Source organism: Nostoc sp. CmiVER01 (assembly GCF_034531135.2).
In the GTDB taxonomy this organism is placed as follows: Bacteria; Cyanobacteriota; Cyanobacteriia; order Cyanobacteriales; family Nostocaceae; genus Nostoc.
This window is the reverse complement of sequence record NZ_JAVRBU020000012.1, coordinates 230,687-288,357: the sequence shown is the minus strand read 5'-3', so window position 1 is coordinate 288,357 and position 57,671 is coordinate 230,687. Positions and strand designations below refer to the sequence as shown.

Annotated in this window: 46 protein-coding genes and 2 pseudogenes (2 of these 48 running past the window's edge); 25 read left to right on the top strand and 23 right to left on the bottom strand. The window is 40.9% G+C overall.

What is annotated here, in order from left to right:
• Both RMZ43_RS22360 and RMZ43_RS22355 read right to left on the bottom strand, forming a co-directional pair.
• On the bottom strand, positions 1–245 hold the 5' portion of the coding sequence (locus RMZ43_RS22360; protein WP_322655767.1) for a peroxidase family protein. Its footprint begins 1,387 nt before the window's first position; the window shows 245 of its 1,632 coding nt (coding positions 1–245); its start codon is at positions 243–245; the stop codon falls past the left edge of the window.
• An 83-nt stretch (positions 246–328) separates the two neighbouring features.
• A complete protein-coding gene (locus RMZ43_RS22355) occupies positions 329–1,336 on the bottom strand; it encodes a DUF2235 domain-containing protein (protein ID WP_322646967.1) in 1,008 nt (335 codons plus the stop codon).
• 324 nt (positions 1,337–1,660) lie between these two features.
• Here RMZ43_RS22355 and mtnA point away from each other — a divergent pair, with 324 nt between their 5' ends.
• Positions 1,661–2,764 (top strand): S-methyl-5-thioribose-1-phosphate isomerase, encoded by a 1,104-nt coding sequence (gene mtnA / locus RMZ43_RS22350; protein WP_322646968.1) that lies wholly within the window; start codon positions 1,661–1,663, stop codon positions 2,762–2,764.
• Between the two features lie 94 nt (positions 2,765–2,858).
• On the opposite strand, the gene RMZ43_RS22345 is transcribed toward mtnA, so the two are convergent.
• Positions 2,859–4,280 (bottom strand): NADP-dependent isocitrate dehydrogenase, encoded by a 1,422-nt coding sequence (locus RMZ43_RS22345; protein WP_322646969.1) that lies wholly within the window; start codon positions 4,278–4,280, stop codon positions 2,859–2,861.
• 274 nt (positions 4,281–4,554) lie between these two features.
• Here RMZ43_RS22345 and RMZ43_RS22340 point away from each other — a divergent pair, with 274 nt between their 5' ends.
• From RMZ43_RS22340 to RMZ43_RS22300, 9 genes are all read left to right on the top strand, one after another.
• Positions 4,555–5,283, top strand: coding sequence for a GUN4 domain-containing protein (locus RMZ43_RS22340; RefSeq protein WP_322646970.1), 729 nt, complete (start codon positions 4,555–4,557; stop codon positions 5,281–5,283).
• A 25-nt stretch (positions 5,284–5,308) separates the two neighbouring features.
• Positions 5,309–5,479 carry a type II toxin-antitoxin system HicB family antitoxin gene (locus RMZ43_RS22335; protein WP_322646971.1) on the top strand — a complete coding sequence of 57 codons (171 nt, stop codon included), beginning with the start codon at positions 5,309–5,311 and terminating at the stop codon, positions 5,477–5,479.
• Entirely contained in the window at positions 5,472–5,738 is a 267-nt protein-coding gene (locus tag RMZ43_RS22330) for a hypothetical protein (protein WP_322655766.1), read from the top strand. Before RMZ43_RS22335 ends, RMZ43_RS22330 begins: the two co-directional genes overlap by 8 nt.
• A gap of 56 nt (positions 5,739–5,794) precedes the next feature.
• Positions 5,795–6,925, top strand: coding sequence for an ABC transporter ATP-binding protein (locus tag RMZ43_RS22325; RefSeq protein ID WP_322655765.1), 1,131 nt, complete (start codon positions 5,795–5,797; stop codon positions 6,923–6,925).
• Positions 6,926–7,036: 111 nt separating this feature from the next.
• Complete coding sequence (locus RMZ43_RS22320; RefSeq protein ID WP_322646974.1) at positions 7,037–7,816, top strand: superoxide dismutase; 780 nt, start codon at positions 7,037–7,039, stop codon at positions 7,814–7,816.
• Between the two features lie 143 nt (positions 7,817–7,959).
• Positions 7,960–8,103 carry a hypothetical protein gene (locus RMZ43_RS22315; RefSeq protein ID WP_322646975.1) on the top strand — a complete coding sequence of 48 codons (144 nt, stop codon included), beginning with the start codon at positions 7,960–7,962 and terminating at the stop codon, positions 8,101–8,103.
• A gap of 15 nt (positions 8,104–8,118) precedes the next feature.
• On the top strand, positions 8,119–8,379 hold the full coding sequence (locus RMZ43_RS22310) for a helix-turn-helix domain-containing protein (RefSeq protein WP_322655773.1): 261 nt from the start codon (positions 8,119–8,121) through the stop codon (positions 8,377–8,379).
• A 340-nt stretch (positions 8,380–8,719) separates the two neighbouring features.
• Positions 8,720–11,521, top strand: coding sequence for a hybrid sensor histidine kinase/response regulator (locus RMZ43_RS22305; protein ID WP_322655764.1), 2,802 nt, complete (start codon positions 8,720–8,722; stop codon positions 11,519–11,521).
• An 18-nt stretch (positions 11,522–11,539) separates the two neighbouring features.
• A complete protein-coding gene (locus tag RMZ43_RS22300; RefSeq protein ID WP_322655763.1) occupies positions 11,540–12,859 on the top strand; it encodes a hybrid sensor histidine kinase/response regulator in 1,320 nt (439 codons plus the stop codon).
• A 69-nt stretch (positions 12,860–12,928) separates the two neighbouring features.
• Here the strand turns inward: RMZ43_RS22300 and rsmG are convergent, their stop codons facing one another.
• Positions 12,929–13,663 carry a 16S rRNA (guanine(527)-N(7))-methyltransferase RsmG gene (gene rsmG, locus RMZ43_RS22295; protein WP_322646978.1) on the bottom strand — a complete coding sequence of 245 codons (735 nt, stop codon included), beginning with the start codon at positions 13,661–13,663 and terminating at the stop codon, positions 12,929–12,931.
• 88 nt (positions 13,664–13,751) lie between these two features.
• Complete coding sequence (locus tag RMZ43_RS22290; protein WP_322646979.1) at positions 13,752–14,426, bottom strand: ABC transporter ATP-binding protein; 675 nt, start codon at positions 14,424–14,426, stop codon at positions 13,752–13,754.
• A 300-nt stretch (positions 14,427–14,726) separates the two neighbouring features.
• Between RMZ43_RS22290 and RMZ43_RS22285 the strand changes: the two genes are divergently transcribed.
• From RMZ43_RS22285 to RMZ43_RS22275, 3 genes are all read left to right on the top strand, one after another.
• Positions 14,727–15,656, top strand: a complete 930-nt coding sequence (locus tag RMZ43_RS22285; protein ID WP_322655762.1) for a Sll0314/Alr1548 family TPR repeat-containing protein — start codon at positions 14,727–14,729, stop codon at positions 15,654–15,656.
• An 81-nt stretch (positions 15,657–15,737) separates the two neighbouring features.
• Positions 15,738–16,190, top strand: a complete 453-nt coding sequence (locus RMZ43_RS22280) for a DUF3531 family protein (protein WP_322646981.1) — start codon at positions 15,738–15,740, stop codon at positions 16,188–16,190.
• Positions 16,191–16,198: 8 nt separating this feature from the next.
• Positions 16,199–16,630 carry an NUDIX hydrolase gene (locus tag RMZ43_RS22275; protein ID WP_322655761.1) on the top strand — a complete coding sequence of 144 codons (432 nt, stop codon included), beginning with the start codon at positions 16,199–16,201 and terminating at the stop codon, positions 16,628–16,630.
• A 37-nt stretch (positions 16,631–16,667) separates the two neighbouring features.
• Here the strand turns inward: RMZ43_RS22275 and RMZ43_RS22270 are convergent, their stop codons facing one another.
• The 4 genes and pseudogenes from RMZ43_RS22270 to RMZ43_RS22255 form a co-directional block, all read right to left on the bottom strand.
• Entirely contained in the window at positions 16,668–17,048 is a 381-nt protein-coding gene (locus tag RMZ43_RS22270; protein ID WP_322655760.1) for a type II toxin-antitoxin system HicB family antitoxin, read from the bottom strand.
• Positions 17,048–17,308: pseudogene (locus tag RMZ43_RS22265) on the bottom strand (hypothetical protein). The gene RMZ43_RS22270 and the pseudogene RMZ43_RS22265 overlap by 1 nt, the downstream one beginning before the upstream one ends.
• A 145-nt stretch (positions 17,309–17,453) precedes the next feature.
• Positions 17,454–17,792, bottom strand: coding sequence for a type II toxin-antitoxin system RelE/ParE family toxin (locus tag RMZ43_RS22260; RefSeq protein ID WP_322655759.1), 339 nt, complete (start codon positions 17,790–17,792; stop codon positions 17,454–17,456).
• Positions 17,776–18,039 (bottom strand): hypothetical protein, encoded by a 264-nt coding sequence (locus RMZ43_RS22255; RefSeq protein WP_322646983.1) that lies wholly within the window; start codon positions 18,037–18,039, stop codon positions 17,776–17,778. The genes RMZ43_RS22260 and RMZ43_RS22255 overlap by 17 nt, the downstream gene beginning before the upstream one ends.
• 698 nt (positions 18,040–18,737) lie before the next feature.
• Here RMZ43_RS22255 and ggt point away from each other — a divergent pair.
• Together ggt and RMZ43_RS22245 are read left to right on the top strand one after the other, a co-directional pair.
• On the top strand, positions 18,738–20,501 hold the full coding sequence (ggt, locus tag RMZ43_RS22250) for a gamma-glutamyltransferase (RefSeq protein ID WP_322646985.1): 1,764 nt from the start codon (positions 18,738–18,740) through the stop codon (positions 20,499–20,501).
• A gap of 251 nt (positions 20,502–20,752) precedes the next feature.
• Positions 20,753–21,277 (top strand): hypothetical protein, encoded by a 525-nt coding sequence (locus tag RMZ43_RS22245; protein ID WP_322646986.1) that lies wholly within the window; start codon positions 20,753–20,755, stop codon positions 21,275–21,277.
• A 59-nt stretch (positions 21,278–21,336) separates the two neighbouring features.
• On the opposite strand, the pseudogene RMZ43_RS22240 reads toward RMZ43_RS22245, so the two are convergent.
• A pseudogene (locus RMZ43_RS22240) lies at positions 21,337–21,453 on the bottom strand (TRCF domain-containing protein); the annotation flags it as partial.
• A 73-nt stretch (positions 21,454–21,526) separates the two neighbouring features.
• Here RMZ43_RS22240 and RMZ43_RS22235 point away from each other — a divergent pair.
• The gene (locus RMZ43_RS22235) at positions 21,527–22,024 is read left to right on the top strand and encodes a DUF29 domain-containing protein (RefSeq protein ID WP_322655758.1); all 498 of its coding nucleotides are present in this window, start codon (positions 21,527–21,529) and stop codon (positions 22,022–22,024) included.
• A gap of 14 nt (positions 22,025–22,038) precedes the next feature.
• Here RMZ43_RS22235 and RMZ43_RS22230 read toward each other — a convergent pair whose 3' ends face one another.
• The 3 genes from RMZ43_RS22230 to mfd form a co-directional block, all read right to left on the bottom strand.
• Positions 22,039–22,248 (bottom strand): type II toxin-antitoxin system HicA family toxin, encoded by a 210-nt coding sequence (locus RMZ43_RS22230; RefSeq protein WP_190936311.1) that lies wholly within the window; start codon positions 22,246–22,248, stop codon positions 22,039–22,041.
• Entirely contained in the window at positions 22,245–22,448 is a 204-nt protein-coding gene (locus tag RMZ43_RS22225) for a type II toxin-antitoxin system HicB family antitoxin (protein WP_104908349.1), read from the bottom strand. The genes RMZ43_RS22230 and RMZ43_RS22225 overlap by 4 nt, the downstream gene beginning before the upstream one ends.
• An 88-nt stretch (positions 22,449–22,536) precedes the next feature.
• Positions 22,537–26,112 (bottom strand): transcription-repair coupling factor, encoded by a 3,576-nt coding sequence (gene mfd / locus RMZ43_RS22220; protein ID WP_322655757.1) that lies wholly within the window; start codon positions 26,110–26,112, stop codon positions 22,537–22,539.
• A gap of 240 nt (positions 26,113–26,352) precedes the next feature.
• Here mfd and RMZ43_RS22215 point away from each other — a divergent pair, with 240 nt between their 5' ends.
• On the top strand, positions 26,353–27,681 hold the full coding sequence (locus RMZ43_RS22215) for a hemolysin family protein (RefSeq protein ID WP_322646989.1): 1,329 nt from the start codon (positions 26,353–26,355) through the stop codon (positions 27,679–27,681).
• Between the two features lie 67 nt (positions 27,682–27,748).
• Here RMZ43_RS22215 and RMZ43_RS22210 read toward each other — a convergent pair whose 3' ends face one another.
• Together RMZ43_RS22210 and RMZ43_RS22205 are read right to left on the bottom strand one after the other, a co-directional pair.
• A complete protein-coding gene (locus RMZ43_RS22210; RefSeq protein ID WP_322655756.1) occupies positions 27,749–28,930 on the bottom strand; it encodes an aldo/keto reductase in 1,182 nt (393 codons plus the stop codon).
• Between the two features lie 628 nt (positions 28,931–29,558).
• On the bottom strand, positions 29,559–35,501 hold the full coding sequence (locus RMZ43_RS22205; RefSeq protein ID WP_322655755.1) for a non-ribosomal peptide synthetase: 5,943 nt from the start codon (positions 35,499–35,501) through the stop codon (positions 29,559–29,561).
• Between the two features lie 1,296 nt (positions 35,502–36,797).
• On the opposite strand from RMZ43_RS22205, the gene RMZ43_RS22200 reads away from it, so the two are divergent.
• The 4 genes from RMZ43_RS22200 to RMZ43_RS22185 all read left to right on the top strand — a co-directional run bounded on the left by RMZ43_RS22200 (position 36,798) and on the right by RMZ43_RS22185 (position 43,931).
• A complete protein-coding gene (locus RMZ43_RS22200; RefSeq protein WP_322646992.1) occupies positions 36,798–38,240 on the top strand; it encodes a sugar transferase in 1,443 nt (480 codons plus the stop codon).
• 464 nt (positions 38,241–38,704) lie between these two features.
• Complete coding sequence (locus RMZ43_RS22195; protein WP_322646993.1) at positions 38,705–39,802, top strand: glycosyltransferase family 4 protein; 1,098 nt, start codon at positions 38,705–38,707, stop codon at positions 39,800–39,802.
• 160 nt (positions 39,803–39,962) lie between these two features.
• Entirely contained in the window at positions 39,963–41,186 is a 1,224-nt protein-coding gene (locus RMZ43_RS22190) for an O-antigen ligase family protein (RefSeq protein WP_322655754.1), read from the top strand.
• 528 nt (positions 41,187–41,714) lie between these two features.
• Positions 41,715–43,931: a GumC family protein gene (locus RMZ43_RS22185; protein WP_322655753.1), complete on the top strand. Its 2,217-nt coding sequence runs from the start codon at positions 41,715–41,717 to the stop codon at positions 43,929–43,931.
• 635 nt (positions 43,932–44,566) lie between these two features.
• On the opposite strand, the gene RMZ43_RS22180 is transcribed toward RMZ43_RS22185, so the two are convergent.
• The 5 genes from RMZ43_RS22180 to fabI form a co-directional block, all read right to left on the bottom strand.
• Complete coding sequence (locus tag RMZ43_RS22180) at positions 44,567–45,970, bottom strand: right-handed parallel beta-helix repeat-containing protein (RefSeq protein ID WP_322655752.1); 1,404 nt, start codon at positions 45,968–45,970, stop codon at positions 44,567–44,569.
• Between the two features lie 995 nt (positions 45,971–46,965).
• Positions 46,966–48,438 carry an SLBB domain-containing protein gene (locus RMZ43_RS22175; protein ID WP_322646998.1) on the bottom strand — a complete coding sequence of 491 codons (1,473 nt, stop codon included), beginning with the start codon at positions 48,436–48,438 and terminating at the stop codon, positions 46,966–46,968.
• 396 nt (positions 48,439–48,834) lie between these two features.
• Positions 48,835–49,818 (bottom strand): ABC transporter ATP-binding protein, encoded by a 984-nt coding sequence (locus tag RMZ43_RS22170; protein WP_322655751.1) that lies wholly within the window; start codon positions 49,816–49,818, stop codon positions 48,835–48,837.
• Between the two features lie 153 nt (positions 49,819–49,971).
• Entirely contained in the window at positions 49,972–50,613 is a 642-nt protein-coding gene (gene hisB / locus RMZ43_RS22165; RefSeq protein WP_322655750.1) for an imidazoleglycerol-phosphate dehydratase HisB, read from the bottom strand.
• A 129-nt stretch (positions 50,614–50,742) separates the two neighbouring features.
• Positions 50,743–51,519 carry an enoyl-ACP reductase FabI gene (fabI, locus tag RMZ43_RS22160; RefSeq protein WP_322655749.1) on the bottom strand — a complete coding sequence of 259 codons (777 nt, stop codon included), beginning with the start codon at positions 51,517–51,519 and terminating at the stop codon, positions 50,743–50,745.
• Between the two features lie 381 nt (positions 51,520–51,900).
• On the opposite strand from fabI, the gene ntcA reads away from it, so the two are divergent.
• The 3 genes from ntcA to RMZ43_RS22145 all read left to right on the top strand — a co-directional run bounded on the left by ntcA (position 51,901) and on the right by RMZ43_RS22145 (position 54,799).
• Positions 51,901–52,572, top strand: coding sequence for a global nitrogen regulator NtcA (gene ntcA / locus RMZ43_RS22155; protein WP_017652326.1), 672 nt, complete (start codon positions 51,901–51,903; stop codon positions 52,570–52,572).
• Positions 52,573–52,740: 168 nt separating this feature from the next.
• Positions 52,741–54,231, top strand: a complete 1,491-nt coding sequence (locus tag RMZ43_RS22150) for a DUF3084 domain-containing protein (RefSeq protein WP_322655748.1) — start codon at positions 52,741–52,743, stop codon at positions 54,229–54,231.
• Positions 54,232–54,346: 115 nt separating this feature from the next.
• Entirely contained in the window at positions 54,347–54,799 is a 453-nt protein-coding gene (locus RMZ43_RS22145) for a pre-16S rRNA-processing nuclease YqgF (protein ID WP_322647002.1), read from the top strand.
• Positions 54,800–54,899: 100 nt separating this feature from the next.
• On the opposite strand, the gene RMZ43_RS22140 is transcribed toward RMZ43_RS22145, so the two are convergent.
• The 3 genes from RMZ43_RS22140 to RMZ43_RS22130 all read right to left on the bottom strand — a co-directional run bounded on the left by RMZ43_RS22140 (position 54,900) and on the right by RMZ43_RS22130 (position 57,227).
• Entirely contained in the window at positions 54,900–55,163 is a 264-nt protein-coding gene (locus tag RMZ43_RS22140) for a DUF3146 family protein (protein ID WP_118171445.1), read from the bottom strand.
• A gap of 477 nt (positions 55,164–55,640) precedes the next feature.
• Positions 55,641–56,087 carry a hypothetical protein gene (locus RMZ43_RS22135; protein WP_322655747.1) on the bottom strand — a complete coding sequence of 149 codons (447 nt, stop codon included), beginning with the start codon at positions 56,085–56,087 and terminating at the stop codon, positions 55,641–55,643.
• Positions 56,088–56,465: 378 nt separating this feature from the next.
• Positions 56,466–57,227: a hypothetical protein gene (locus tag RMZ43_RS22130; protein WP_322655746.1), complete on the bottom strand. Its 762-nt coding sequence runs from the start codon at positions 57,225–57,227 to the stop codon at positions 56,466–56,468.
• Between the two features lie 161 nt (positions 57,228–57,388).
• Here RMZ43_RS22130 and RMZ43_RS22125 point away from each other — a divergent pair, with 161 nt between their 5' ends.
• On the top strand, positions 57,389–57,671 hold the start of the coding sequence (locus tag RMZ43_RS22125) for an aldo/keto reductase (protein ID WP_322647005.1). It continues 584 nt past the right edge of the window; only the first 283 of its 867 coding nucleotides appear in the window; its start codon is at positions 57,389–57,391; its stop codon lies beyond the right edge, outside the window.

Genomic DNA, 57,671 nt, shown 5'->3' with positions numbered 1-57,671 from the left:
GTATAAGTATCAGGTTTTTTAGGAATTTCAGTATCAGGAATATGCTCATCTAGACTCATCATACTGTAGGGATTAGGACGAGTTGGAATTTTATAGATGAGGCTGTTAATTAAAGTTTTATTAACTTTACGTTTTATAGTTTTGTTACTTTGTAAAAGTTGCCAAATCGGTTTAAAGTTTGTTAAAACGTATGTTTGAATTTTGTTACCTAAGCCATCTTTAGATGTATCTCTTTTTCCACCCATAATTTTTTACCTTATTTTATTATGCAACTCTGTATTCAATGCATCCTAAATTTATCTGGTGCAATTACCCAAATTAATTCAACTTATTTCAGTTTGGAAATAATCTTTTGTAAGTTTTTTGGTCGATAGTCCTTGCGACTTTTCAAACGGTAGATCGCACTTTCATGAAGGTCTTCAATGACATCGCTGACCTCACGAAACTTGACTCCTGCCAATTTAAAGAATCCAACATCGTTCTTAAAGTCACATTCATAATTAGGGTTGATGCCTGTCGGAATCACATTTGGATCTAAGTCAAGCCCTAATCCTAGTTCACCGGTGGAATCAATCATCCACTGTAAGGCAGCATCTGATAACCCACTATATTCTTCCGTTCCACCACCAACGCAACCGTGTACGCCTGGGAACCACTTTTGAATCACCTTCTGATTTTCAGCCTCAGGATGCTTTTTCATGGGAGTGACATCAAAGATTTCACGGATTTCATCAATCGCCATCGCGTGCAATGCATTCTGAACACATTTGTTTAAAGTAGTGTCATGGAATCTGTAGCGCATATTAAGCTGTTTGCTTAACCCACTAAAGGCTGGTATCCCAGGAATACCAAGGGCCCCAACTGTGTCAAAGCAACCGAGTAAGGTGATAGGGACGCGATCGCCATAAGCTTGACGGTATTCTACTGCTGCTTTATCCTTGGGTTTAATATCCCGGTTACGGTAAAGCTCGTAGGCTTCATGTGCTTTAGTAACATGGGGGCGATCTAGAAGACCAGAGCAATAGATCATGCCAGCTAAACTTCTAACTGTGTAAGCACCACGACTGAAGCCAAACAAATAGATTTCGTCACCAAAAACATAATTGAGACTAAGAAATCGGTAGCAATATTCTATATTTCTATCGATTCCTAGTCCGGTAGCTCCGCCTAAAATCTTTTGACCCTCGGTTCCAATGCCCTGGTCATAAAAAACGATTTGTGTAACCCCGTCCCTGGCAATCGATTTCACAGATTGAGCTAGCTTTACCACATTGCTTGGATAACGACTGGTTAACTGTTGCCAAGTTCCATCACAGCAAATAATAAGACGTTTCATAATTCTATTTCAAAACCCTTAAGTAATTTCTTAAACTTTTATCAAAATGTAAATTCGCCATTTAGTTAGGACAAAAGACGCTTTATATATTAACTCATAAATATTTATATTTTATAAATTATTTAGCGAAATGTCTTCCCACTTTTCTAATGAGAATGCAAGAACAGTTAAGCAAAAAATTAAGTAAATAATTATTAAGTAACCATCCGTACAGCAAAATCATCAATAGCTAAAAAATAATTAATTGAATTTTGTTTTTTAAAATGAAATCATCTAATTGCATTAAAGTAAAAAATATTGACCCTTTACTAAAGACCTTTTTCTATGACACCTTCTGCAAACCAGGTTTATCCCGTTATTTGGCACAATGACTCAGTGTCACTAATTGACCAAACTCGCTTACCAAACGAATATACATTTGTAGAAATTCACCGTAGTGAAGATATGGCGCGGGCGATTAAAACCATGATTGTGCGAGGTGCGCCTGCAATTGGCGTGGCTGCTGGGTATGGAATGTATCTTGGTGCTAGGGAAATTAAAACAAGCGATCGCCACGAATTTTTGCAACACTTAGATAAAGTAGCCGAGTTGTTGCGCTCTACTCGTCCAACGGCGGTAAATTTATTTTGGGCAATTAGCCGGATGCTGAAAGCCGCCTACGAAACACTGGGAACAGTAGAAGAAATTAAGCAAACTCTTTTCCAAACAGCCCAAGCAATCAACGCTGAAGATTTACAAACCTGTCAAGCGATCGGCGACAATGGTTTGGCAGTGTTACCCGCTACCCCAGGAAAGCTAAGGCTGCTTACTCACTGCAACGCTGGGGCATTAGCTACTGCTGGGTATGGCACAGCATTGGGTGTTGTACGTTCTGCATGGAGGGAAGGACGTTTAGAACGTTTATTTGCCGATGAAACCCGTCCTCGTTTGCAAGGCGCAAAACTCACCACTTGGGAATGTGTGCAAGAAGGTATTCCAGTAACATTAATTACTGATAATATGGCAGCCCATTGTATGAAACAGGGTTTGATTCATGCTGTAGTTGTGGGTGCCGATCGCATTGCTGCTAATGGTGACACTGCCAATAAAATTGGTACATATAGTGTGGCGATCGCAGCTAAAGCACATAATATCCCTTTCTTTGTCGCTGCACCCCTTTCTACTGTTGATTTTGAATTAGCCGATGGCAGCCAAATTCCTATTGAAGAACGCGAACCAACAGAAATTTATCAAGTTGGTGATACGATTCTCACACCTGCGGGTGTAGATTTTTATAACCCAGCTTTTGATGTGACTCCGGCTGAGTTGATTACAGCCATCATTACAGAGAATGGAGCGATCGCACCTGATAAATTAGCAAAATCACCCGTCTCTACTAGGGCGTGTTATCAAAAAACAAAAATTACCCCCCTTAATCCCCCCTTGTAAAGGGGGGAAACAAGAAATCCAGTTCCCTCCCCAATACATACGGGGAGGGTTAGGGTGGGGTAATTCGACTAGTGACTAATTAACCCTAATAGAATTAACCAAAATGTTGAATAATTGCCTCGGCAAATTCAGAACATTTTAAGGGTTCAACTGGCGGTTCCAGCAACCGGGCTAAATCGTAAGTCACTTGACTATTTGCGATCGCATCGCTTAAACCTTTCTTAATTAGGTCTGCCGCTTCTTGCCAACCCAGAAATTCCAGCATCATCACACCAGACAAAATCACTGAACCAGGATTAATCCGATCTAATCCGGCGTGTTTGGGTGCAGTGCCGTGAGTAGCCTCAAATATGGCACTAGAATCACCAATATTTGCCCCTGGCCCCATTCCTAATCCCCCAACAATGGCGGCGGCGGCATCAGACAAATAATCGCCGTTCAAGTTCATTGTCGCCAAAATCGAATACTCATCCGGTCTGGTTTGGATTTGTTGAAAAATACTGTCAGCAATCCGATCATTCACCAAAACTTTCTCTTTCCATTTGCCATCGCCGTGGGTTGCCCAAATTGTGTTAAGAACAGTTTCAACTTCCTTGACAATTTGCGCTTTCTTTTCTTCAGTGAGACTATCAAACCCAGGATCAATCTCGCGGGCGTTTTCTTCCAAGGAAATATTCGGATTTTTTTCCTTGTTGCTCAAAATCCAAGATTCTCGTTCGGTGACAGTTTCTTGGCGAAATTCGCTGGTTGCTAGTTCATAACCCCAATCGCGGAAAGCGCCTTCGGTATACTTCATGATGTTGCCCTTATGCACCAAAGTCACTTGTTGTTTGTTTTTGGGCAATAGCAAGGCGTGTTTGATGGCACGTCTAACTAGACGCTGGGAACCAGTTTTGCTGATGGGTTTGATGCCAATACCAGAATCAAGAGGAATGCGTTTTTTTCCGTGTTCTGGGGTGGCGGGGATCAGTTCTTCATTGAGAATTTTAATTAAGCGATCGCCAATTTCGCTACCTTGTCGCCACTCAATACCTAAATAAATATCTTCCGTATTCTCCCGATAAACAATTACATCAAGCTTTTCGGGATTTTTATGAGGTGAGGGCGTACCTGCATAGTAACGGCAAGGACGCACGCAAGCATACAAGTCAAAAATCTGTCGCAGCGCTACATTTAAAGAACGAATTCCCCCCCCAACGGGAGTAGTCAAAGGCCCTTTAATAGCTACACCATATTCTTCAATTGCCGTGAGAGTGTCTTGAGGTAAATATTGGTATGTTCCGTATAAATCGCAGGCTTCATCCCCAGCGTAAACTTTGAACCAACTAATTTGACGCTGACCCTTATATGCTTTAGCTACCGCAGCATCTAGCACCTTTTGGGTAGCAGGCCAGATGTCTATACCTGTACCATCGCCACGAATAAAGGGGATAATTGGATTGTCCGGTACGATTGGTTCACCATTTTTGAAGGTGATTTTTGCTCCGGTTGCGGGGGGGGTAATCTTTTCGTACATCGTTCACACACTCCTAATCGATACACTGCTATTCAAAAAAACCTTATGTGGCAGGCTTGTATATTTTGCTATGTATTTTGTTCACCAAGCCATAAGGCGCAGATTTTCCCCCTGTTCCCCTTGTACATTATTTGGGGATTAAGTGTGGGATTCAGTGAAGCGATCGCAATTTTGTACGATCAAAAATAGTAAACTACTTTTCGCTATCAGTGCTTCACCTTAGAGGAGCCAGATAGCTTAACGCTCTTTCACTGACCGCTAAAACAAGAATGGCATGACAGACCCAATGATTTTATCAGGCCCTGCAAATGACATCGACTCTCTCCGAAGACCATTAATCGCTGGGTCTGAAAAAGTCCAACAGCAGATAATCCCACAATTAGCTGAGTTGGGTAATGAGGGATTAGACGTGTTGATGGAATTTTTACTGAAACGGCGTGAGAACCCAGCGACTTGGGTCGATGGCAAAGCTTACCAAGTTCTCTATAACTCCGATGCACCTCAAGCCAAAGAATTTCTGCGCTCTTGTTTTCCTGAAGGAATTGTACCTCTAAAATCAGAGTGCGGGATTAACTACAATTCTTTGCAACAGCTACTAGCTGTTCAAGACTTCCAAGCAGCCGATCGCGTCACCATCGAAAAAATGTGTGAACTATCAGGGCCAACGGCTGTACAACGAAAATGGTTGTACTTTACTGAGGTAGAAAATACCTCCGCTATTGACTTGCAAACCATTAACAACCTCTGGTTAGTCCACTCCGAAGGTAAATTTGGTTTTTCAGTGCAGCGAGAAATCTGGTTAAGTTTGGGTAAAAACTGGGAGAACTTCTGGCCGAAAATTGGCTGGAAAGCAGGTAATAACTGGACGCGATACCCTAACGGGTTTACCTGGGATTTAAGTGCGCCTAGAGGTCACTTACCCCTCTCTAATCAACTTCGGGGAGTAAGAGTCTTTGCTTCTTTACTTTCTCACCCAGCGTGGTCGAAGAATCCAGAAAAATGATTTTAAGCCTACGGACAAACAGATTATGATCAATTCCACCAACCGAGAATTCTACGTCATCATTGAACGGGATGAAGATGGCTACTATGTTGGAGAAGTTCCTCAGCTAAAAGCCTGTTACAGTCAGGGAGAAACAATTGATGAGTTGATGGCTAATATGAAACAAGTCATTGAACTTTGTTTAGAGAATGTCTGAGAAGTCAAAAATCTCATGCTGTAGTCTGCGATCAGAGTATGACTTAAAAAGTCTAGGGGTTAGAAAGTTCGGCCCTGAACAAAAGAGCTTTGGTAAGACAACAATTCGTTTAGAACCTGATGTTGCACAGGTTTTTCCCAATGCCGATGTCGTGAATGAGGCTCTAAGATTTCTGATTAGAGTTGTGCAGGACAACCAAGTTTCTGCATTTACAAAGCAGCCTCACAGTTCCTCAGAGGGGGCAGATAAAACCCCCTAGTACTGAGTTGGAGGTTACTTAGCGCAGATCCCAAACTGAAAATATCAAATTAGATAATGGCAAACGTTCGTCTAGAAGATATTAAGCGTAGATTCAATAATGTCACCGCTATTGAGGATATTACCTTTGAAATTCCTGATGGCGAGTTTTGGGTTTTAGTCGGGCCATCGGGTTGTGGTAAATCTACAATTTTGCGAACGATCGCAGGTTTAGAAACCGCTACATCTGGCAAACTTTATATTGGCGATCGCTTGGTGAATAATATCCCAGCCAGACAAAGAGATGTAGCGATGGTGTTCCAAAACTACGCTCTCTATCCTCACATGAGTGTGGCAGAAAACATCGGCTTTGGCTTGCAAATGCGGAAGGTTGACCGAAAAATCATTCAAGAACGGGTGATGAATGTAGCGCGATCGCTTTCTTTGGATCACTTGCTGGATCGTAAGCCGAAACAACTTTCCGGGGGACAACAACAACGGGTAGCATTAGGGAGAGCGATCGCTCGTGAACCACAAGTATTTTTACTTGATGAACCTTTATCTAATTTAGATGCCCAATTGCGCGATGATACAAGGGCAGAATTGAAACAGCTACATCAAGAGTTAGGCATTACAACAATTTACGTCACCCACGATCAAGTCGAAGCGATGACTCTGGCTGATAAAATTGTCGTGCTAAATCGTGGACGGATTCAACAAATCGGCGATCCCCAAACTATTTATGCAAGTCCGGCTAATCAGATGGTGGCAACTTTTTTAGGCAGTCCCCCAATGAATATTTTGCCTGCAATCTATGAAAGTAGTGGTTTTGATGTAAGTGGACAGTTATTAACAATTCCAGCAGTTGTGAAAGAAAAATTGCAGTTGCGTCAGGGACACAGTTATGATTTGGGGATTCGTCCAGAGCATATTTTTATTAACGTAGACGCTTCGGCTTGCCGCAGGCTACCGCCAAGTCGCCAAGGACGCCAAGAAGTAAATGAGGGTCAGCTGATTGTGGAAGTTAAGGTGGTGGAGCCTTTGGGAAGGGAAACTTTGATTCGTGCTGGTTTACTTGGTTCGGCGGTGGTGTTGAATTTTCAGGTGGGCGGGGATGTGCGTCCGCGTCCAGGCGATCGGCTTTCTCTACAACTTGATTTAAATCAATTGTTTGTGTTTGATCCCAAAACTGGAGACAGAATCTTATAAATAGTTTTTTAAACTGCCATAAATAATCACCAATTTCCAATTTTTTGTAGCCAGAATCTAAGAAAATAATAACTGCAATAAATACTTAATGGATTCGCTGCAAAAACTTATATGACTATTAATCGACGCCATTTCTTGTTTTTACTTACATCAGGAGCGGGTGCTTTTGCATTAGATGCTTGTGCATTGGCAGAGAAATCTCCTCAGGGAAACACTGCAACTTCTGACACAACACCAAATACAAAACTAAATACAACAGCAAATACAACAGGGGCTATCCAACTACCGCCTTTACCTTACGCCTACGAAGCACTTGAACCACACATCGATGCCAAAACGATGCAATTTCACCACGATAAACACCATGCAACTTATGTGAAAAACCTGAATGCAGCGTTAGCCAAACATCCAGAACTCAAAGGTAAAAGTGTTGAAGAACTGTTGCAAAAACTTGATACCGTACCACAAGATATTCGCAAAACAGTACGCAATAATGGCGGTGGTCATGTCAACCACTCAATGTTCTGGCAAATTATGAAGCCGAAAGGTGGGGGAGAACCAACGGGAAATATAGCCTCCGCGATTAATCAAAATTTTGGTTCTTTTGCAGCTTTCAAAAAACAGTTTAATGAAGCTGGTGCTGGTCGTTTTGGTAGTGGTTGGGTTTGGTTAGTGCGTAACAAAGGTGGCAAGTTGGAAGTGACCACTACAGCCAATCAAGATACTCCCTTAAGTGCAGGTAAATATCCTATCTTGGGTAATGACGTATGGGAACATGCATATTATCTCAATTACCAGAATCGCCGCGCCGATTATTTAGATGCTTGGTGGAACGTGGTTAATTGGGATGAGATTAACAAGCGATTTGCAGCAGCAAGTAAACTTGCCTGAGGCAAGACAATAATTTAGAGTTATAGGCACTTATAAAATGGCAACAGAAACAGTATTCTGTTGCCATTTTTGTGATGTAATACCAATTTGAAAAAAGAATGCGACAAATGGTAAATGTATAGAAGCAGCATTTGGGGGGTGTGATGGCAGGGATAACCCGGATAGAGATTAAAGAAAGTGCTGAGGAACTAGAGGCACTGCTACGTCAACAGCGTAATGCACGACTAAAAGAGCGCGTACAAGCGCTTTATATGATAAAAGATCAAGGAACGAGCGTGTGTGCGTAGCTTGCCGCCGAAGGCATCGCTAAAATACTAGGAAAGCATCGAAGCACAGTACAAAGGTGGTTGGCAGAGTATCGTGAAACTGGAATCGAGACTATGCTTGAATTTGGTGTAAGTCCAGGTCGAACAAGAGTAATACCAAATTGGGCAGTTGAAAGTCTCAAGAAACAATTAGAACAGCCAGAAATTGGTTTTGCAGGGTATAAACAAATTCAGCATTGGCTTGGTACTATCTTAGGAGTAGAAGCTGAATATGCCACGGTACATCATTTAGTTTGAAGTGGGAGTTATTCGATAATCTAGAACATTTGCGAACTAAGGTTGCTGAACTTCTTGCTCAACTGACTTCTCAAGTGGCTGCTTCTCTGACTGGTTATGATTTCATTTTGAATGCCCTATCTGTCGCAAACATTTTTTGAATTGGTATAAGTCTTGTTATTCAAAAGCAGATATAACGAATCAAAATATAAATTTATCCTGATTTTCCGAACTTATAACTCCTCAATAAGCAGGCGTATTGAACCTAACTGAGGATCGCTTTAATTATCAAGGTTAATTTGGGAATCCTATACATAGCCAATGACAATCGTCAGGATGTAAGGAGAGCCAATCTGAGGTGATGCTATCAAATAAGAAAAGTTTTCATGCCAAGGGGAATCTACCGCTACGCTTAGTGCTTGTGTTTCCTTTCGTTTTGCAAATTTTCGCCGCAGTAGGGCTAACAGGCTATTTATCTCTCCGCAACGGACAACAAGCAGTGAATGATTTAGCCAATCGATTGCAACATGAAGTTAGCGATCGCATTGACCAGCATTTAGATAGTTATCTTAATACAGGTCGTCATTTAGCTGAAATTAACGGCGGCGCGATGGATATGGGATTACTTCACCCGGACAATCCACAGCAACTTGGGCAGTTTTTCTGGAAGCAACTTCAACTCTATAATATTGGCTATATTGGTTTTTGCTTACAGACAGGAGATTTTGCAGGTGCTGGACGCTTCTTTGATGATGGTCGCGTTACAGTTGATGAAGTTTCCCGCAAGCGCAATGGCAATCAACATTGGTATATCTACAACACAGATAAACTAGGGAATCGGGCTAAACTGGCGATCGATAATGGCCCTTACATTGCGATGCAAGAAGCTTGGTGTGCAGAACCAGCAAAAACAGGCAAATCGATGTGGACGCTTTATCAATGGCAATCGCCGCCTTACACGCTATCTGTGTCTGCCAATCGTCCGGTTTATGACAAAAACAAGAATTTAATTGGTGTTATTGGAGTTGACCAGCGACTCACGCAGATTAGTGATTTTCTCCAGCAGCTAAAAGTTAGTCCAGCTGGGAAAACTTTTATTTTGGAACGCAATGGATTGTTAATTGCAAGTTCCAACAAAGAACAACCTTTTACGCTTGTTAATGGCAAAGCTAAACGGCTTTATGGCTCTGACAGTAAAGATCCACTGATTCAAGCTACTACAAAACATTTAACTGAGCGTTTTAAGAGTTTATCAACCATCAAAGACAATCAGTCGCTGGAATTTCAACTTAACGGTCAGCGCCATTTTGTTCAAGTAGCACCTTGGCGGGATGAATGGGGTTTAGATTGGCTGGTGGTTGTGGCGGTTCCAGAATCGGACTTTATGGGACAAATTAATGCCAACACGCGCACAACACTTTTGTTATGTCTGGGTGCATTAACATTAGCAACAATTTTAGGCTTCTATACCTCTCGTTGGATTGCCCATCCTATTTTGCGCTTGAGTCAAGCATCAGAATCGATTGCAGCAGGTGAATTAAACCAACAGGTAGAAGTACCGCCAGTGGATGAATTGGGTAGATTGGCGCAGTCTTTCAACCGCATGGCGCAGCAGTTACGAGACTCTTTCACCACTATTGAGCAAACCAATCAACAATTAGCTAAAACTAACGAAGAATTAGAAAGTCGCGTAGAAGAACGCACCCACGAGTTAAAGGAAGCGAAACTTACTGCTGATGCTGCCAATCATGCCAAAAGCGATTTTCTCGCAAACATGAGCCATGAACTGCGGACACCGCTCAACGGGATTTTAGGCTATGCCCAAATTCTTGCCCGGACTGCATCTGACGAAAAACAACAGCGTGGCATCGATATTATCTATCAATGTGGTTCGCATTTACTGACTTTAATTAACGATATTCTCGACTTATCTAAAATCGAAGCTCGCAAACTAGAACTACATCTAGTTCCATTTTATCTACCTGCATTTCTACAAAGTGTTGTGGAAATCTGCCGCATTAAAGCCGAACAAAAGGGTATTGAGTTTATTTATCAGCCGCCGAAGAATTCAGCAATTGGTATTGTTGCTGATGAGAAGCGTCTGCGACAAGTTTTGATTAACTTGCTGGGAAATGCCATTAAGTTTACCGACAAAGGCAGTGTCACATTTAAAGTGGAAGTTCTGTTAGGGGATATAACTAATCTTCGCTTCTATATTCAGGATACGGGCATCGGCATGAGTCCCCAGCAATTAGAGAAAATCTTCCTCCCCTTTGAGCAAGTCGGGGATAGCAAACGTCAAAGCGAAGGAACAGGATTAGGACTTGCTATCAGCCAGCGATTTGTTGAGTTGATGGCCAGTCAAATCCAGGTTGAAAGCCAATTAGGGGTTGGTAGTAAGTTTTTCTTTAATATTAACTGTGCGATCGCAACTGATTGGGTACAAGCAAATTCCCTAACATCATCTGGCAGAATTATCGGATACGCTGGCATTACCTCTGTGAAAGAGAATCGCAAAAAAATCCTAATTGTCGATGACCGTTGGGAAAATCGCTCAGTGATTGTCAATCTTTTGGAACCCCTTGGTTTTGAGGTTATCGAAGCCAACAACGGACAAGAGGGTTTAGAAAAAATTGCACGCGATCGCCCCGATGTGATCATTTGTGATTTAGCCATGCCCGTAATGGATGGCTGGGAAATGCTCAAACAATTGCGTCAGTCTGAAACTTTACGTGATGCTATCGTGATTGTCTCTTCTGCTAGCGTGTTTGAGATTGACCGCCAAAAGAGTTTAGCTGCTGGTGGTAACGATTTCTTAGCAAAACCCGTGCAAGCAGATGAACTTTATGCTGTATTAGCCAAGCAATTAAAATTAAATTGGGTATATAAAAATACCAGCGCAGAATCCTCAATCGCTACAGATGCAAGCGCTAAAACCATTTTAATTCCAAGCATTTCTGATTTAAAAGGGTTATTAGAACATGTGGAAACTGGGTACTTTAGAGGTATCCGAGAAGAATTGGATCAATTAGCTCAATTAGATGAACAATATCAACCCTTTATTCAAGAACTTAGGGAATTGGTTAAAGGCTTCAATATTCAGACAGTTCGTCATTTTCTTCAAGAGTCGATAAACCAATCTCAAGAATCAACAGAAATTTAGCTAGGAGATTGAAAACTAATGGCAAATGATGAAAAAGGTCAAACAATTCTGATTATTGACGATCATCCAACTAATATTGAAGTGCTATATGATGCACTCGACCGATCAGGTTATAAAGTTCTAGTAGAAATGGATGGTTTGCACGGTATCGAAACGATTAAAAACTACCCTCCTGATTTAATTTTACTAGATGTAATGATGCCAGGAATTGATGGCTTTGAAACCTGCCGTCAATTAAAATCTCAGCAGACTACCTGTGAGATTCCAATTATTTTCATGACTGCTCTTAATGATACAACCGATAAAGTCAAAGGTTTAGCCTTAGGAGGTGTCGATTATATTACAAAGCCATTTCAACAAGAAGAAGTTCTTGCACGCATTAAGATTCACCTGAAACTGCGACAAGCAAATTTAGAATTAGCTCGACAAAAGGATATTTTAGAACAACGGGTACAAGAACGCACCGCAGAGCTTTCGCAAGCGCTAGATAATTTTAAAAACGCACAATTGCAATTAGTTCAAAGTGAAAAAATGGCAACTTTGGGTAACTTAGTTGCAGGGGTAGCGCACGAAATTAACAACCCTCTTGGATTTCTCAAAGGCAGCCTAAATAATGCTCAAGAGTATATCCAAGATTTATTTAAGTATGTGCAATGTGTACAGGAACATTATCCCCAACTGACACCGGCCGTCACCAATCTTGCCGAGAAAATTGAATTAGAATTTCTTACTGAGGATTTACCAAAGCTGCTAGGTTCGATGCATGTAGCAACAGAACGCATTATGGACATTAGCACTAGTCTCCGCACCTTTTCCAGAGCCAATACATCTGAAAAAGTTGCTTGCGACCTGCATGAAGGAATTGAGAGTACACTGTTAATTTTGAAGTATCGCCTCAAACCGTCCCAAAAACGTCCAGCGATTGAGGTAATTACAGATTATGGTAAATTACCGCCTGTTAAATGCTTTTTAGGACAATTAAATCAAGTATTTATGAATATCCTTGCCAATGCAATTGATGTATTAGATACAGAAAGCGTTGGGCGAACATTTACCCAATTACAAGCTAATTCTCAACAAATTATAATTCGCACTGAAGTTTCCAGTGACGAAAATACGGTAGTAATTAAAATCAAAGATAACGGGCCGGGAATGCCAGAGGATATTAAAAGACATATCTTTGACCACTTGTTTACCACTAAAGACGTTGGCAAGGGAACAGGATTGGGATTAGCGATCGCTCGTCAAATTGTTGAAGAAACCCATAATGGTAAGTTAATCTGCAACTCCATTCTGGGTGAGGGCACAGAATTTGTTATTAAGATTCCAGTGTCTTAATTGCTACTATTCCAATGACAGATACGAAGAAAAAGAAATTATTTTTCCCCACTATTCCCATCTTTCCCCTCAAAGCGGCTTTTGAGTAGGTATACCAACAGCACGAGGAAAATTAGCTGGTGTGGTAGCTACCTTACGCAAATAAACACAGTGCCGAATGCTGCAACTCAGGGGTGTTGTAAATTGTTCGATTGATTCAATGACACCACCCAAATGCTTCACAGCATTCTGCAAAGCAATTGTTTCATCCTCTGTCCAATTACCGCGATAAATTATGGCTAAACCTCCCTGTTTGAGCAGTGGTAAAGTATATTCTGCACAGACAGAAGCTGATCCTACAGCACGGATTAATGCAATATCGTAAGCTTGCCGATGCTGCGGGTGATGACCGATTTCTTCAGCCCTACCAACTAGAGTTTTGGCATTGCTAAGGGCAAGTTCAGTTAATATATTGTCGATAAAAGAAATTTTTTTCCGAGTGGAATCGAGAAGATTAATTGTACAATTAGGTACAGTAATTGCTGCTGGAACACCCGGAAAACCCGCACCTGTACCAATATCAATGAGAGCAGGGGAAGCAGGAGAGAAATTTGCTGATAAAAGAGGTGCAATTCCTCGCTGAGAATCCCAGAGATGTTTTTCCCAAAACTCTTGGGGGTCAGTAATCCGAGTTAAATTAAGTTGGCGATTACCTTCTAGGATTAACTCATAAAGCCTTTGGAATTGCGCTTGCTGTTGGACACTTGGTTGCCAATTGAGAGTTTGCTGCCAGATTTCTGCCATCTCAGGCAATAAGTTAGTCATTTGTCATTTGTCATTTGTCATTTGGTATGAAACATGGGGTATAGTTTTTCTCTTTGTCCCCTTGTCCCCTTGTCCCCCTGCTCTTTTCTCACACAGTTGGTAAAGGTTCTTTAGCTTTGGCTTCTAGTGACTTTGGGTCTACTGATTGTAGTTCACCGTGGTTGAGTGTCCAGCAACGGTCTGCGATCGCTAACAGATCCCCAGCATCGTGTGTCACTACCAACAGCGTCCAATCTTGTTTGAGTTTCGCTAATAAATTTACCAGTTGCCGACGCATTGACCAATCTAACCCAGCTGTGGGTTCATCCAATAACAGTAAATTTGGCTGGCGAATCAATTGCACTGCCAAAGCTAAACGTCGTTGCTGACCACCACTTAAAGCATAGGGAGCGGCAAAGAGCGATAAATGGTCTAATCCCACTTCGGTTAGGGCCTGTCTGACTCGTTCTGACCCTAACTCAGGATGTCCTAAACGCAATTCTTCTAAAATTGAACCACCGCAAAAGTGACGCTCTGGAAATTGAAATACCAACCCAGCTAACTGTTGCAGCTGTTCGGCTATAAGTTCTTGTTCCCGCCAGAAGAGTGCGCCGCTAGTGGGTTCAGCCAGTCCAGACAAAATTTCTAGTAAGGTACTTTTACCCGAACCACTCGCGCCAATAATCAGACCTAGCTGCTGGGGTGCTAATTCCAAGTTGATCGATTTGAGAATCGCTGTTGGGCACGCTGTCGGGTGATAATTTAAATTTCGGAGATAGAGCATTTGTTAAGATTACCAAAAAGTCAGCAAATTACTGATTAGCTACACTAAAAGCATCTGGAAAATTCCAAGAAAGGATTAACACCTTAATTTAGCAGCAAGAATCATCCACTTTTTCTCTATTGTGGCAGAGTCATCCTTAAAACTTTGGCTCTAACCAGCTTAGGAACATGAAAAAATTACCAAAGTCAACCTTTATATAAGAAAATTTTGGTTGAAGCAGAGGCAAGTTAAAATTAACCATTTTTTGCATTCTAAGTAACACATACAACTATTTCAACCGCAAATATTCTGAGGGTTAAAATGACTAAAAGGTTTTCTTCGCTTCGATTAGTAGTGTCTGCTAAACTCACTAACCTTGCTCAGACTGCTTTTGGCGCTGCGTTCGCACTTAGTCTGTGGGTAAATCCTTCCCTCGCTGGCGATCCGTTTCGCAATCGTGAACCTCATCAAATTGGCGACCAAACAGAAGCCGCTTTTAAAGCGATTTTCCAACAGGGCAATTATCTAGCAGCACAGCGTTATCTGGAACAAGCACTATCCAAAGAGCCAAATGAACCTCTAGCTTATGCCATGAGCGCATCTTTAGCATACGGAAATAAGGATTGGGCTAAACTAGATACTTATAGCCAAAAAACTCTAGAAACTGGACAAAAACTGATTTCTAGCGATCCATTGCGTGGTAATTTATACACTGCTGTTGGTCATTTTTTAGAGGGAGCAGCAATTATCACCCGTAAGGGTACAGTCAACGGTGTGCCGCAAGCCTTTAGTCGGTTGCGGCAAGTTTATGAATATTTGGACAAAGCTGAAGCAATTTCTGCCAACGATCCAGAACTGAATTTAATCAAGGGTTATATGGATTTACTGTTGGCGGTTAATTTGCCTTTTGCTAGCCCAGATCAGGCAATTGGACGCTTAGAACAAAATGCTGCTCCTGGGTATCTAGTAGATCGAGGTATTGCTCTTGCTTACCGCGATTTAAAACGGTATCCACAGGCGCTAGAGTATGTCAACCGGGCGATCAAAACGACATCAGATAATCCAGAAATTTATTATCTTAAAGCCCAAATACTGAAACAACTGGGGCAAAGAGAAAAAAGCCAGCAGATGCTCCAAGAAGCGATCGCTAATTTTGACAAAGCACTGACTAAAAAATCCCAACTCCCAGGCGATTTAGTCAAACAAATTGAACGTGAACGCAGCAGTGCTGTTAGCCTGAAGAATCCTTAGTCCCCACTCCCCATTCCCCATTCCCCACTCTCTACTTTGATATGCTTATTTGCAGAAGAGTAATTGAGATAATAAACTAAAATGGATATTCGGTTCCGCGAAATTAATCCTTTTGATATGTGGATTTGGCTGAAATTTAGCACAAATCCTTCTGCCCGTGAAAAGCAGTATGTAGAAGAAGTCTTTAATTCCTGGTTTTATTTAGGTAAATTGGGTGCATTTAATGCAGAAAATCTCCAGGTACAGGATACTGGACTCGATATCAGCTACATGAATTATGATGAGCAAGGGTATGACAAAAGTCTACTAGCACTGATGCACAACATTGGTGAGTTTGAATATGAGGGACAGTGGGGGCGTTGTTGGTTTGACTTAGGAACCAGTGATGCGATCGCATTAGATATTTTAATCAACGCCCTCACCCAGCTAAGTCAGGAATATGTCACCATTGAACAATTGTACATCGGCGGCGAAAATCCAGATTGGCCTATTGAGGATAGCGAAAGCCGTCCTCAGTCTATTTACGATAATTAGTTACCAAAATGAATAAAGCAGGCGAAATTCGGGTAATAGCCTTGGGGCTAATTCGGGATGGCGAACGCATATTTCTTTCTGAAGGCTACGATCCCGTAAAGCAAGAAAGATTTTATCGTGCTTTAGGCGGTGGTGTTGAATTTGGCGAAACCAGTCGCGCCGCCTTGGAACGAGAGTTTCAAGAGGAAATTCAGGCAGATTTAACGAATATTAAATATTTGGGTTGTATAGAAAACCTGTTTACATTTAGTGGTAGGCAAGGTCATGAAATTATTCAGCTTTATCAATGTGACTTTGCTGATTCAAAATTTTATCAACTAGAAAGTTTAGTTTTTTCCGAATCACCAACTCATAAACATACAGCATTATGGATAGATATTTCTCGCTTGAAATCTGGGGAATTACGATTAGTACCTGAAGTTTTTTTTGAATATTTATAAAGAATATGGAACTTTACTAAGATTACTTTGCTGTTAATTATGTTACTGCACTCAGCAAAGACACAATATACTGGTTGAGACTAACGCCTTCCCGTTCAGAAGTCTCAGCTAAACGTCGATGTAAAGATTTCGGCATCCGTACTAGTAGTTTACCGCTATAGCTATCGTTAGTACTTGGTAAGGGAATATTATCATCGGCTTCATAAGCCGTCTCAATCCACAATTCCCGCGCCTCATTGAGATTTGCCATTGTCTCTTCAAGGGTTTCGCCTTGGGTAAGACAGCCAGGTAAATCTTTAATTTGAGCTACATATCCTTTCTCTGGGTCGGGGTAAAGTGTTACAGGGTACTGAAGATTTAAATAATATTCTAAGGATGGCTTCTCAATCTGCTGGTTCTTCTGGTTCAGTGTCTTCATCAATCCACTCTTCTAAATTTAAACGTTAATTCTGCTTTAGATTTTGCCACCTTTCCTGCACGGTATTCAGCCATTGCCTCGGCTGCAAGTTTGGCAAGTATGTCTGGAGAACGGGCAAAAGCTTCATCCCAACGGCGTTCATCTTCTAGTTCTGCCAAAATCATTGCCGCGATGCCTGCGGCGGGCTACGCCTACGCATCTTGTTCATTGAGAGGCAAATTTTTGAGTTTAGCGATCGCTTGTTCAAGTAGCTCAGTCATGGCTGTTATACGAAAGTCATACTATAAATTATCCCTGCTTGCACTTTGTTGGGGTTGTTAGGGTGCGATCGCTCTCAATAGCAGAGGTGGAGTAGAAGCAACTGTTAATTTCCTAACCTACAGCGAAGGCGATCGCCTTGAAATCCTAAACTTCACCTTGTAACTCTTCTAGATCATCTACTGTCAGTGGTGCTTGGCCACTATGGCGCACATACAATACATTAACTGTAGTACCTCGAATCGTAAAAAGTACTCGGTATACATTTTTGGCTTTCCCATAAAGAAGTTGACGTACTTCTTCTGGAAAAATTTCATGTTCGATTGCTAAAGCACAACGTTGGGGCTTCTCTTGTAGGGTAGCAATAGCATTCATCAATCCTCGAAACCAACGATCAGCAAATTCAGGATTCCGTTCTCGATACCAGCGATAAGCTTGCTCAATCTCAGTTTCCGCGATTGGGGTAATCTCAACCTGAAATGCCATACTTTTGTTGCATTTCTTGGACAAAATCCTCAATTGGGCGAGTTTTACCAGCGTTGAGTTCCTCGAAACCTTGTCCAATACCTGCAATTGTCTCCAACTGATCAATCAGTTGGCGTAATTTACTGGGGTCGATTTTGCCAGGAGCTAGAAAGGTAACGAGGACTTGGGAGCGATCGCTAATATCTTGCGGTAGCTGGGTGAGATGAATTTGTCCATCCTGATAAATGCCCTCGATAGTTTTTATCATGAATTAAAGTTGGGTTGGTATTTCCTTTAATTCTACTAAACTATACTCAAAGGGCTGGGTTTAGAATTCCCGCCTGCTCCTGACAGATAAAGTGTATCGTCCTTACTTACTCTCTGAAATAGCTTTTTGTAAACTTTCATTTCTGCGATTGAGTTAGGTATCTAATGGCTGGCATAAGGAAGTCGGCACGATAAAACCCATGTATGTTTAGTTTTATAAAAACTCTGGAATGACCAAATTCTAAGCTGTTTCCTGATTTTATATTTCATTAAATAGGTTGATTTTTTAAAACTGACCTTCTTAGCAGTAGATAGACGAGTTTATCTAATTTAAATTTGCAAATTAAATGTGGAACAGCTTAGTGGCAAAGATATCTTTACAGGTGGTGTGGGTGGCGTTGGCGTAGCCCACTGTAACCCTTTGGGGAAGCAAGCTACGCGTAGCGTCTGTCTACGACACGCTGCACGAACGCAGAGAAGGTATCGCTCTGTTTTCAATACATACACAATCAAAATTTTTAAAAGTGAGAAATAGTTGACTAGTATCCTAATATGCTGTAACTTGATGTCTTGTAAGCTAATTTGTGAAGTAAACAAGAAATCAACAAGCAAGACTCTCGATATTACGAGAGTTTTGATGATGTTTTTTGTAATTCCAGCATTAACGATAAATAAAATATTTAAATTCGGAGAGTTGCGTTGACTACAGCATCTAAGTTTGCGTTAGGTACTTGTTTGCTTCCCCTCACACTCAGTGCTACCCTCTTGCCAGCTATCATAGGCAAAGCCCAAAATCCTCCTCCACCGGAGGCTGGGAGTGGTCGAGTTGAGCGTGAAGCTGTTCGCACAAATAAGTATGTAGTAGTAGCTGCAAATCCACTAGCATCAGCAGCCGGACGCGATGTTCTACGTCGTGGAGGTAGTGCTGTAGATGCTGCTATTGCAGTCCAAATGGTACTCACGTTGGTAGAGCCGCAATCTTCAGGTATTGGTGGTGGTGCTTTTCTTGTTTACTACGATGCCAAAACTAAGAAGTTAGTCACTTATGACGGTCGAGAAACTGCACCGGCTGCGGCTAAACCAGATCGCTTTCTTGATGTTAATGGCAAACCATTACAGTTTTATGATGCTGTGGTCGGAGGTAAATCTGTAGGTGTGCCTGGGGTGTTACGAATGCTAGAGTTGGCACACAAAAAATATGGCAAGTTACCTTGGTCTCAACTGTTTCAAGGAGCTATCCAACTTTCTGAACAAGGTTTTCCACTTTCACCACGTTTGTACACTCTGCTAAGTAAGGATCTATATCTATCTCGCAACGAGCCAGCTAAGAGCTATTTCTATCAACCCGATGGTACACCCAAGCCAATTGGTACAAGATTGGTCAATCAGCCTTTGGCAGAGGTATTGCGTCAGATTGCCAAAGGAGGCGCTAATGCCTTTTATCAAGGAAATATTGCAAAAGACGTAGTAGCTACAGTGAGGCAAGCTGCTGTACCAGGTGACTTAACCACCACTGATCTAGTGCAATATCAAGCTAAACTACGAGAACCAGTTTGTGGCACTTATCGAATTTACAAAGTTTGCGGCATGGGGCCTCCAAGTTCTGGTGGTTTAACCGTACTGCAAATTTTAGGTATTCTTCAACAATTTAATCTGGCAGCTTTAAAGCCAGCTTCTTTAGAAGCAGTCCATTTATTTTCTGAAGCTGGACGTTTAGCCTATGCTGACAGAAATTTATATATAGCTGATACAGATTTTGTCCGAGTACCAGTCAAAGAATTAATTAACCCTAACTACCTGAAGTTACGGGCAGCGAAAATCAATCCTGAACGTTCAATCGGTCAAGCCCAAGCAGGTAATCCATTGTTACAGCAAGCACGTCGCTGGGGTAAAGATCAATCTAAGGATTTGCCATCTACTAGTCATGTTTCAATTGTCGATGCGGCGGGTAACGCTATTTCAATGACTACTAGCATTGAAGATGCTTTTGGCTCAAGATTAATGGTACGAGGCTTTTTACTTAACAACCAACTAACAGATTTCTCTTTTTCACCAACATCAGAAGGAAAGCCCGTTGCTAATCGCATAGAAGCCAAGAAACGTCCTAGAAGCTCAATGGCTCCCATGATGGTTTTTGATCGCAATGGCAAGCTAGTAATGGTAATTGGTTCAGCTGGTGGGCCGCAAATTATTAATTATGTCGCTAAGGCAATAGTAGGGCATCTCGACTGGGGATTAGACATTCAGCAAGCGCTAGCTTTGCCAAATTTTGGTAGTCGTAATGGCCCAACTGAACTAGAAGAAAATACAGATGTTGCTAAACTCAAACCTGCTTTAGAAGCCAAGGGGCATACAGTCAGTATTCTACAACTAACCAGTGGTTCCACTGGAATTGTACTAACTAATCAAGGACTAATTAGTGGTGCTGACCCACGTCGTGAAGGAGCGCCTTTGGGTGAGTAACAGCTAGTGCCGGAAGGCAAAAGTCAACTTTTGACTTTTGCCGAGCACAGCCGAGGTAGCGCAGTCCAAAGGAGTCGAAGGGTCAAATGTCAAAAAGCTTGTGTTATCAGCTTTTTTTTGATTGTGAATTGTATCTCTATTTACGCCGTGCTGTACTAGGTCGATTAGAAGAAGTAGTATAGCTAGTTTTGAGCAAGTATTTTCTCTTTTTCAATATCAAAAATTACTCAACATTTCTTTGGCATAAAACTATGAGATGGTTCTCAAAAATAGCATTTACAACTACTCTTAGTATTTTCAGCTTGCTAGGAAGCTCAGTTAACCAAGTGCAAGCTGCATCTGTGGACTATACTTTTACGCAATCAGGCTGGGAAGGCGGAGGTATCTTGTCTGGTTCATTTTCTGGTGTGGATCAAAATAATGATGGGTTGATTTACACAGGTGAGTTGAGTAAGTTTGATTTGATATTTTCTGGTAACTCCAAAGTTCCTCAAGAGAAATGGTCGGGTGTATCTAGTTTAAGTTCTTTTGGATTTAACTATAGTAATTCTAAATTAGCTTTCTCAACTTCTGAAAATTTAGATGAGTATACTGCTAATGTTGTTGGTTTACCTTATCTTAATTATATTGGCAAGCCTTTTCTTGCTAACTATATTTCCTCTTCTGAAATTCAACCATTTGTAGTTGCAAAATCTATTCCCGAGCCTACCTTTGGATTTGCTAGTTTAGCTGCCTTAAGTTTTATCCTATTACTGAAATTGAACAACTCCCGATGATGGTGAACAGCTAGCAAATACATCAAATTTACCTATTTTCGCTCACGGGTTTGGGCCTGATGGCGTACTTTGGGAAGTTTGATCCGGGTAAAGCCGAGTTTTTTTACTAGCTGTTTGAGTTCCATTACGCGCAAAAGTTGATTTGCTGATACTGGGAAAGTGCCATAGCGATCGCTCTCAATAGCAGAAGTAGTAGAGTTGAAGACAGTTATACAATAAAAGCAAAGACGTTAAGGTTGAACTAACCTAATGGGTGTACCTGAAACAAACCCAAAGATACCAATGCTTTCACCAAGCTTATACGAAACTGATTTTTACGCTTGGACACAGGAACAAGTAACTTTACTTCGCAATGAGCAGTGGAGTCAGATTGATCTGCAAAATCTGATTGAGGAGATTCAATCTTTGGGTAAACAGCAACGTCAAAAACTGCGAAACCGTATGAGTGTGTTGATTGGACATTTACTAATATGGCAGTACCAGTCAGGGCGTCGTAGCCGTAGCTGGTTAGCAACACTTCGTATTCAACGCTTAGATATTGCTGAACTGCTTGAAGATAATCCTAGCCTCAAACCCTACCTTGAAGAAGCACTTAGCAAAGCCTACGTTAAAGGCGTCGAGTTGGCTGTTGGAGAAACAGATCTGCCCAAACGGACTTTTCCAGTAGAGTGTCCTTACAGTTTGGTAGAGATTGTGGACTATGATTTTTACCCCGGTGAACCAAGCAAATTACTAGATGAAATTTGAGCAGTAATTTGAAATTAAAGTAAATCTTCTTCGGATAGCTGGGCTATTTTCATCAAAGCTTTCAAGGTTCCAACTTTCAAATCTTGATTGCGGTGAACAGGAATTGACAGGATTTTTTCTACTTCAAGGTTTTCATAAATATGATGACTCCCAGTAATTCTTTGTAAAACCCAACCTTTTTGTTCCACAATCTTACAAAGTTGCTTGCCAGAAATCGATTTCATACAGCAATTTCGACAACTTGATCTGTTGACTCAATTGCATTACGACTGTTGGCAACTTCAAGCCAACCTTCAATAGCATCTTTTAAATTAGCCATCACCTCTTCTATGGTATCTCCTTCGGTAATACAACCAGGAAGCGCGGGAACCTCTGCCCAATAGCCGCCTTCTTCTGCTGGATGAATGATTGCTCTGATTTTCATAAACTTGTTGAGCTAGTTTGTGAGAATATTCTAACGACGATACCTGTTTGCTCTTAACTGTGGCTATTCAAATTAATGTTGTTAAGGTTCAAACAACAGCCACCTCTGGAATCGCACCCTGCATTCTCCCGAAAGCATCAATCAAATTCTGCAATTGTTGATCTGCTTTAAAAACTCCTAATCCGCGCACCGTCACTTTCCCAGGCGAATACACAAAGCGCGTTTTGAGATTGTCTGGTAAATTCGCCGCCAACAAATTCCAAGCGGGTTCCTCCATCGGCGTTTCTAAAACAACGTGCTGCTTGTTTTCTGGTTTAATCCGGCTAAATCCGAGTTTTTTCGCTAGCTGTTTGAGTTCCATGACTCGCAAAAGTTGATTTGCAGGGACTGGTAAAGTACCATAGCGATCGCTCCACTCGGCTGCAATCTGTTTTAATTCTGATTTAGATTTAGCTGTTGCTACCGCCCGATATGCACTCATCTTTTGATCCAAATCGGTGATATAGTCCGCCGGAATAAACGCCGTCAAGTTGAGGTCAATCTGGGTATCCTCCACTTTCGGAATTTCTTGTCCTCGGATTTCCCGAATTGCTTCTTCTAGCATTTCCATGTATAAATCAAAACCGATGGCATCCATTTGACCGGATTGTTCTGCGCCTAGCAAGTTACCCACGCCTCTGATTTCCATGTCGCGCATTGCTAGCTGATACCCAGAACCTAACTGAGTAAATTCCTGAATCGCTCGTAATCGTTGCCGTGCTGCGTCAGATAATGCCCGTTGCTTTGGATAAAATAACCAAGCATGAGCTTGGATACCTGCACGCCCCACACGACCGCGTAATTGATACAGTTGCGCCAATCCAAAGCGGTGAGCATCTTCAATCAAAATCGTGTTGACTCGCGGAATATCTAAGCCAGATTCAATAATTGTCGTACAAACGAGGATATCTGCATCGCCATTGCTGAAGGTGAGCATGGTTGATTCTAACTCGCTTTCATCCATTTGACCGTGAGCGATCGCAAACCTAGCTCCCGGTAAAACTTCTCGTAAATTGGCTGTTGTCTCTTCAATTCCATCTACTCGTGGAACCACATAAAATACCTGCCCGCCTCTGTCTAATTCTTGACGAATTGCAGTACGGATACTTTCAGAATTTATTGGTGATAGATGGGTTTTAATTGGTCGTCTGGTTGGGGGTGGTGTAGTAATCAAACTCATTTCCCGAATTCCCGACAAAGACATATACAAAGTTCGGGGAATGGGTGTGGCGGAGAGGGTAAGCACATCAACTTGAGTTTTCAGGCTTTTAATTTTCTCTTTCTGATTTACCCCAAATCGCTGTTCTTCATCCACTACCAATAGCCCTAAATCTTTGAATGTCACACCTTTACCTAAAAGTTGGTGCGTACCAACTACTACATCTAATTCACCCGTTGCCAATCGCTTTTGAATCTCGCGGCGTTCTTCAGCAGAACGAAAACGGTTGAGCAAACCGACATTTACCGGGTAAGGAGCAAAACGTTCTTTGAGTGTATGGTAATGCTGCTGTGTTAAAATAGTTGTTGGCGCAAGGAGTGCCACTTGTTTTCCGGCGGTGACTGCTTTGAAAATAGCACGAATCGCCACTTCCGTCTTTCCGAAACCGACATCGCCACAAACTAAGCGATCCATTGGGCGATCGCTTTCCATGTCGCGTTTTACATCTTGGACAGCTTTGAGTTGATCCGTCGTGGGTTGGTAGGGGAAAGAATCTTCCAATTCTTCCTGCCAAGGCATATCACCTGGAAAGCTAAAACCTTGTTGTTGCGATCGCGCTGCATACAGTTTCAACAAGTCCACCGCCAATTTTTTAATCGCTTTGCGGACTTTATTCTTGGTATTTTCCCAAGCTTTACCAGTCATCCGATTGAGTTCCGGTGCTTTATCACCTGCGGCGCGGAACCGAGATAAAGCACCTACTTGATCGGCTGCGACTCTTAATAATCCGTCAGCATACTGCACCACCAAATAATCACGGGTTTCATTATTAATCGTCAAACTTTCGAGCTTGACAAATTTACCAACACCATGATTTCTATGAACCACATAATCGCCTGGACGCAGCTTATTGGGATCGACTTGTTTAGAAGTAGCTTTGTGACGCTTGCGAATATAGCCGGGAGTCGCCAAAGAATGCTGTCCAAAAAATTCCCGATCTGTAACGATTACGATTCGGTAGGTAGGCAGGATAAAACCTTCTAGTTCGGCCAGACCAGAATATTTTAAGGCTATGGGAGTATGATTGATTTGGAGCTTATCTATTGCTTGGTAGTCGCGGGGATTGGGAATAAACTGAGCCGGACAATCATGTTCTTGCAATAAAGAGACGGAACGCGAAGGTTGAGCAGAAAGCAGCCAGATCGAGAAATTGCGATCGCGTTCTTGGCGGATGGTTTCAGCTAGTTTAGCAAACTGGTGCGGCGTGACAGGAACAGGACGACTGGCAAGATTAATCCCATCATTTTCCTCTGACAGTTCCGATAAATATAAGGTTTTAAATTTGGCAACATCAGCCAAACACTCATCAAAAGAACGGTGAATTTTCGGCAATGTTAGGGGAGTAGAGCTAGATTCTTCATTCCCTACTCTCCATTCCCTATTCCCTATTCCCCATTGTTCTTCGGCATTTTCTACCCAGCGATCGCTATGAGCATGACACTGTTCTGGCTCATCAATAGCAATCAGGGTATTTTCTGATAAATAGTTTAGCAGGGATGCTGGTTGCTCGAAAGCCAACCCCAAAAAGCGACGACTACCCTCTAGTGATGAGTTCTCAGTGCTAAGTTCTGAGTCAGAATTTAACTCATAACTCATAACTCCTAACTCAGAATTATTCTTCAATGCCGCCATGACGATGGGAGCAAAGCTAGTAGGGGTAAGAATTAACTGGTCAACTTTATCGAGGGCGGAACGTTGGGTTGCTGGGTCAAATTCCCGCATTTGCTCGATTTCATCACCAAACCATTCCAGCCGGACTGGAAACTCAGATGAAACTGGGTACACATCAACAATATCGCCCCGTCGGCTCCACTGTCCTTCTGTTTCCACCAGAGGAACTCGTTCGTACCCCAAAATAGTTATTTTCTCACTGAAGGCATTCAAGTCTAATTCCATCCCCCGCTTCAAGGTAAGACAGAATTGCCCAAAAGCTTCCGGTGGTGGTAAATGGGGTTGCAGCGCCCCTTGAGTAGCCACAATTGCTAAATTTGTCATTTGTCCTTTGTCATTTGTCTTTTGTCCTTGGTTTGTTTCTAATGACAACTGACTAATGACTAATGACTCCTGATTTTTGAGCAAATCTGCCAATACCTGCATTTGCCCCCAACTCATCTCAGTTTCCGGGTCAAAAGGTTCGTAGGGAGAAGCCTCGGAGGTGGGGTAAAAATGTACTGTTTGCCATCCCATTGCCTCCAGTTGTGCATAAACGCGTCCAGCTTCTTCCAGAGTGGCGCAAACCACAAACAAATCCTTGCCCGTAGCCTGCGCCAATGCCGAAGCCACCAAACCCTTGGGTAGTCGAGGAACGCCATTTAACCGCAATTGGTGTTGTCGGTTTAGCTTAGAAATAAATTCAGTGGTGAGCGGCGATCGCGCTAAGGCACGCACAATAGAAGAAAATGACATAAGTACTACTAGCGGTGGGAGTCTTTGTGAATCAGAAAATATTGAGGCAGTTTATCTCAACTATTTTAAAAGTGTTAACAGCCTTCTTATTCTTTGGATGGAAGAATAATGCACGGCAACTAATAAATTTAAGAACTATAACTATTACTTTGTGTACAGTAAAAGCATTTATAGAAGCACCTTTAATACTAGATACTAGGTATTGAGCTACGTTCGCTCTGATAAGTGGCAATTTTAAACATGTCCTCCATAAATTTTGAAATTTTAATCATTTTGGTGCTAATTATTGCCAACGGCGTGTTTTCTATGTCTGAGATGGCGATTGTCTCAGCTCGGAAAGTTAGGCTACAACAGCTTGCCAATCAAGGAGATGCCAAGGCAAAAGCAGCATTGAAATTAGCTGATTCTCCAAATCATTTTCTGTCAACCGTCCAAGTAGGTATTTCCCTGATCGGTATCCTGACTGGTGCTTTTGGAGGAGCAACAATTGCCAACCGACTAGCAGTCTATGTAAAACTTGTGCCCTTGTTAGCACCTTATAGTGAACCGCTATCTTTCGGCATAGTGGTTTTGATCATTACCTATTTGTCACTGATTGTTGGCGAATTGGTACCGAAGCGTTTGGCATTAAATAACCCAGAAAGGATTGCATCGATTGTAGCGATTCCGATGCAAGCCTTGGCGGCGATCGCTTCTCCTGTAGTCTATCTTTTAAGCGCTTCTACAGATTTGATCTTGCGAGTATTGGGAATTACAGCTTCTACCGAGCCGCAAGTCACCGAAGAAGAAATTAAAATCTTAATTGAGCAAGGTACTGAGGCAGGAACCTTTGAGGAAGCTGAACAGGATATGGTAGAGCGAGTTTTTCGTTTAGGCGATCGCCCTGTCAGCTACTTAATGACACCCCGCCCAGATATTGTCTGGCTAGACTTGGATGACACTGCCGAAGAAAATCGCCAAAAAATGGTTGATAGTGCTTATTCTCGGTATCCAGTTTGTCAGGGAGGACTTGACAATGTGCTTGGTGTTATGCCTGTTACTGACTTATTAGCCAGGAGTTTCCGAGGAGAACCGCTAGATTTAACAGTGGGATTGCGACAGCCTGTATTCGTGCCAGAAAGCACTCGTGGTTTGAAAGTTTTGGAATTATTCAAGCAAACGATCACTCACATGGCGTTAGTAGTCGATGAATATGGTGTGATTCAAGGATTAGTCACTCTCAACGACATCATGAGCGAAATCGTGGGTGATGTTCCTTCAACAGATGGGCAAGATCAACCACAAGCGGTGCAACGCGAGGACGGTTCCTGGCTTTTGGATGGGATGTTGCCTGTAGAGGAGTTTTTGGAACTTTTCGGGATGGAAGAGTGGAAATCTGAAGAAAGCGGCAGTTATCAAACCTTAGGTGGTTTTGTGATCACCCATTTAGGCCGTATTCCTGCCGCAGCAGATCATTTTGAATGGCAAAGTATGCGAATTGAAGTGATGGACATGGATGGTAACCGCGTTGATAAGGTGCTAGTCGTACCAAAGGGGAGTAAATCACCGGATACGGCAAAATCTGAGTAGTATTTGGTATTGGGCATTGGGCATTGATAATTGTTTACTATTTCCCATGCCCCATTACTACAATTTGTCAAGTATTCGATAGACGTTGGACGGCCTCACCTGCCAATATTTGATGGGCTTGTGCCAAAAGTTGAGGGATTTTATCGGCGTGGGGATTGCGGGCGAGACATTGCTGCAAGTCTAATTCGTCTAGGCGATCAGCTTTGTTGCCAGGAAACCAATGGCTGCCATTACCAAGCAGGTTGTAACGCATTTTGGCATACTCTACCAGATCGTAGGCGATCGCTAAATTTCGCAGCCACAAAATTACCCGAATATTTACCTCACCAGGGGTTTGGTCAAAGGTTGGTAGATTTGTTTCCCAGGATTTTACCCAATCTTCTCCCAAAGTAGCGATCGCTTCTTCTTCCAACCTTGCTAAAATTGGCGGCAAAATTTCTGATGCCCGATCTACTAATTCTAAAGTCTTCAGGTGCTCATCAAAATCTTCTGGTTTTGCTGCTCCCAAACTCAGGGTATGTACCTCTTGATGACTCAAACAAAACAAATCATTAAACACCATTGGACTCAAAGGGGCGCAAAGATTTACTAATTTTTGCGGTGGTTTATATAACAAACCTCCTTTATCAGATGGGCTAATAATAAATACCCCCATATCGTGGCGTTTAGCTGCTTCAATTGCTGCCCAATTCCATTGATTAATGTAGTACCAGTGCAGATTTACATAATCAAATAGATTGGTATTAATTGTCTGCACAATTATATCTGTTGAGCCGTGTGTGGAAAAGCCAATAAATCTAACTTTTCCCTCCGCTTGCAGCTGCTGCGCTACTTCCAAACAGCCACCTGGACGGATGCTGTCATCAAACGACTCAGCATGATTGATGCCATGCAACCCTAAAAGGTCAACATAATCTAGCTGGAGATTTTTCAATGATTGTTCAAATGCTTCGCGGAATTCTTTCGCATCTGCCTTTGGGCTGACTTTGGTCTGAACAATCAACTTTTCGCGGGGAAACTTGGGCAATATTCTCCCTAATTGCATTTCGGAAGTACCATAACCACGAGCAGTTTCAATATGATTAATCCCAACCTCAACAGCCTTTCTAATAGTCGCTTCCAAATTCGCTTGATTATCAGCAGGAATTTCATTATTGGGAACATCTTCCCATTTAAACTGATATCTCATGCCACCGCAGGAAAACACTGGCATCTGTAATTCTGTGCGTCCAAATCGTCTATATAGCATCAGTAAATTGTGGATTGCTTACCAACTTAAAATCTAAAACAACAGCCATTCAAGCCTACAGTGCCACAATAGACATCGTGCAAAAGTAACTTTTGCCTTGATGTTGGGGAAAGGTGAAAGGTTAAAGGGTAAAGGAAAATTCTATCTTTTCCCCTTTAACCCTTCCCCTTTACCCCACTTCTGCAAGAAGTCTAATAACTACCTCTGTTCAATCTGTGACACTAGCAGGATTCATCGCATATTAAATTGGTCAGGTCTTTTGGTTATTGGACTGCGACCAGTATTCCCGTTCCACAAAATAATTATCTTATCCTAGTTAACACTAGCAAATATTTCTCCATTAGACTTCTTGCATAAGTCGGGAAAAGGGGAAAAAGTTCTGTATCGTCCTTTTCCCCTTTAACCTTTACCCCTTTCCCCAAGAGTGCAAAAAGCACAAATGCCAAGAGGTCTATTATTTTCCCAATTAGTGTTTAGGCTAAGACATGACAAAACCACCCAGCAGGGCTGAGTTGAGGCTAGAAAAAATCTAAAATCCTTAAACCTCGTATCCTTTTGGTTTCTTTCAATCCAAAATCAAAAATCAAAAATTGGTTGATTTCTTTTGCTAAGGTAGCGGGTTCTCAGATTAATTCTTTGGAGACTGCGCTTGGATTAAGCAATTTCTCAATGTTTCAGCTAACACCTGTACATGCGGCTCATTAAGTAGGTCAAGGTGAGATCCGGGAATATAATGAATATCTAATCCTCCAGCAACTACTTCGCCCCAGCCGAATTGAGGATCGTATTGTGTGCCTATAGCTTCGTCCCGATTTTGATCTTCTGTTCGCAAGAGGATAGCTTGGCCAGGGTAAACCGGGAAAGTATATTCACTAACGGCTTGAGTGTTAGCATCTATAATCTTTAAGTGCTTGTCACTTACAGGTATATCTAGTGCCACTTCTAAGTAACGGTCGTATGTATTTTGGAGCAAAGACTTGCGCCAATAACTCCATCTCACAACTCTTTGCCAAAGGTAGGCTGGCCCTTGTTGAACAATATTATTTAAATGCAAGAAAACTCGCTTGAAAAATGATGCCCGCCAGCTATAACCCGGACGGCAACTATCAAGCATAACTAGAATACCAACTTGTTCGCCTTGTTCTCGCAGTTGCCGAGCCATCTCGAAAGCAACTACACCTCCAAAAGAATAACCTCCCAGAAAATAAGGGCCATTGGGCTGAAGGGTCTGGATTTCTTGAATGTAGTGAGTTGCCATGTCTTCAACCCGTGTATGGAAAGGATGTTTTCCATCTAACCCTTGTGGTTGTAGTCCGTAGAATGGTTGGTCTGGCCCTAGATGCTGTGCCAATTCACGGAAACACAAAACTTCTCCACCCAGTCCGTGAATACAGAAAAAAGGTGGCTTGGAACCATTGGGTTGAATTTCTACCAAGGATGACCAAGTAGTTCTTGACTCGTCTAAGGTATTTACTAAAGTTTTGTTTGCTGTTTCATCTTGACAGATTATTTGGGCTAAAGCCTCTATAGTTCCTGACTGGAAGAGAATGGCAAGAGGCAGATTTTTATGAAATCTCTTCTCAATTTGCCAAAACAGTTTTACTGCTAATATCGAGTGTCCTCCTAGCTCAAAGAAGTTATCCTGGACACCAATGGGCTGGACACCTAAAGTTTGTTCCCAAATCTCTGTTAACTGGCGTTCTACTTCATTGCGGGGAGCAACAAAAGTGGCTTCTAACTCTTGCCTTGATGAGTCGGGTGCTGGTAAGGCGCGGCGGTCTACCTTGCCGTTGGGGGTTAAAGGCATGGTATTTAGCAAAACAAAAGCCGAAGGGAGCATGTACTGTGGAAGCTTTGTTAACAGGAAACTCCGTATGTCACTAATTTTAGATGCCCAGTCTTGATTCGGGATAATGTAAGCTACTAAACGTTTATCCCCAGGAACATCTTCACGGGCAATTACTACGGTTTGGAGTACATGCGGGTGCTGGGCTAATACCGTCTCAATTTCCCCTAGCTCAATGCGTATCCCACGGATTTTAACTTGATGATCTCGGCGACCGAGAATTTCTAGAAAGCCATCTGGACGATAGCAACCGCGATCGCCTGTATAATAAAGCCAATCTCGTTCGTCATTCCGAAAGAAGTTTTTGACAAACCGAGAACGGTTTTCATCTTGAGCATTTATGTAACCTAAAGTACGGAATGGCGTTCTTATAACGATCTCGCCTGGTTCCCCAATGCCACAAAGTTGGTTATTTGGTGTTAAAACTAGTGCTTGGGTTTCAGGAAGCGGTAATCCTACTGGCTGTATCCCTGGTGTACACTCAACAGGTACTTTGTAATAACACTTCGCCAAAGTTGTCTCTGTTGGCCCATAGAGATTGACAATTTCACCTGATTCTGGAAAAGCATCCCGCCACCGATATACAAGTGTCTCCTTGAGAGGTTCTCCAGCCAAGAATAACCAGCGTAAGTTACGTAGATAGACTCCTGACGGCACATTAGCTAACCATGATTGCGCCAGCGATGGAACTGTGTGCAGCACAGAAATTTGCTCATGCTCCAAGTAATTCAGAATTTTAGTTGGTTCCAGGTTATGCCCTTCCTCTGGCAAACACAGGGTTGCACCACTAGTCAAAGGTAAGAAGATGTCTCTGAGAACTACATCAAAGGAAAGACCTGTCAATTGGGCTACTCGGTCTTGTTGACGAATTTCAAATGTCTGCCTCTGCCAGTTAAGAAAATGCGCCATCCCTTTGTGACATCCCAGCACTCCCTTGGGTATACCAGTGGTGCCAGAAGTAAAGAAAATATAAGCTGGATCATCGGCAGTGATTTCAGGTAAGTTTATTGCTTTACTGGTGTCTTGGGGGGAATTTATCGCTTCTCCTGTATCTGGGTTTACACTAATGATTGTTAAAGATTTGTATATTTCTTTATCTTCTGAACGCTGACTATCTATATATAAGATATATTTAGCTTTAGCTTCCTTTAACATGAGCAAGTGGCGATCGCTAGGAAGTTTCGGATCTAGGGTAAGTAGAACACCACCACTCAAAAGTACAGCGTTCATACTCGCAATCAGTGCAAAGCTTCGTGTCCCGAACACGGCTACAACATCTCCCCGTTGGACTCCGTGAGACAACATCACCCCCGCTAAAGCTTGAGCGCTTTTGCCCAATTCCCCATAATTCCAAGTGCGAGATCCTTGACAGAGTGCCGAATATTCTGGGGTGCGATTTACCCAAGAGGTAAACATTGTTGTTACTAATTCGTACCGAGGTTCTGGCAAAACCGCCCTTGGTTCTGGTAGCAAAGTTCTGGCTTTTGGTGTCACAAGAGAATACAAACTAATCTGGCATTCCGTTGCAGCAACAATTTGCTCCAACAAATGATGGAATTGATGCAGCATTTCCATCATCCGCTCTGAAGTAAACAGATCAGTGTTGTAGACTAAATCAAGTTGGATTCCCTGATTTTTTTCTGTCACATACAAAGTTAAGTCGAACTTAGAAGCTGTTTCTAACATCGAAACTGGTTCTATAGCCACCCCAGGTAGTTCCAGTTGGATATCCTTTAAGTTGAGCATATTAAACCACACTTGAAACAGTGGGTTACGGCTAGTATCTCGCTCTGGTTGCAGTTCTTCTACCAATTTCTCGAAGGGCATGTCTTGATGGGCATAAGCACCTAATGCCATCTGGCGAACTCGACTCAGCACTGAACGAAAACTAGGATTACCGGAAAAATCAGTCCGTAAAACGACCGTATTAATAAAAAATCCGATCAACCCTTCAATTTCAGAACGGTTACGCCCAGCAATGGGAGAACCGATGAGAATATCTTCTTGCCCAGTGTACCGATGCAGGATTGTTCCAAAAGCCGCCAGCAAGGTCATGAATAGGGTGACACCTTCCTGACGCGAGAGTTCAATGAGCGATGCACTCAAAGTCTGCGGTAGCACGAGGGATTGAGCCGCCCCCTGGTAAGTTTGCACTGGTGGCCGTGGCCGGTCGGTAGGCAATTCCAGTACAGTATTAGCACCTGCTAACTGGGTTTTCCAGTAGTTGATTTGACTGGAGAGGACTTCACCAGATAGCCATTGATGCTGCCAGACAGCAAAATCGGCGTACTGAATGGGTAATTTTGCCAAAGGAGAAGGCTTACCGCTCAATAAGGCTTCATAAAGGGATGCTAACTGCTGCCAGAGAATGCCCATTGACCAGCCATCGGAAGCGATGTGGTGCATCACTAACAAAAGTATTTGCTCCTGTTCGTCTATCTGGAGCAAGCAAGCTCGCAACATTAAGTCAGATTCTAAGTTAAAGGGACGTTGCGACTCTTGATTTAGCAGAGATTGTACCTGCTTTGGTGTTACTTTAATTATTTTGAGTTCAACTGGTCGAGGCTTGCCAATAACTTGTATGGGGCTACCATCTGGTGATGTAATAAAGTTTGTTCGCAATGCTTCGTGATGGATGACGATCGCATTTAGTGCCTGTTGCAATATACTCGTGTTGAACTCGCCCGTTAAGCGCAGTGCATTGGAGATGATATAAGCTGGGCTGTTAGGTTCCAACTGCTCCAAAAACCACACTCGCTGCTGGGCAAAGGATAAAGGGACTGACTCCCGGTTGGCTATTAGGGGAATAGTCTGGTTTTGAGGATCATTTTCTTGAGTCTGGGTTTGAGCTATCGCTTGAGCTAAACTAGCGATCGTTGGATTCTCAAATAGGATTTGCAACGGCATTTCTATCTGAAAGGCTTGGCGAACCCCAGACATAACTTGCGTCGCCAGCAGTGAATGGCCTCCCAATTCAAAAAAATTGTCGTGAATGCCTACTTGTTCCAAACGCAAAACTTTTTCCCAAATGCTAGCCAAGACTTCTTCTGTAGCATTTTGGGGTGGGACAAAGTTAGTTGATAGACCAAGGTCAGATATATGCGGTGCAGGTAAAGCGCGGCGGTCTATTTTGCCGTTGGGGTTTAATGGTAGGTTGTCCAAAAATACAAATGAGGCAGGCACCATATATTCAGGCAACCGACCTTGCAAAAAGTAACGCAATTCAACTTGACTAGGAATTTGCTCTGGGTTGCCAACAATATACGCTACGAGCTGTTTGTCACCAGGAACATCCTCTCTAGCTATGACTAGAGTCTGTGTCAGTGCCGGATGTTGACCTAATGCCGCTTCTATTTCTCCCAATTCAATTCGGAAGCCACGAATTTTCACTTGGTAGTCAACACGACCAAGGAACTCGATATTACCGTCTGGTAGAAAACGTGCTAAATCCCCAGTTTTGTAAAGACGTGCCCCAGCTTCAGAGCTAAAAGGGTTGAAAATGAATTTCTCTGTGGTTAATTCGGGACGGTTCAGATAGCCTCGCGCTAAACCAATCCCGCCAATGTGCAGTTCACCTGATTCACCAACAGGCACAGGCTGCAAATTTTCATCAAGGATGTAAATCTCTGCATTAGCAATGGGGCGACCAATGGGAGCAATGGTATTATAATTATTGCCGCGCTGACAAGTCCAGAAAGTGGCATCAATGGAAGCTTCTGTCGGGCCATAGCAATTATGGAAAACATTATCCAAATTCAGTTGGGCAAAGAAGCGTTCTATTAGTTCGCTAGGTAAAGCTTCACCACCGCAGGTAATATGCTTAAGAAATCGGCAATTCTCAATTCCCTTCTCTTCCAGTAAGACACGCAGTATAGAAGGTACTAAGGCCAAGACAGTAATTTGCTGCTCAATAATCAGCTTTACCAGGTAAGTAGTATCTTGCTGTCCACCAGGACGAGCCAAGATCAATTGCCCCCCAAAGCACAATGGCCAGAATATTTGCCACACTGAGGGGTCGAAGCTAAAAGAAATAGTCAGTAAAACTTTATCTGCTTGAGTTAATCTAAAGGTTGTTTGCCGCCAGTATAGTTGATTGCAGATACCACGATGAGGGATCATTACACCTTTGGGCTGTCCTGTAGAACCAGATGTGTAAATTACATAGATTAGGTTATCAGCCGTCGTTTGATTTACAGGATTTTCTTGACTGTTTTGGATGTTACCTTGCCAGTTTGAGTCTAGACAAACCACTTGCGCCTGATGCGCTGGTAAGTTCTTAACCAATTTTTCTTGCGTTAACAACACTGATGCCTGGGTATCTGACAAAATAAAGGCTAAACGCTCTGGAGGATATGCCGGATCTAAAGGTACATAAGCGCCTCCAGCTTTGAGAATAGCCAGTATTCCTACGATCATCTCCAAGGAGCGCTCCATGCAAATTCCCACAAGTACTTCAGGCCCAACTCCCAAAGTACGTAGGTAGTGCGCTAATTGATTCGCCCGCTTATTTAACTGTTGATAAGTAAGTTGTGTATCTTCAAATACTAGAGCGATCGCTTGAGGCGATCGCTCTACTTGCATCTCAAACATCTGATGGATGCACAGTTCGTAATTAACTACTTGAGTGTTATTACATGCCTCTATAACTTGAGTATCGATGATGTGAGTTAAGGTATTTAAAGGAATATTTTGCTTATACTCTGGAGTCTGGCTATTTCTCTGCATTTTTTATATATCAACTCCATCAACAAATGCGATTCTTTTAATTTATTATTTATTGTAAATGTTTTTATACAAAATTTTCTGCCAAACTGCACATTAATAAATGCCCTCAGGATAGAAGCCTAGCCTGACTTAAGGGCAGTCTGGTGCGCGAAATGCTTCTCTTTGGCAGTATCCAGGCTAATTATATGCATCTTCAAACATAATTGATATTTAAAACTCTCACTAATCAATTTTTATTGAATACTATAAATGCCAATAAATGCAAAAACTTTACCAAAGCTTTATTAATAATTAAATTTTAAAATGCATTTAATTTTTAAAAAATATCTGATTACATTATTGAGGTACAGTTAAAATAAGCATTTAATTTCAATATTTTTGTTTACTTCAATAAATGCTTTTTTGTATAACTCTCAATATGGTTCAAATACAATGACTGAAAAGACTTTATCTTTTTCTACAACAATTTGCTGAAATAAAAAACAATTATTACCCAATCTTCATTGTGTTTATTCAAATGTAAAAATACTGTAAAGCCAAAGAATTGATTCTCTGTGAGTAAGTAAAAATGTCTATAATGCAGATATGACAAGACTCAACAGATATCAACCACTGTTGATATTACTTTATGACCAATTCTCGAGAGATGCCCATAAAACTTACTTAAGCTTAACCACGACAAGAAATTATGTAAAGTTTTGTAACGATAATCAAATTTTTGATGCATTTTGTTATATCTTGTGTGTGTAAGTTTTATTAATCAGTAATTATGCGTAAAGAAACAGACAACTTAGTAAGCAAAGCTGAATTAGTCTAGCTCAACATGCTACAGTAATTTACGAAGGTATATCATTGCCTGAATAAAAGCGAAAATCTGCAATTGAACTGTAGTAACTCAGTTCAGTAACTCAGTTCAACTCTTACGCACCTTAAAATCCTTCCTAATATTTTTTTATCTTCAGCTACTTGATTACCTGACCTATTTATTATTTACGCCAGGAATCTTGATTCTGCTGTTAAGTTAACATTCACCAAAAAATCTTTGTTTTGGCATCTAAAGCTCAAAATTTCCAGGCTAAACAGGATTATACCCTGCAATAAAAGCTAAGTATCTAGGTAGTAACTGCGCTCAACGACCCTGGAAGATACTTTATGATCAAGAACTTAAATTTAAAATTAGTGCAAAGAAAATGGTTAATTAGTAGGCTATAAAATCCAGGTTTCTTTGAAAAAAATATAAAATTCCCCGCAACGTTAGCTTCCATCAAATTTTAATTACATCAAGTCTTTATAACTATGAGTAATCAAAGCATTACAACAAGTAAATTCAATGAAGTGCCTTTAGATTTACGTGCATCTTCATTTGCCAGGGTACGCAAGGGTTCATGGTGGTTGAGATTAACAACATTGTTTTTAGTAGACTATACTCTTTTATCCTTGGCTTGGGTTATAGCTGGATATCAATCCTCTTATGGGCATTTTACTTCGTATATACAGAGTCATTATTTGCCGATTATAATAACTATTGCTATTCAAATAGGCTCATTAGCTATCGAGGGTATTTATCGAGAAGGTCAAAAACGCTATGACTATTTCAATATTGTAAAATCGTTAACTTTTGCTCATGGGTTAATTCTCCTAGTTTGCCTTTTATATCAGCCAGTCATTGATATTACACGCCCAAGATTAATATTGTTATCTTGGTTGCTAAGTATATTGTTTGTTTGTACAGGTAGATATGCGATAAATCTTACGCTTGAATATCTGCGGAAACAGAAGAAAATAGTTCGTTCTTCTGTCTTCATTATTTGCGATTCTCAAGACCATGAAGTGATAGCTAACTTTATAAAAAAAGAAAAACATTACATTGTATCTGGAACTGCTAAAGCTAATTCACTAGATAGATATCAACGTCAAAAAACATTGAAGCAACTTAATGAATTAGGTGTAACAGAAGTTTTTATATCTTGGGATGCTCTCAAAAATAGAATGTTTTTATGCTGGTTATTTCAAGCATCTGGCATTCAAGTGCATATTTTGCCGATGGAATTAAAACCAATTTATAAAAACATAGAATTTAATAAAATAGGGGGAATGCCTTGTTTAAGTTTGGATTGTCCAATAATTACAGGGAAAGATTTTTGGATAAAGCGTACTTGTGATTTTTGCTTTGCGACTTTATTTGTCATGTTATCATTTCCTATTTATATAGCTATAGCTATAGCTATCAAACTGGACTCTCCCGGCACAGTATTTTACAAACAAACCCGTATAGGTTTACATGGGCAACAGTTTAAAGTATGGAAATTCAGAACTATGAGGTCTGATGCAGAAAAATTCCAAAAAGAATTAGAAGCATTAAATGAAACGAAAGATGGAATTATCTTTAAAATTAAAGATGATCCTCGCATTACCCGTGTTGGAAAGTTCCTTCGACGTTATAGCTTAGACGAATTACCCCAACTTTTTAACGTTATCCTTGGAGAAATGAGTATAGTAGGGCCTCGTCCTTTACCTATTAGAGATGTAGATAAGTTTTCTGAACATCATTTTATTCGCCATGAAGTTTTACCTGGAATTACAGGTCTTTGGCAAGTCTCAGGTCGCTCAGACATTTTAGACTTTGAACAAGTGATACATCTTGACCTTAATTACATTGAAAATTGGTCGCTTCGGTTAGACTTTGAAATTCTCCTCAAAACAGTTATGGTAGTTTTGAAAAAAGAAGGTGCCTACTGAGTCAAAAATAGAAAATAATAGCAGACAGCAATAATTGTATCAATATAATGTATTATAATTATTGCTGTCTCCAGTAGCACTCTGTTTTTCACACATTAAATAAAGTCATTGAATTAAGGTTAATTAGTAATTTAAGAATGGTATAAAAATACTTCGTAAGTAATGATTATTACCAATACATTAGGAATACTGAGAGGATTGTCATTAGCTTCGCAGTATCAGTTACTAATGCTACTTATATTTGCAATTATTGGAAAAAATTAAATTATTTTGTACTTTATATTCGCTACTATTGATTCCTGTTTATTTGTGATTTATCTAAATATTAGGGCGTTCAGTGGGTTTCGTTTTTTGTAGATAAAACTTTTAAGAGAGTCAAAAAATTTTAAGATAAAATCCTATTAGGAAAGCATCCAAATAAATTTCTTGAATAAATAGTTATAGCTGATATTATAATATTAATTATGATTAAAGTTGCGTTATTACATTTTTGCTTTGAAGACTATACTATCGAATTAGCAAATAGCCTGGTTAAATACGTTGATTTAACGCTAATTCATCCAGAAAAAGTCTCAGATGCCTGTATCAATGTTATTGATCCAAGTATCCGCGTCATTAGCTTTAAAAAACCACGGATTCGTGACCTGCGTAACCTATTATCTATGGGCGCTATGATGCATATAATCAAGGACATACAGCCAGATGTTTTACATGTCCAAGAAACTAACGATCCTTGGTACGATTGGACTTTGTTACTCAACAAGATGCCACCATTGGTGACAACTATCCACGATATATTCCGTCACCCAGGTGATAGTATGTCTGTGTTCGGTTCAGAGTATACCAAGCGTATTGCTTTCTACCGTTCCCAACAATTGATTGTCCATACTCATCAACTAAAAAAGATTTTAATTGAACAATTCAATTTACCTAAAGAGCAAGTTAATATTATACCGCATGGGGAACTTGGTAGTTTGTATCAACGTCGGAGTAATCTCAAGAGTCAGCCTCGCGAGCCAAATACATTACTATTTTTTGGACGCATCTGGCCCTATAAAGGATTAAAATATTTGCTTGAAGCTATGCCTTTAATTGCTGAACGTGTACCTGAAGTAAAACTGATTATTGCTGGACAAGGAGAAAGCATTAAACAATATTTACCTGATGGCCATAATGATAAACGCTACGAGATTATCAATGACTTTATACCCCTTGAAGAAGTAAGTAATCTATTTCAACGAAGCACAGTAACAGTTCTGCCATACATAGAAGCTTCTCAAAGTGGAGTAGCAACCTTATCTTATGGAATGGGAACACCTGTTATAGCCTCTGAGGTAGGGGGATTAAGTGAGATAGTTCAGCATAAAAAAGATGGGTTGTTAGTTCCTCCCTGTGATATTCGATCCTTAGCTGATGCCATAATTTGTTTATTGAGCGATCGCGACTTACAACAACGTATGCAAACTGCCGCACTAGCTCGCTGCCAGGAAGATTTAAATTGGTCAAATATTGCGGCTCAAACTGTGGAAGTTTATGAAAAAACCATAAAAACGAGAAATTAAAAGCGTTGTAATCATTACATGGCATTTAACGAACATAATTAATAAATAGAAATTTAAGAAACAAAGTATTTGCCAAAATCAACTGATACTAGCAACCAGTAATGTCTGGCTTACTTAATATATTTTCTATATATATGGATGATGATACATATCATAAAAAATGAGAAAATTTTTAATCTCTGCTGAACAAATACTTACATTCGCTTGCTTGATGATCTACTCAGGAACTCCACTAGATGCTTTTCTAACGGATGGCTATACTATAAAGCAGGGCGATCGAGTTATATTTCGACTTCTTTTTACTTTTACATATATATTTAGTATTTTTTTGATTACTCTACGTTGGAAGAAGGTTACTTACGTTTTTAGCAGAGATAAATTCATTTGGCTCTTGGTTGGACTTTGTGCACTTTCTAGTTTTTGGTCTTTAGATCCAGACACTACTTTTCGTCGCGCTATTGCTGTGGTAGGAACAAGTCTTTTTGGACTTTATTTAGCTTCACGTTACACCATAAACCAGCAACTGAAGTTATATGCATACATGCTTGGCATCACAGCAGTAATGTGTTTTGTATTTGCTATATTGATACCAAAATATGGTTTCTCAGGCGGTATTGATGGAAATACTTGGCGAGGAATATTTCCAACTAAGAATGTTCTTGGCAAGAGATTTGTACTTAGTGGAGCAGTATTTTTCTTTCTTGCCATGACTTCTAAAGAAAATCGCTTGCTTTTATGGTTTGGCTATATTATTTCTGGATTACTTGTATTATTATCAAAATCAACAACATCTTTAGGTAATTTTATAATCATTACAGGTGCTTTTCTTATATATTATCGAATTTTAAACTTAAAGTATAAAGTAATGATACCTATTGTAACTTTTATGTCAACATTTGGTATAGCTTTGTATACATGGTTTATATCAAATGCTGATACAATTTTAGGATCAGTAGGTAAGGACACAACACTCACTGGACGTGCAGAATTATGGCCTGCTGTGTTGCAGATGATTGCCAAAAAACCGTGGTTGGGATATGGCTATGGAGCATTCTGGGGAGAGAAGGGTGAAGCTTCTATTATTGTACAAACCGTAGAATGGAGTGCTCCTAATGCTCACAATGGTTTTTTGGATCTCTGGTTAGGGTTGGGTTTATTAGGAGTTTTAATTTTTCTAATTGGGTTAGTTATTAATTTCTTAAGAGGAATATATTTAATCCGATGGAATCAAACATCTGAAAATTTATGGCTTTTAGTTTATCTTACCTATATTATTCTTTCAAATCTAACTGAAACTACATTACTAGACCAAAATAGCCTTGAATGGATACTTTATGTATCAGCAATATTATCAAGCAAACTTTCTACACGCACAAATTTATAAAAAGAAAATCAATAGGCTTGCTGGAACTCAATAAAAAGCTAGGTGGTCTTTTGAAGCTGGTAAAATAAATCAAACCTTAATTTGTGATTCTTTCGCTGATATATTAATTAAACGATAGACCAAGTATTCAAAAATTACAGCTAATATGTCGAACTAATAGTCTCAAGATTATCACATTAAGTTCTTGCTTCCTCCTACAAAGTGGTATCTCTGGTTATGAGAAACTATCATGGCTGAAGAGAAAATTGATTATCTTCTGAGATAGAAGCCGAAGGACAACGCAGAATAGAGAAGATCCTTGAGTGGCAATATCAAGCTCCAAAACTGTTAGAGGCTGATGATAAAATTTTGCAAAGCTAGTAGTTACTTTAAATTTCGGAAGGAATTAAATTTGTAACTTAATATAGTTTATACTATTGTCATATTGTCAAATCGCATCAGTCTTGTCAGTTGCAGTGGTTTGTGCATTCTCTATCTAAGTAAGACAATTTTTAGTTTCTTGCTTAAAACCTGTACTTTTGAAGATTTATGTCAAAAAAATCTATGGAATCTAGAGAATCTATCGATTTAGACCTTAGTCGTTACTTATTGATATTAAAACGATGGTGGCTACCTGCTACTGCGATATTTGCAGCTACAGTTACGCTCAGTGCTATAGCTACCCAATTTATGAGGCCATCCTATGAAGCCGAAGGAAAACTGTTATTTAGAATTCCTTCTTATAAAGTAGTAGGCTCTAATCTTTTTCCTACTAACAATGAAGGAGGAGATCCAGGAGATTTAAAATCCCTCCTAGCAACTCAAAATCCTATAAACACTCAAATAGAGGTGATTTCTTCACCTAGTATATTGGAGCGAACAATAGACAAACTAGGGCTTAAAGACGACGAAGGTAAACCCATAGAGGTAGAGAAACTACGGAAAGCCGTAATCATGAAAATAGTTAACGGCACTGATGTATTGCGAATTAGCTACACTAGCCATGACCCTGAACAATCAGCGGCAGTAGTCAACACAATCATGAATCTTTATTTAGAAAATGATATTTTGACAAATCGCTCTGAAGCAGCAGCAACTCGTCAATTTATGGCCAAGCAGCTTCCTAAAACTCAAGAGGCTGTTAATAATGCAGAAGTAGCGTTACGTATATTTAAACAGAAGTATCAGATAGCTGATTTATCAGAGGAGACAAAGTCAGCCGTTGCAACTATTGGAAATCTAGATAATGAGATGAATACTGTTAAGGCTCAACTGGATGAGGTAAACGCTCAAACCAATGCACTGCGCCAGAAAGTAGAGCTAAATTCTCAGGAAGCGATCGCAGTGAGTGCCCTCAGTCAGTCACCCGCAGTACAGGGAGTTCTTACACAACTTCAAGATACTGACCGACAGCTAGCGATAGAGCGTAGCCGTTTTTTAGATGACAACCCTGTAGTTGTTAACTTAGAAGCAAAGAAAGCTAGCTTAAAATCACTCCTGCAACAGCAAGTTGGTCAGACTGTTGGTAATCAAACACAAATTCCGCAGAGACTATTGCAGATTGGAGAACTCAGACAAAACTTGATCCAAAGTTTTCTACAGTCAGAAGTACAGCGCTTTGGTTTAGCTAAAAGACTCTCATCTCTGTCTAATTCCCGTTCTGCCTACGAGCAACGAGTGAAAATTATACCTCAGTTAGCACAAAATCAGCGAGAGTTAGAACGGAAAGTTGAAGTTGCAGAATCTACATATCAAACTCTTTTGAAAAAGGTACAAGAATTACAGTTAGTTGAGAATACAAATACACCTAGTTCGCGGATTATTACTCCGGCTTCAGTGCCAAGTAAGCCAGCAATAGGCAAAAAAATTATCGTTTTATTGCTAGGAGTGATGTTTGGTTTATTCTTGGCTACTACAACTGTTCTCTTCCTAAGCATGAGAGATAGATCATTGAAAACACTTAAGGAAGTCAGAGATGTATTTAGATATACGTTGCTAGGAATTATTCCTTTATCTGTTAAAAAGCTTCGTCGTGATTCAAATGTAGAACCAAAAATTGCTGTCAGAGATACGCCTTACTCTTTAACTAGCGAAATGTACCGAATGATTCAAGCCAATCTGAAATTCCTGAGTTCAGATAAAGTGCTCAAAACTATCGTGGTAACTAGCGCAGTTCCTAAAGAAGGCAAGTCTACAGTTTCAGCTAATTTGGCAGCAGCGATCGCTCAACTAGGGCGTAAAGTTTTACTAATTGATGCAGATATGCGAATTCCTTCTCAGCATCATCTTTGGCAGCTAACCAATGCAGTTGGTTTGAGTGAGGTTCTTGTAGGCCAGGCTGAATTTGACGTTACTGTATCTAAGGTAATGGATAATCTTGATGTCTTAACTGCTGGGGTTAGACCTCCCAACCCACTGGCTTTGCTTGACTCGAAACGGATGGCATCATTAATTGAAAATTTTTCATCTCAACATAACTATGATTTTGTAATTATTGATGCTCCTCCTCTGCTTTTGGCAGCCGATGCTTTGACTTTAAGCCAAATGACTGACGGGATTTTGTTAGTAGCTCGACCTGGGGTAATTGATTCTAACAGTGCTAACGCTGCTCAAGAGATGTTAGAAAGATCCAATTATAACGTATTAGGCTTAGTCGTGAATGGAATCATTGATAAAAATGAATCTAGTAGTTATTTATATCACGATCATGAATATTTTAAACCAACGAAGTTGGCAAAGGAGTTTCAAAGACTTGCGAAAAAATAAAATTTTCAAAGGTTAGGAACTACTCCAATACTATTAATAAACCACAATCCTAATTCATGTGGCTGAAGAGGCAGGGGAGCAAGGAGCATTTCTTGCTGGGAGAAAAATATTGAAATTACCCTGCCACAAGGGTTTCAGAGCAAATACAGTTGTGCCAAAAATTAAAAATATTTATTTTGAAACGCAATACGCAAAAAATAATGCGTCCTTATTTCAAGCCCCTGCATTTATGTATGGGGCTCTGTCTCCAGGAATAACTGCCCCTTTTCCTCTTCTTTAATATTTAGAATAGTGAGTTTAATATGCGGAATGTAGGTTAAAACTTACATCTCGCCCATTTTATTTTTATTAGAGTTAGGAGAAATCAGCAATCTAGTTTTGCTCTGGGATTGAATATAGAAAATGTATTGCTGTTAAAGTAACAGCTATATTTAGCCAGCAATTACCTATGCATTAACGTAGCTTGATACAGTATTAACTATCTTCGCAAACGCTAAAAGCCTTATTTTTTACCACAATTTTTCTTAGTTTCTAATAAATGAGCCAATAGTATGTGTGTTACAAAAAGGGTTGTAGACAAAAAGGCTGGATAAATTAGGATTTTGCCATACAACCCAATTCCATACTCTTAACTACTACCGCATTTCGTATGCCCCTCTATCAGATCGTGAACCTTTCACACGAGGGTCGCCTAAAAAATCAGTTGTTACACTATTGAACTTCATACCACTATTGATTGCCGGACTCGTAGACTTAAGCCTAAAATCACCACTGTAGGGATTCATAAACTGTGGATCTGCAATCATATCATTATAGCCAGAAGCAGGTATCAAGGAACTATTGGCGTTGAGGTTGTAGTCAAACCTAACGTTGTCACCACCATTTCTTAGATTTATCCGTTTTCCACGCTCAGAATAAAGGATGTTATTGAAAACATTGATATTATTTGAGTAATTAACCGAGATTTGCCCGTATTCAACTTCCCGACTTTGGTTATTCAGATAACTAGTGTTGTAGACAATATCGATATTCTCACTTTGAAATGTATGAATGCCACCACCACCATTTTTATATGAGATGTTGCTGGCAATCAAAGTACGTCCTCGATACGCACTTATTGTTGATCCTTTTTGCTTATTCATTCCACGATCAATAATAATACCATTACCATCTTGGATCTTCCCATTCCAAATCCAGGGAACCAACATTTGATTGTTGTAGACCTTGTTTCTGGTCACAAACATTTTATAGTTTCGGTTGTTGTCAGAATTCCAATTGTTGAGCAGCGAAATCCCACTACACCCGTGAACTGAGTACCAGGCATTATTAAATACCTCGTTATTATCTATTGTTAGATAGTCTGCTTGAATAGCTGAAATGCCTCCGCCTCCACAATCATGTACCTTGTTGTTGAGAATACGTATATGGTGGGAACGACCACCTTGTCCTCCCTCTATGCTGATGCAATTTCCATTGGTCAGGGGGTTTGATTGGTTATACTTCTGACTCAGCGCATAACTACGGGACATTTTGCGATTGTTCCCTTCAACCTCAAGCCCGTTAACTTCAATATATGATGCTCCATCGTTAATCGAAATTCCATGCCATCCATTGTGCTGAAGTTTCGGTCGCTGTCCAGGGTATGCTTTATACGTAATCCATGCATTTGCCCTTCCAGAGCGTTTAATATCTATTACCGATCCAGTTGGATATGCATTCTTGTATACCCCGTCCATAATAAGTACTGTGTCGCCAGGGTTAGTCAGGTCTGCTGCTCTTTGAATTGTCCTAAAGGCAGATGAGGTAGTGCGTCCGCTATTTCTATCGTTTCCTTTACCACTAACATAGTATGTTGTCCCATATGAAATATAACTGATCAGTTTGCGGCTTGGTAGTGGCATTTCTTGATCAGTGGATAACTGACGAACATCTTTAACAAAAGACTCTGTTATTTTCTGGCCTTGAACTAGACCTGTTAATGCCCAGGGAAGTACAAGAGATGCGCTCAAACTGAGAAAACCTAAACCATGAATCATCATAGGGAAAAAATAGGGTATGTTGCAAAAACTGATTCGTCAACGGTCAGTAGTTCTAGCCTTAGTCAGTAACTCAGTATTGGATACAGTCGTGAATTGCCATTTGTAAGTTTATACACCCTTTATCAGGTTTCAACCTGAGAATTCCCACGTAGATATGCCTGAAAAGCCTTTTTAGCTTGTCTTCCAAAAAATAGTAATTATATAGTAAAAGTACTGAAGGAAAATGATTCAGTATCCAGAGCTATTACATTAATGGACACCAAGCAACTGTACAAATGGCGTCATTTCCAATTCGACATCATTGTACTGTGTATACGCGATATCTGTGGTTAAGATAGTATATCTGTTATAAATCAGTTAATTTACTTAAATAATTCTTATCATAATGATAATGAAGAAATAGGTGAAATCCTTTTACAGAGTAGATTTAGAGGAACAATACCTTTTAATGATTATCATTATCAAAAATGTCAGAGTAAGTAAAACAAAGCTTGAAAAAGCCTATCAATAGCAGATTAAGAATTTTCAGTGAAAACTTTAGGTATACAGTACTTTCAAGTGGCTAATACTATCTAAAAAGATATTAAAATTGAGATAGAAAATACAATTTTTGAGGAAGCGATCGCTCTATGCAAGGCAGTTCTGTACCTTAGTATTATCCTGTAGCTGAGGCTGCGAGCTTGTCGCATAAGAGTAGGAGAACAGCTATTCTCTAACCTAGAAGTTTTTCTTTGGAATAAGAGACGCGTTGCATAGCTTGCTTCTCTGTAAGAGTACAGTTTTGTGCATCATATTTAAACGCATCATTTAAGTAAGTGAGCAAGAAGAAATAAAACTATATTACGTAATGTAAAGTTAATTTAATCTGCTGTTACTAAACGGCTCCAGCCCTTAAAATATAGGTGAATCCGCTTAGTACAACCGTTTAATTATTCAGTACAATTTTGGAGACGGAGAGATTTGACCAACGTCCCCAATTCACATCTGTATCTTAACTAGAGTCCGAACAAGTTCAGAAGACTAAAGATAACACCTAGAGGCCCAGTTACAGTGCCTATGGTATCGCCAGTTTTAGCTGAACCAGATCGATTAACTACTACAACGTCATTATTGCGGAGTATGGGATTAGTTTGCTCATTAATCCCAGCCGAGAAATCCACTTTTACTATACGTTTAGTCACAGAACCATTAGGGTTGAGGCGAATCAAATCAACAGCTTTACTACTAGCTCTGGCATCATTAAATCCTCCAGCAGCGAGTATCGCTTGATTTAAGGAACTATTCGGCTGAACGTCTGTTAACCCTGGTTTTTTAACTTCACCTACCACACCAACTTGAATGCGTGTAGGAGACAAAGTAGTTGTAGCTAATTGAGTGGCTTCTGCGGGGTTAATTTCAGTTGCCGTCGGAATAACTATTGTATCTCCGTCTTGCACGATGATATCTTGATTGGCGTCACCACTCTGCAATAATTGCCAAAGATTGATATCTATAGCTTGTTCTGAGCCGGTTCTTGTTGGTCGGCGTAGCTTCAGATTACGAATATCAGCCTGTGCTGTAATTCCCCCAGCTAGTTGAATTACCCGCGTCACATTTGGTAAACCATTGGGAGTGGTAGTACCACTATTAGCGGTTGCGCCCCCTCCTTGTGGATCTGTGCTGGCTGGGGTGACAAGATACGAACCGGGACGGTTAACTTCACCAATAATTGTTACCGTGCGAGGTGTGGTTTGGCTAGCGGCAAAGTTGGATGCAAATATATTGCGAGATTCTGCCACATTGAAGTTGGTTGCAGTTGGCACAACTATAGTGTCTCCATCCCGCAAGGTAATATCCTGTGATAACCTGCCGGTTTGGATGAATTCTTTCAAATTGATGGTGGCAGTTTGCTCTGAAGAACGTCCTACTTTACGCCGTAATTGAACTTGAGTTACATCCGCAGCCAAGGTTACCCCCTGTGCTGTTGTTAATGCGGCTAATACAGTGGGATATTGTACACCTGGATTGTCTCCCGCGCCGCCGCTCAAGCTGAGAGTATAAGCTCCTGGACGTGTCACCTCTCCAGCAACGAAAACATTGATGGGACGAGGCGATAACAAATTGACTGAAATCAAAGGGCGTTTGAGGAAGCGAGCATATCTTCTAGAAATTTCGTCAGCAGCCTGTTCAGCTGTTAGACCGAGGACTGGCACACTGCCAATTAAAGGTAGGTTGATGGCTCCACCTGGGGGAATTTGATACTCACCTGTATATTCAGGGACTTCAAATACATTTACACGGATGCGATCGCCGCCTCCTAATGAATAATTAGTATCTAATTGTGTTGGTGTTGTTGGCGTTGGTGTTGTTGATGGTAATGGTTGTCCCTGAGCTAAACTGGCAAATGGCACGACGGCATTGACAGCAGTTAACAAAGCCACACCCACAACTGGCTGAGTTAGGAATTTAAACAAACTTGTATTAAGCATATTTACCTGAGACTCTGAAACTACAATCAATAATGTACTGTCTAAACATTTTTATTTGAACTATACCTAAGTATTCAAGTTCCCCGACACTCTTATTTTCCTCGAAAAGTGTCATTTTCCGGAGGAAATTTGTTTATTGAATTTGAATTTTTAGTGAAGCTAATTTAAAGTTAAGCCAACTTGAATATAGGAATTATAAAAAAATATTAGGGATTTATGCAAATCACCCCAGTTTATACAATAAATTATCTGTTAATCAACAAGGCAGTGACAAATAAAATTTTCTTGTCAAAGTCAATTTTATGATATTTAAACTATGAACTCAAAAAGGCATAAAGTTTACTTTTGCTCTTCAAATTAACCCAAAAGTTTCTATTTGGCAATAAGTTAGGAACACTAATTCAGTAAGTCATTTTTTCTTTGGATTTGTTGAATAAAAAACTCTTCTAGGGAGTAACGCGACAAATTCATGGCAATAATTTTACCCTCCATAAGACGAAGACTGGCGAGAAAATCATAATAATCGTCTTGTAGTGTACCTTGCCAGGAACCATCAGGTTCAAATCTGAGAGTGGGTATCCATTTTTGAAGAATTTCCCAGTCACCACCTTGACCTTTGACATGATATGTGTTGTTTCTGCCTAAGAGTTCATTAAGGGAACCAGAGCAAATTAATTCACCTTGAGCGAGGATGGCAATGCGATCGCAAATCTGTTCTACTTCACTAAGAACGTGACTGTTAAAAAAAATCGTCTTTCCAGCAGCTTTTAGCGCCAGGATAATTTCTCGCATTTGGTAGCGTCCTACAGGATCAAGACCAGACATCGGTTCATCGAGAAAAACCAAATCTGGCTCGTTAATTAGCGCTTGTGCCATACCAACACGCTGTAGCATTCCTTTAGAATAGCGACGCAGCAACTTTTTGCGGGCATCGGCTTGGGATAAACCCACTAATTCCAGCAGTTGAGGAATGCGTTTGCGTTGGACACTTTGGGGAATTTGGAATAGCCCGGCGGCTAGCTGCAAAAATTCCCAGCCAGTGAGATAGTCATACAAATAGGGATTTTCCGGCAGATAACCGATATGTTGCTTGATAGTGCGATCGCCTATTGGCTTACCCAACAATAATCCCCGTCCAGAGCTAGGGCGAATAATCCCCAGCAACAATTTTAAAAGGGTGGTTTTACCAGCACCGTTTGGCCCTAGCAACCCAAAGGTTTCACCTTTATAAACTGTTAAAGAACAGTTTTTGAGAGATACGACTTTTTGATTTAGCCAAAAACCAGTGCGATAAACTTTTCGCAACTCAGAAGTCAGGACTACTGGCGGAGTATCCGTCGTATTAAGTTGAGAATCAGGGTCATCTGCAACAGACTTCATCTCAGTTCAATTACTAATTACCAGCTTGGCACTAATTACAAGTTACCCAATAGGCTGATAATAACCATCACTAACCTGTGTGTCAATTGTCGTAAATAGAGTAGCTGAGTTAACACTAAAAATATTAGTCCTAGCAAATAATTCTGGTTAGCTTTACAAAACGCCTTTAGAACTGGGAATTAGACTAGCACGACGAGGGTCAATTTCCACCGCCAGCCGAGTTGCTCTTGCAAACGCCTTAAATGTCGCTTCAATAATGTGATGAGAATTAATGCCATCCAGTTGCCGAATGTGCAGTGTCATTTGGCTATGGTTCACCAGTGCCACAAAAAATTCGCGTACGAGTTGAGTGTCATAGGTTCCTACACGCTGGGTAGGAATTTGTAAGCCGTAACTCAGGTGAGGGCGTCCAGAAAAGTCTAGCGCTACCTGAACTAAAGCTTCATCCAGTGGCGCAAGAAAATTACCAAAGCGGACAATGCCTTTTCTGTCCCCTAGTGCTTGGTTAAAGGCTTGACCCAAGGTAATACCTACATCTTCGTTGGTGTGATGGTCATCAATTTCCCAGTCTCCCTTGGCTTGAACATCTATATCAATCAGCCCGTGGGAAGCAATTTGATGCAACATGTGATCTAAAAACGGAACACCTGTTGCTGCTGTGCAAGTTCCTCTACCATCCAGATTGATGGTAACTTGCACATTAGTTTCGCCAGTGGTGCGGTGAACAGTGGCAATCCGAGGGGTTTTAGTTGACTGGTCGTAGTTTGAATTAACTTGACGATTGGTTGTTTGCATAGGAATGGGGAGTGGGGAATGGGGAATGGGGAATGGGGAATGGGGAATGGGGAATGGGGAATGGGCAAGAATAATTCTTCGCTTACTCCCCCTACTCCCCACTCCCTACTCTCCACTCCCCAAATTATCTTACATTCCCATAATTTCATATCCTGCATCTACATATAGAATTTGTCCGGTAATGCCGCTAGACAAATCACTACATAAGAAAGCGGCAGCATTACCCACTTCTAGCTGAGTTACGGTGCGTCGTAGGGGAGCTACTTCTTCTACATGATGAATCATATCCAAAATCCCACCCACTGCTGAAGATGCCAAGGTGCGGATGGGGCCTGCGGAAATGGCATTGACGCGGATATTTTGTGGCCCTAGTTCGGCGGCTAGGTAACGTACACTCATTTCTAAGCCAGCTTTGGCAACTCCCATGACATTATAGTTAGGGATTGCCCTAACACCGCCTAAATATGTGAGGGTGACGATACTACCTCCCTCTGTCATCAAAGGTTTAGCTGCACCAGTTAACTGCACCAGTGAGTAGGTACTAATTTCTAAGGCGGTGTTGAAGCCAGAACGAGAGGTTTGACTAAAATCTCCAGTCAAATCATCTTTGCTGGCAAAGGCAAGACAATGGATGAGGATGTCTAGCTTTCCCCACTTTTCACGGATTGTCTCAAAGGTAGATTGAATCTGTTCATCATTTTGGACATTACAGGGAACAAATAAGCTGGGGTTGAGGGGTTCTACCAATTCCGCAACTTTTTTCTCCATCTTGCCGCGTTCATCGGGCAGGTAAGTAATACCCAGGTTTGCTCCGGCGAGGTGCAACTGTTGGGCGATGCCCCAGGCGATCGAGCGGTTATTGGCAATACCTGTAACAAGAGCATTTTTTCCAGTCAGATTTAGCATATAAATTGTTAATGCGATCGATCATCTAGGAGCATACTAGAATCTGAGGCACGTTTTGTCTTTGTTTTATACAGGCTTTGCAAAAATGAATATTGGTAAGAGTGTTTGCTATGACAAAAATCTTGATTTTTCCTAAAGATATTTCCAAAATAACTTTATTTGTTCTTTAAAAAACCCTTTTTAATACTGCTATTGGAAGTACTTATCAACAATTTGTAGCTGAAAGGATCACCAATTATGTATCATTATAAACAAAGAGTTATGAAGAGATTAGTTTGAGTATAGGAAAGTACAGAAAGGTTGACGGTGCTTTATTCATTTTTCGGGTGTATTCTTAGGTAATCAGTTTTTGTTTTTCCGGCATTGGGTAGGGGAAGGGAGATGATCGTGACACAAGATAAAGCCCTAGCAAATGTATTTCGTCAGATGGCGACCGGGGCGTTTCCGCCAGTTGTGGAAACGTTTGAACGCAATAAAACGATCTTTTTTCCTGGCGATCCTGCCGAACGAGTTTATTTTCTTTTGAAAGGTGCTGTTAAACTTTCCAGGGTGTATGAGGCAGGAGAGGAAATAACGGTAGCGTTGCTGCGGGAAAATAGTGTTTTTGGTGTATTGTCATTGCTGACGGGAAATAAGTCAGATCGGTTTTACCATGCGGTTGCATTTACGCCTGCGGAATTACTGTCAGCACCAATTGAACAAGTAGAGCAAGCACTCAAGGAAAATCCAGAATTATCAATGTTAATGCTGCGAGGTCTGTCTTCGCGCATTTTACAAACAGAGATGATGATTGAAACTCTCGCTCACCGAGATATGGGTTCTAGGTTGGTGAGTTTTTTGCTAATTCTTTGTCGAGATTTTGGAGTTCCTTGTGCAGATGGGATCACAATTGATCTGAAGTTATCTCATCAAGCGATCGCAGAAGCAATTGGTTCAACTCGTGTTACTGTTACTAGGCTACTAGGGGATTTACGTGAGAAAAAGATGATTTCTATCCACAAAAAGAAAATTACTGTGCACAAACCTGTTACCTTAAGTAGGCAATTTACATAAAATCAATTGGAGAAAGGGGAATCGGCGCGTGTTTTATTTTGAAAAATGACACTAATAGCTAGAGGTAAATCTAAAATTGAGTAATTTCAGCTATTGCCAATTTCCACTTCTTTCCAGACAATGCTTAAAAGTAGTAGGCTGTATCTGGAAGGATTTCGGTAGCTAAAGATGACCACCGGATACATCCTCATCGCAGCAATTTTAATTCTGGGAGGCGTAATTGCAACCGTGGGCGATCGCATCGGCACACGAGTTGGCAAAGCCCGCCTCTCACTTTTTAACCTACGTCCAAAAAATACTGCTGTACTAGTAACTATTTTTACGGGCGGTTTGATTTCTGCATCAACATTAGGGATTTTATTCGCTGCCGACGAAGGCTTGCGAAAGGGAGTCTTTGAATTAGAAGATATTCAAACAGACCTCAGACAGAAGCGGGAACAGCTAAAAACCGCAGAAACTCAAAAAAGTCAGGTAGAGAGTGAGCTAAACCAAGCAAGAATTGCCCAAACAAAAGCACAACAAGACTTGCAGGTAATTAATCAATATTTGCAGGCGGCCAATGCCAAACAACGCCAAACACAAGCTCAGTTGAACCGCACCATTAGTCAACAAGCTCAAACTCAAACTCAACTCCAACGCACTCAAAGTCAGCTAGAACAAGTTGTACCTCAATACCAAAAAGCTATAGCTGAATTGCAAAGCGTTTACAATCAGAGAAAGGAGCTACAGGCCGCAGTTGAACTACTAAAGACAGAGCGTCAACGACTGTACGCTGAAGCTAAAAAAGCTATTGACGAAGCCAAAACAGCTATTGAAAAACGCGATCGCGAACTTGCCAATCGCCAAGAAGGCATAGAAGTACGCGATCAAAAAATTGCCCAACTCGATCAATTAATTCAAAAGCGTAATGTAGAAGTTGCAGCGCGAGAGCAAGTAATTGCCAAACGGGAATCACGCCTCAAAGACTTGGAAGCACAACAGGAGCAACTAGAAATGGAAGTTGCCAGGTTGGAAAAATATTATCAGTCCTACCGCGATCTGCGTCTAGGTAAGCTAGCCTTAGTTCGCAGTCAAGTTCTGGCTGCTGCTGTAGTTCGTGTTACCCAACCTGCTGCTGCTCGTCAGGCAGTGATACAACTTTTACAAGAAGCCAATCGCAACGCCAACCTCAGATTAAGTGAGCCTGGGGCGAATCCTGCAAATGTAGAGCTACTGCGCGTGACTCAGGATAGGATTGACCAGTTGAGCAAGCCAATTGGCGATGGTCAAGAATACGTGGTGCGGATTTTCTCGGCTGGTAATTACGTTAGAGGAGAAAAGCAGATAGAATTTTTCACCGATATAGCCCGTAATCAATTGGTTTTTTCGGGAGGCGCAGTACTAGCCACAACGACTGCTGATTCCAAAACCATGACATCCTATCAGTTACAGCAGCGACTGGAAATATTGATTTCTGCTTCCCAATTTCGGGCCCGTAATGCCGGAATTGTCGAAGATGTACAAGTAGAGGGGACTTTCTTACGCTTTGTTAGCCAATTAAGACAATACAATCAACCATTAGAGATTAAAGCGATCGCAGCAGAGGACACTTATACAGCCGGGCCATTGAGAGTAAAATTAGTGGCAATAGTCAACGGACAAATTATTTTTACTACTTAAAACATTATTTGCACACTGTTATTAGTAAGATTTAAACATATCCAACAGCAGTCAAAATAGTTGCTGTGATTGAATTTATTGATTTCTAATTCTTAATTTTTAATTTTAATTTATTATGACTTTCCCGGAATTTTCACCAACGCAACCAGTCATATTGGGATTTGATCCAGGTCGAGATAAGTGTGGTTTAGCGGTGATGGGACTGGATCGACAATTGTATTATCATCAGGTCGTCTTAGCAAAAGAGGCGATCGCTAGTATTGAGACACTGCGTCAAAAGTTTCCGATCTCTTTGATGGTGATGGGCGACCAAACTACAGCCAAGGAGTGGAGACAGAAATTATATCAGGAATTGACAGAACCGTTGAGTATTATTTTAGTCGATGAGCGCTACACAACCTTAGAAGCACGCGATCGCTATTGGCAAATGTTCCCGCCCCAAGGGTTAATAAAACTATTGCCACAGGGTCTACGACAGCCACCAAGACCGATAGATGACATTGTTGCCATCCTCTTAATCGAAAGATACTTAAATCGCCTCACTGAATCAACAGTCAGCCAATTTTAGATTTTGGGTCGCACCTCTGGTGCGCTTCCAGCGCAACTTGGATTTTGGATTCAAGCAAAAATCTAAAATCTAAAATCCAAAATTGAATGGCTTCTAACTTTTAGAGTTCCGCCCGAATAGTAAAAGCATAATCTCCTCCAGGCTCTAGCTGATAATCTTGTTGCTCTAAAAATCGACCGAGGGGTTCTTTGATTAAGGCGCGGCCTTGGGAAGGCTTGACGGCAAGTTCTCCCCGGCGAAAATGCCACTGAAAATGCCACTCAAACTCACCAGCATTCACTTCGCCTTCAAGGAAGCCGTGTTGCCAGGATTGGCGAGTAATTCTGACATGGGCAATGGTTTCTGGCAGACGTTTTGCACTCACAATGCTTTATGTCAAGTGTGAAATAACAGCCGCTTATATAGGCTGGCTACTTATTCTATTTACCAAACATAGCTTAATTACACAAACTGACAAAGTAGGTATTTGTAGTTGACTAGGTTGTGTTATGAGCAAAACGATTCCAGTATCCTGAAGTCGCGGCTATAGCAATCCTATTTTATTTGTGAAAATCTAGGGGCTTCAGATCCCCGACTTCTTCGAGAAGTCGGGGATCTTGTTGTTCACGAATGATTTAGGACTACTATATAACGCAACAAGGTTTTAAAGCATTGTGTGAATAAAATTTGCTATTATACAAGCGTTTGCGTAGCGTCCCGCAGAGAAGTCTACCTTCGTGGAAAGCGTGCAAAATGAAGGGCTTGCTAACCCACGGAGGTGGGTTTTGCCTGTGTAGCCGCGAATTATATTCGCTAGGACGAGTCATAAATTAGACTTTACAAATATTCTTTAAGGGCTTGCTTAGTAAGCGGCTATCTCAGCACCAGCATCAATGATAGGTGTCTTACCAGTGTTATCGTGGTTACAGACAAGAAGCATTGTGGTTGGCTCATTTAAGTTAGCGACTGTAACCCCACTGATTGTAGATGCCAGAGATGCACCCTGTTGTGTTCCAACGACGGCTACGTGTTCAGAAAGAATCTGACCTGTTTCTCTGGCGCGGACATAGCATCGCATGGTGTCATTCGCTCCAAAGTTTATAGCTGTCGCGGAATAATTAACTATCCACTTACCACGAGGAAGAAGAATTTCCGCTAGCCTGAGTTCCTGACCCTGAGTAATAGGCAATGAAAGACTCTGTGTTGTCTTGCCAAAGTATGCTGCGTTGATTGCTGTTGCAGGCAGTGTTAAACTGACTACCGATCCAACAATAGCTAACAAGGAACTACTTAATGCTAATGGTTTCATACTTTAATGAATTGTTGGTTAATTACATCAAGTCAATAACCTTTATCAACATTGCAATATAGTGCTAGTAGCTACTTCATATATAATTTATTTGCAAATCTACATAATTAGGGGCATTGAAACGATTGTGCAAAACTCCCCTATTTTGTTTGAAAACTTTACTTAATCGCCTAACGGCTGCAAAGCTTAATTGACTATTAAAAGAGCGCATATATCCAGCCCAGATCACTCGAAGGTATCATCAGGGGCAATGTCTATTGCAAGCCGCAGATCCCCGACTTCTTTGAGAAGTCGGGGATCTTTTTTGTTGCTGTATAACCTGCACGGATTTAATGTCGGAAAGTTTGGGTCAGCAAGTTACCCTGGGGGTAATTTCGGTTAAAATTTTAGGAATGAGAGTATCCTAGAAACTGCATATCTAACGTTTTTTTCATCAGTATATTGGGGATTAATTGGAATTACCTCACCAAATTTCAGCACAATTACCGCCCGGTAAAGCTTAGAGTATTTATATTGCTGTTCTTGGATATCAAAACGCAAAATATTTTCTAGTGGATGTTCAATAATTTGCTTACCACGCAAACTTTTACGTTCAATAAATACCTTATCGATACTCTTATAGAAGGTGCAGGTAGTTACAGGTGATGTGCCAAAATAAGCAGCGATCGCCATCATAATCAATATAAATAAACTGAAGAAAAATAAATAATTACGCTGATTCTGCTGCACTAATAGGGAAGTTTGCCCAGAGTTAATAAAATTATTGATTTTTAAGACAACTTCCTCATTCTCTTGATAGCTAATATTTGATAGCAGATCAAAGTCTCCAAATGGAGTCACAATAATAACTTGATAGCTTTTTCCTCCTTTGCTACTAGTCTTTGTCAGGATGTATGCTTCTTGAGGATCAAACATTTTAAGCTTTTCCATGCTTCCCAGCAAATTAAACCGCTTCAAGTCACAGTTAATTTGGTTTGATGAAAGGCGATCGCAAGTTAGATGAATTGAAGCAGAATTAAAAACTAAACAGTAAATCAAAAAGCCTAAACCGAAAATAAAAAAGCACCACCCGTTGAACCAATATCTGAGTGGTCGATGTTTTAGCTGCAATCTTGTACGGGTTTCCTCTACAATTTTCATCTGTGTCTGTGTATATAATACTTAAGCCCTGAGTAGAGTATTCCCCTCGTAGCGCATTAACTAATCGCCAAGTCTAAGTACTAGGGAGGATTTATGATGAATCGCTAAAAAAGCTTTGGCTAGCTGGTAGATAATTGGGGCAGAAAGCTAGAGCTAGAAGCATGGAAAGCAAACAGCTAGGAAAAACTGGTATATTTGTGAGTGCGATCGGTTTGGGTGGTATGCCCATGTCAATCTCTAATCGCCCTCCTGAATCGCAATCAATCCAAGTTATTCATCGGGCTTTGGATCTGGGTATCACATTTATTGACACTGCCGATTCTTACTGCAAAGATGAGTCAGATAAGCACCACAACGAGCGACTAATTCACAAGGCGCTTACTAGTTACAAAGGCGATGTTAGTCAAGTAATTGTGGCAACTAAAGGCGGTTTGATGCGTCCCA

Bases quoted from the DNA above. Each gene is read 5' to 3' on its own strand.
- RMZ43_RS22355 (WP_322646967.1), bottom strand. From the start codon at position 1,336: ATGAAACGTCTTATTATTTGCTGTGATGGAACTTGGCAACAGTTAACC.
- mtnA (WP_322646968.1), top strand. From the start codon at position 1,661: ATGACACCTTCTGCAAACCAGGTTTATCCCGTTATTTGGCACAATGAC.
- RMZ43_RS22345 (WP_322646969.1), bottom strand. From the start codon at position 4,280: ATGTACGAAAAGATTACCCCCCCCGCAACCGGAGCAAAAATCACCTTC.
- RMZ43_RS22340 (WP_322646970.1), top strand. From the start codon at position 4,555: ATGACAGACCCAATGATTTTATCAGGCCCTGCAAATGACATCGACTCT.
- RMZ43_RS22335 (WP_322646971.1), top strand. From the start codon at position 5,309: ATGATCAATTCCACCAACCGAGAATTCTACGTCATCATTGAACGGGAT.
- RMZ43_RS22330 (WP_322655766.1), top strand. From the start codon at position 5,472: ATGTCTGAGAAGTCAAAAATCTCATGCTGTAGTCTGCGATCAGAGTAT.
- RMZ43_RS22325 (WP_322655765.1), top strand. From the start codon at position 5,795: ATGGCAAACGTTCGTCTAGAAGATATTAAGCGTAGATTCAATAATGTC.
- RMZ43_RS22320 (WP_322646974.1), top strand. From the start codon at position 7,037: ATGACTATTAATCGACGCCATTTCTTGTTTTTACTTACATCAGGAGCG.
- RMZ43_RS22315 (WP_322646975.1), top strand. From the start codon at position 7,960: ATGGCAGGGATAACCCGGATAGAGATTAAAGAAAGTGCTGAGGAACTA.
- RMZ43_RS22305 (WP_322655764.1), top strand. From the start codon at position 8,720: ATGCTATCAAATAAGAAAAGTTTTCATGCCAAGGGGAATCTACCGCTA.
- RMZ43_RS22300 (WP_322655763.1), top strand. From the start codon at position 11,540: ATGGCAAATGATGAAAAAGGTCAAACAATTCTGATTATTGACGATCAT.
- rsmG (WP_322646978.1), bottom strand. From the start codon at position 13,663: ATGACTAACTTATTGCCTGAGATGGCAGAAATCTGGCAGCAAACTCTC.
- RMZ43_RS22290 (WP_322646979.1), bottom strand. From the start codon at position 14,426: ATGCTCTATCTCCGAAATTTAAATTATCACCCGACAGCGTGCCCAACA.
- RMZ43_RS22285 (WP_322655762.1), top strand. From the start codon at position 14,727: ATGACTAAAAGGTTTTCTTCGCTTCGATTAGTAGTGTCTGCTAAACTC.
- RMZ43_RS22280 (WP_322646981.1), top strand. From the start codon at position 15,738: ATGGATATTCGGTTCCGCGAAATTAATCCTTTTGATATGTGGATTTGG.
- RMZ43_RS22275 (WP_322655761.1), top strand. From the start codon at position 16,199: ATGAATAAAGCAGGCGAAATTCGGGTAATAGCCTTGGGGCTAATTCGG.
- RMZ43_RS22270 (WP_322655760.1), bottom strand. From the start codon at position 17,048: ATGAAGACACTGAACCAGAAGAACCAGCAGATTGAGAAGCCATCCTTA.
- RMZ43_RS22260 (WP_322655759.1), bottom strand. From the start codon at position 17,792: ATGGCATTTCAGGTTGAGATTACCCCAATCGCGGAAACTGAGATTGAG.
- RMZ43_RS22255 (WP_322646983.1), bottom strand. From the start codon at position 18,039: ATGATAAAAACTATCGAGGGCATTTATCAGGATGGACAAATTCATCTC.
- RMZ43_RS22245 (WP_322646986.1), top strand. From the start codon at position 20,753: ATGAGATGGTTCTCAAAAATAGCATTTACAACTACTCTTAGTATTTTC.
- RMZ43_RS22235 (WP_322655758.1), top strand. From the start codon at position 21,527: ATGGGTGTACCTGAAACAAACCCAAAGATACCAATGCTTTCACCAAGC.
- RMZ43_RS22230 (WP_190936311.1), bottom strand. From the start codon at position 22,248: ATGAAATCGATTTCTGGCAAGCAACTTTGTAAGATTGTGGAACAAAAA.
- RMZ43_RS22225 (WP_104908349.1), bottom strand. From the start codon at position 22,448: ATGAAAATCAGAGCAATCATTCATCCAGCAGAAGAAGGCGGCTATTGG.
- mfd (WP_322655757.1), bottom strand. From the start codon at position 26,112: ATGTCATTTTCTTCTATTGTGCGTGCCTTAGCGCGATCGCCGCTCACC.
- RMZ43_RS22215 (WP_322646989.1), top strand. From the start codon at position 26,353: ATGTCCTCCATAAATTTTGAAATTTTAATCATTTTGGTGCTAATTATT.
- RMZ43_RS22210 (WP_322655756.1), bottom strand. From the start codon at position 28,930: ATGCTATATAGACGATTTGGACGCACAGAATTACAGATGCCAGTGTTT.
- RMZ43_RS22205 (WP_322655755.1), bottom strand. From the start codon at position 35,501: ATGCAGAGAAATAGCCAGACTCCAGAGTATAAGCAAAATATTCCTTTA.
- RMZ43_RS22200 (WP_322646992.1), top strand. From the start codon at position 36,798: ATGAGTAATCAAAGCATTACAACAAGTAAATTCAATGAAGTGCCTTTA.
- RMZ43_RS22195 (WP_322646993.1), top strand. From the start codon at position 38,705: ATGATTAAAGTTGCGTTATTACATTTTTGCTTTGAAGACTATACTATC.
- RMZ43_RS22190 (WP_322655754.1), top strand. From the start codon at position 39,963: ATGAGAAAATTTTTAATCTCTGCTGAACAAATACTTACATTCGCTTGC.
- RMZ43_RS22185 (WP_322655753.1), top strand. From the start codon at position 41,715: ATGTCAAAAAAATCTATGGAATCTAGAGAATCTATCGATTTAGACCTT.
- RMZ43_RS22180 (WP_322655752.1), bottom strand. From the start codon at position 45,970: ATGATGATTCATGGTTTAGGTTTTCTCAGTTTGAGCGCATCTCTTGTA.
- RMZ43_RS22175 (WP_322646998.1), bottom strand. From the start codon at position 48,438: ATGCTTAATACAAGTTTGTTTAAATTCCTAACTCAGCCAGTTGTGGGT.
- RMZ43_RS22170 (WP_322655751.1), bottom strand. From the start codon at position 49,818: ATGAAGTCTGTTGCAGATGACCCTGATTCTCAACTTAATACGACGGAT.
- hisB (WP_322655750.1), bottom strand. From the start codon at position 50,613: ATGCAAACAACCAATCGTCAAGTTAATTCAAACTACGACCAGTCAACT.
- fabI (WP_322655749.1), bottom strand. From the start codon at position 51,519: ATGCTAAATCTGACTGGAAAAAATGCTCTTGTTACAGGTATTGCCAAT.
- ntcA (WP_017652326.1), top strand. From the start codon at position 51,901: ATGATCGTGACACAAGATAAAGCCCTAGCAAATGTATTTCGTCAGATG.
- RMZ43_RS22150 (WP_322655748.1), top strand. From the start codon at position 52,741: ATGACCACCGGATACATCCTCATCGCAGCAATTTTAATTCTGGGAGGC.
- RMZ43_RS22145 (WP_322647002.1), top strand. From the start codon at position 54,347: ATGACTTTCCCGGAATTTTCACCAACGCAACCAGTCATATTGGGATTT.
- RMZ43_RS22135 (WP_322655747.1), bottom strand. From the start codon at position 56,087: ATGAAACCATTAGCATTAAGTAGTTCCTTGTTAGCTATTGTTGGATCG.
- RMZ43_RS22130 (WP_322655746.1), bottom strand. From the start codon at position 57,227: ATGAAAATTGTAGAGGAAACCCGTACAAGATTGCAGCTAAAACATCGA.